Source organism: Ideonella sp., assembly GCF_036277275.1.
GTDB lineage: Bacteria > Pseudomonadota > Gammaproteobacteria > Burkholderiales > Burkholderiaceae_C > Ideonella.
In genome coordinates, this window is the sequence record NZ_DASUNH010000024.1 from 1 (window position 1) to 57,254 (window position 57,254).

The following is a 57,254-nucleotide window of genomic DNA, read 5'->3' on the forward strand; positions in this document are numbered from 1 at the left end:
GGCCGAGGCTGGAGTTTTCCGCCGCGCTTCGACGCCAGCCGACGCGTGGTGATGGTCGAGCACGAGGAAGACATCGAGGAAAGCCTGCACATCCTCTTTCGCACCCGCGTGGGCGAGCGGGTGATGCAGCACGCCTATGGCACGCGGCTGCACCAGATGGTGTTCGAAGAAGCGACCGAGCAGACCTTCACCGAGATCACCGACATGATCAAGAAGGCGGTGATGTTCTTCGAGCCGCGCATCGAGCTGGAGCAGCTGGACGTGCGGCGCTCGGGCGACGACCTGGCCCGGTTGGACCTGCTGCTGCGCTACCGCATCCGCACCACCAACACCCGCCACAACATGGTCTACCCGCTCTACCTGGACCAGGCGAGCCACCCGGTGCAGGCCGGCTGAACGCGCCCGAGAACCCGCATGCACCCCGGCTCGCAGCAAGACCAGCGGCTCGGCCCAGCGCTCGTCCCGGGCTATTTCCGGCCCGACGAGCTGAGCCTGGCGCAGCGCCTGCGCCAGGCCTTGCAGCTTGCGCGCCAGCTGCGCTTCGTCGATGCCCAGGGCGCCGATGCCGGCGACTGGGGGCAGATGCTCGAAGCCGACCTGAGCCTGCTGCTGGCCGAACTGGCGGCGCTGCCGCTGGGCCAATGGGAAGCGCAGGCCGAGCAGTTCGTCTGGCTGACGCCCTCGCGCGCCCTCGCGTCGTGCCTGGCGCTGGCGCGCCGGGTGGACCGTTGGCACGTGCTGCTCGAAGCCGACACCCCGGCCGAAGAGCAGCCCTTGCGCGACGTCTTGCGCCGCCCTCTGTCGCGTGCGCTGGACGAATCGCTGGGCCTGCAATTGCAGGCGGCGTTGATCGCGTCGGACGCGCCGGCCGAGGCCTGGCGGGGCTGGCACCCGATCTGGGGGCTCGGGTTCGACCAGCCGGCGGCACCCCCCGGCAGCCTGCGTGAAGACGAGCCCCCGGCAGATCAACTGCGCCGCCTGCGGCTGTTCTGGCTCGCGCTGTGCCGGCTGCTGCGCCTGATGCAGGCGCTCGCGGCGCAGCAACTGGGTGCCAGCCTGCGCACCGGCCTGCACGACCCCGGCACCGGGCTGCTGCTGGCCTGGACACAGCTGCAGCAGCACACCCGCGACACGCTCAACCTGTTCGACGCGCGGCTCACGCAACACTACTACGCCGAGCGCCTGGGCTTTCGCCCGCTGCCTGCGCAGCCCGACCGGGTGCACCTGGTACTGGAGCGCGACCCGCGCCACCTGAAGCCGGTGCAGTTGCCGCCGGGCTGGCGCTTCGTCGCCAACCTGGACAGCGGCAGCTGCAGCTTCGCCGCCGAGCACGCGCTCTATGTCAGCCCGCTGCGCGTCGGCCAACTGCTGAGCCTGCGGCACGAATACGACCTGCAGATCTCGCCCGAGCGCGAGTACGGCCTGGCCACCCGGGCGCTGGCCCGCCAGCTGGTGGTTCCGACCACCGAGCAGGCGGCCGACCCACGTGCGCCGTCGGCGCCGCTGCTGGGCGGCGGCGCGGGCAGCGTCACGGCCCGGCAAGGCCTGGCCATCGTGTCGCCGCTGCTCAACCTGCGCGAAGGCCTGCGCGAGATCGAGGTGGTGCTCGCGGTGACCGCGCCCGAGGGCCTGAACGTCGCGCTGCCTGTCTCCGATGCCGCCGACGCACTCGACACCTGGTACTTGCAGCTGACCGCGCAAGAGCAGGCCGAGGGCCTGGCAGAGCCCGAGCCCGTTGGTGCGGCACTGCCCGCCTCGCGCGCGGCGCTGATCCGCACGCTGCTGGCCGATTGCCCCGGCCTGCGCGAGACCCCCTGGCTCGCCTACCTGCTGCTGCGCTGCCTGGAAAGCACCGAGCCGTCGACGCTGGCGCCGCGGCTGGGCCGTCTGCTGGCTGTGTGGCTGTGCGCCACTGGCCCGGAGCTGGACCCGGCCGCCGTCGAGCGGCTGCGCCAGCACGCCCGCCAGGTGCTGCCCGAGACCAGCCACGTCGATGTCGACGACCCGCTCTCGCTGCTGTTCGGCACCGCGCCGCTGGAGCGCCGCCTGGTGTTCGACCGCGTGTTCCGCGGCGCGTGGCAGGTGCTGCTGTCGGTGGCAGACGGCTGGCTGGACCTGGGCGAAGCCTTCGCCAGCCATGCGGATCCCGGCCCGGACGCCACCGCCAACGGCTTGGCCAGCGGCATCGCGATCAACGTGACGCTGTCGGCCGATCTGCCTGCCGTCGTCGCCGCCCACGAGGCGGTGCACGGCCCCGGGTGGCCCGCGTTGCCGGTGCTGCAACTGCGGGTGCACAACCGCAGCCGCCTGTTCGTCAGCGGCCTGCTGCAGCAGCTGCGGCTCGAAGCCGCTGAACTGACGGTCAAGGTGCAGGGTGCGCGCTGCCTGCAGGTGCACAACCAGCTGGGCCGGCTCGACCCGAGCAAGCCCTTCATGCCGCTCGGCCCCTTGCCGGACAGCGGCTCCTACCTCGTCTTCAGCCATGCCGAGCTGGCGAGCAAGCCGCTCGAGCGGCTGCAGCTCAACCTGCACTGGAGCGGCCTACCCCCGCGCGGCCTGGCCGACCACTACGACGACTACCCCGGCCACCACTGGACCGAGGCGGATTTCGTCGCGCAGTTGGCGCTGCTGTCCGATGGCCGCTGGGAAGCAGCCAACGGCCCCGCGCTGCCGCTGTTCGGCCGCCGCGGCGAGGCCGTGCAGCACATCGACGTCAGCGGTGCCGAGCTGCTGCGCCTGCACCACCCGGTGTCGTTGCCGCCGGCGCCGGGCGGCGTCGCGCAGGCGCCGGAGTTCGGCCTGGGCAGCCGCCAGGGCTTCTTCCGCCTGCAGCTGGCCGGCCCGCCCGATGCCTTCGGCCACGCGCTCTACCCCCGCCTGATGGCCGAGACGCTGACCCACAACAGCCGGCTCAAGCCCGCCAAGGGCCGGCCGCTGCCACTGGCGCCCTACACGCCAATGCTGGAGTCGATGACGATCGACTACCTCTCGCGCCAGCGCCTGACGCCGCGGCCCGGTGCCGTGCAGGCCCGGCAGGGCGAGCTGCTGCACATCACGCCCTTCGGCCTGCAGCCGCTGCGGCGCCTGCCGCAGACCTGCCCGGTCTACGTGGTGCAGCGCTGGCACGGCGTGGGCCAGCTCTACATCGGCCTGGAGGGCCCGGCCGCCGAGGGCTCCTTGAGCCTGCTGGTTCGCCTGCGCAGCGAAGCCGCGCAAGAAGCACTGGGCCGCCCCACCCCGCGCCTGCAATGGCATGCGTGGTGCGGCGACGACTGGCGCGCGCTGGAACCGCATCGCCTGCTGCTCGACACCACCGAAGGCCTGCTGCGCTCGGGCCTGGTCGTGTTGGACCTGCCCGCCGGCCTGACCCGCGGCTGCACCACCTTGCCGGGCGACTGCTTCTGGCTGCGCCTGTCGGGCCAGGGCGAGCTGGACCTGCTCGCCGGCCTGATCGGCGTCTGGACCAACGGCCTGAGCGCGCGCCGGCTTGGCGGCTGCCCTGACGAAGCCTTGCCGCCCGGCCGCATCCGCGCCGCGCTGGAGGCCACGCCGGGCCTGGCCGCCGTGCGCCAGCCCTGGCCCTCGTTCGACCTGCAACCGCAAGAAACCACCCCCGCCTGGACCACCCGCGTGGCCGAGCGCCTGCGCCACCGCACCCGGGCGCTGAGCCCGTGGGACTGCGAGCGGCTGGTGCTGCAGGCCTTTCCCGAGGTCTTCAAGCTCAAGTGCATCCCGCGCAGCGACACCGGCCCCGACGAACCGGTGCTGGTCGTCGTGGTGCCGGCGCTGCCGGCCGGCTACGAGATCGACGGCACCGAGGCGCCGCGCCTGGACGCGTCGACGCTGCAACGCATCGCCCAGTACCTGGCCGACCGCATGCCGCCACACCAGCCGCTGCTGGTGCGCAACGCCAGCTACGAGCGCATCCAGGTCCGCTGCACGCTGCGGCTGGCGCGCGGCGAGCCGGCGGGCGAGCGCCTGCGCGAGCTCAACCAGAGCCTGCGCGACTACCTCTCGCCATGGCGCCCCGGCGGCATCACCACCCAGTTCGACTGGCAGCTGCGTGCCGACGACGTCGAGGCCTTCCTGCGGGCCCAGCCGGGGGTCGACGCGATCGGCCAGGCCTCGCTGCTGCACATCGTGATCAGCGACCAGGCGGTGTACCGTCTGTCGGACACCGCGCGCGGCGACCGCGTGGTGCGCCCGGCCCAGGCCTGGAGCCTGGCATTGCCCACGCGCGGCCACCTGCTCGAACTGGTCGACCCGCCGTCGCCGATGGCCCAGCCCAGCGGCCTGAGCAAGCTGACCGTCGGCAGCAGCTTCATCGTCGGGCGGGAGGCGGCATGAGCATCACTCGCTCACCCATTGATTGCGGGGCGCGCCCATGACCTGGCGCAACCGCGAAACGCTGAAGAACTATTTCGGCGACGGCCAGTTGCCGACGCAGGCGCATTTCGGCGACCTCATCGACTCGATGCTCAACATGGTCGACGAGGGCTTTCGCAAGACGGTGGCCAACGGCCACGAGCTGTACGCCCCGGTCGGCCACCACAACCTGCTGAGCTTCTACCGCGACCAGGCCCCGCACCAGGCGCTGTGGCGGGTCAGCCTGGGCCCGCAGCAAGACCAGCTGCTGTTCCAGCCCCAGGCCAGCACCCAGCCGCTGCTGAGCCTGGACAAGCAGCAGCGCGTCGGCATCGGCACCGCCACGCCGCAGACCATGCTCGACGTGCGCGGCACCGTCAGCAGCCAAGGCCGGCGCGGCCTGCTGCCACCACCCAAGCCGCTCCTGGCCAATGGCGATTGGCAAGACCTGACCGGCGACCTCGAAGGCTGCCAGGCGTTCGAGGTCGTCGCCGGTGCGGGCCAGCCGGGCACCGGCCACTTCGGCCTGGTGCACGCCACCGCCTTGTCGGCCTACAACCCGGGCGGCGGCCTGTGGGCTTGGTGGCGCGCACGGCGCGGTATCCGCCAGACGCAGGGCTGGTGGGGTCGACGCTGCGACAAGTTGCAGCTGCGCTGGCACGGCACCCATGGCCGCAAGGCCATCTACCGGCTGCAGATCCGCACCGGCTGCAACTTCGGCGACGAGGTGCGCATCCAGGCCCATGTCTGCCAGCTCTGGTTCGACCCGCACATGGCGCTGGGCCAACCACCGAACCCGGCGGACGCCCAGCCGCCGAAGGCATCGTCATGAAAACGATCGCCAGCATCGCCCGCCACCGTGCGCAAGACCCGGATCCACTGGGCTTCGACGCGCTGCGGCTGCAGGCCGTCACCGCCGCGCAGCAGGCCAGCGGTGAGCTGTGGACCGACTTCAACCTGCACGACCCCGGCGTCAGCCTGCTCGAGGCGCTGTGCTTTGCGCTGACCGAGGACCTGTTCGCCGCCCGCCAGCCGGTGGCCCAGTTGCTCGGCCTGGATCCGCAGGCCAGCCCCGCCGCCTGGGCCCGTTTCGGGCTGCACACGCCGCAGGCGCTGCTGCCCTGCCACCCGCTCGCCAACGACGACTGGCAAATCTGGCTGCTGCAGCAACTGCCGCATGCCCGCCAGCTGCACATGCAGGCCTTGCGCGATGCGCGCGGCCGCGCCACCGGCCTGTGGCACATGACGCTGCAGGGCCGGTCCGACGCCATCGACGACCGGCAGGCGATGCGCAGCGCCGCGCTGCAGGCCTACTGGCCGCAGCGCAACCTCGGCGAAGACCTGGACGGCCCGCCGCAGGTGCTGAGGCCGCGCTGGGTCGAGCTGGAGATATCGCTGCTGCTCGAGGGCCACCGCGACGTCTGCGAGCTGCTGGCCGAGCTGCTGCAGCGCTGCGACGACTGCATCTCGGCGCGCCTGCCCGAAGGCCTGCCCCCGCGCACCGGCGCGAGCCCCGAGGTCGAAGGGCCGCTGGGCCGCGCCCTCACCCCGGCCGAAGCGCTGTGGCTGGCGCAGGATCCCGACTTCCTGTTCGTCAGTGACCTGGCCCGTTACCTGCAGGACATGCCGGGCCTGGCCGCGATCGACACCCTGCGCCTGCACCTGGCGCCCGACGAGCCCGCCGACCCGCTGGACGACGTGCCGACGCCACCGGGCTCGGTGCGTCGCCGCGGGCGCGACTGGGCGCTGCGCCTGCGCTGGCCCGACGATGAAGAGCAGCTGCGTCGCTGGCGGCTGGCGCGCGAAGGCGGGCCGGTGCAGGTGCCCACGCAGGCGCTGCTGCAAACCCTGTCGGACCGCCGCCGCCTGCCGTTGCGGCTGCCCTCTTCGTCCACCGCCCCGCAGCCTGCCGCGGCACCCGCCGAGCCGCTGCCCGCGCTGCCTGTGCTGCGCCGCGACCATCTTGCCGCCAGCGCCGCGCTGCCGCCGCTGTACCGGCAAGCCCTGCTCGACCAGGCCCGCCATCAACCCGGGCTCGGCGCCCAGTGGCACGGCTACCTCGGCCTGTTGGAGCAGGGGCTGAACCAGGTGCAGGTGCAGCGCGAGCTGTTGCCGCACCTGTATGCGCTGGACCAGGAAGGCACGCGCAGTTGCTGGACCAGCCTGCCCGGCAACCGCCAGCTGCCTGGCATCGAGGCGCTGTACCACCAGCCGCGCGAGCAGCTCGAAGAGGCCCCCTGGATCGACGAAGACCAGCTGTCGCGTCGCCACCGCGCGCTCGACTACCAACTGGCCCTGCACGGCGAGTCGCTCGACCATGCCGGCCTGCAATCACTGCCCTGCTACTACACGCCCCAAGCCTGGCCGGTGCACCTGCTGCGCTTGAAGCGCCAATTCGCCCGCCGGCTGATGCGCCTGGGCCGCCAACGCGGCACCGGAGCCGATGTCAGCCAGCCGCTGCTGGGCCAGGCGGACAACACACCGCCGCTGCAAGAGCGCCTGGGCCTCATGCTGGGCCTGGCGCAAACCCACAGCCGTTGGCTGAGCGGCAGCTGGCAAGCCCAGAACCTGCCCGCGCCCACCGAGTGGCCCGCTCCCCAAGGCGACGCCGAAAGCGCGCGCTTCGTGCTGCGCGCCCCGGCCGACGCGCAGCCGATGCTCAACCCCGCGGCCCGGCGCCGCAGCACCGACTGGGCCCGGCTGCGCCGCGACATGCCGGTGCTGCGCGATGCACTGCCCGCGCCCTTGCTGCGCGCCGCGGTGCGACCCGACCTGTTCCAGTGGTCGACAGCAGCCGGCGGGCAGCTGTGGCTGGGCCCCGACGAACAAGGCCGCCACTGGCTGCTGGCCCACGGCGCCAACGCAGCCCAGGCGCAAGATCACGCGCGGGCGTTGCACGAAGCCGCCTGCCAGCTGCAAGCCGCCGGCGAAGGGCTGCACCTGGTCGAGCACCTGCTGCTGCGCCCGTTGGCGGCTTCGGCCTCTAACACCGAAGGTGCCAGCACCGCGCAGGTCAGCCTGGTGTTCAGCGGCTGGACCGCCCGCGGCGCCGACCCGCGTTTTCGCAGCTTGGCCGCGCAGACATTGGCCCGCGAAGCCCCGGCGCATCTGCGCTGCCGCCTGCTGTGGCTGGACGCCGGCCAGATGCAGGCCTTCGAAGTCGCCTGGCACGCCTGGCTCGCAGCCCGCCAGGCCCACTGCGCCGCCCTGTTGGCAGGCCAGGGCCCTGACAGCGAGCGCGCCGCGCTGACGAGCCTGGATCAGCGATCGGCCCGCCTGCGGGCACTGCTGCAAGAGGTGCAGCCATGACCCACCTCGTCGAGACCCTGCGCTGGGAACTGCAGTACCGCTCGCCCCGCGCCGCGCTGCGTGGCAACCCGATGCAAGAGCGCCTGGCGCGCTTCCTGAAGACCGACGGGCTGCGTCACATCGCAGCGCGCTTCGACCGGCACGACCACGCCGGCCAGGTCTGGCAGATCGACCGGCTGGAGCTGGACTTGGGGCCCCTGTCGCGCCACCAGGACGAGCACCAGTGGGCCACGCGGCTCGACGAGGCGCTGGACCTGGCGCTGCTGCGCGCCGGCCAGCGCACGCCCGCACCCCGCCTGCCCTCGGCGCGGGGGCATGCGATCGACCAATTCGTGTTCTACCTGCTCAACGGCCACCTGCCTTGGGGCCTGTCACTGCCCGGCCGGCACGCGGTGGCCAACTGGCTGGCGCAGCTGGCCCAGGCGCACGGCCCGCGGCTGTGGACCGCGCTGCAAGGCCACCCGGAACGCGAGCGCATGCTGGCGCGCCTGGCGCGCATCAGCCCGCACCATGGCCTGCAGGCGCTGCTGGCCCAACGCGACGCGCCGCTCGCGCAAGCCCTGCGAAGCCTGGATAGCGACTGCCTGGCCCCGCTGCAGGCCCGCGGCCGGCTCAGCGCCTACCAGCGCGAGCAGTTGCAGCAGGCGCTGCACACCGCCGGCCTGCGCGCGCTGTGGGGCGCCCGCGGCAGCGCGTTGGGCACCGGCCGGCGGCTGCAACTGCTGCAGGCCCTGCGCCAGGCCCTGGCCCAGCACATCGGCCCCGGCTGGGCCACGCTGCTGGCCAGCGCAACGGCACCGCCCACCCCCTCGACGCCGGCCGGCGCGCTGCTGCGCGAGCTGACCGCCGGCCCCTCGCTGCAGACGCAGGCCACCCTGGGCATCGAGACGCTGGATGCCGACCAGCCCACCCGCACCTGGGAGGCCGGGCTGCAGCAGCTGCGCGAAGCGCTGTCGCGCCCGCGCCGGCACAACGCCAGCCACAGCGCCCGCGTCGCCACGCTGCTCAGCCGCCTGGCCGCCGTGCACCCCTCGGCGCTGCGCAGCCGCCTGCTGCAGTGGGCCGACGAACGCCGGCAGCGCCGGCAGTGGTCGCAGTGCCTGGCGCCCGACAACCTGGGCACGCTGCTGGCGGCGATGGGGCCCATCGGCTTGTCCGGCGCCGGCAGCGCAGGCCCCGGCACGGCCCAATGGAGCGATTCGCTGCGCCAGACGGCGCTGCGCCTGCAGCGCGAAGCCCCCGCCGATCGGCGCCCCGGCCTGGGCCGGCTGCAAGCCCTGCTGATGGAGGCCTGCCTGCAGCGCCTGGCCGAAGGCCAACGCCTGCCCGACAGCCACAGCGCCTGGCAGGCCTTGTGGCAGCGGGCCTGGGCCCAGTGGCTGGGCGCCGACGAAGAGGTGACGCAGGCCAGGCCCGCGCGCCTGGGCCCGCAGCGCCGGCACGATGACCCGCCCGTCCCCGCGCACGGCGAGCGCCAGCACGCGCGGCCGCCCGAACCCCACCGTCGCCCAGACCACGAGCACGACGGCCCAGCCCCTGCTCGCCAGGCCACGCCTGCAACCGGCCTGGACCAGGCCCTGCGCGGCCTCGAGCGCCAGTGCCGCGAAGGCCGTTGGGCCTGGCCCCAGCGCCTGCGCCTGGCCCGGCTGCTCGAGAGCGACAGCGCCTGCGAACGCTGGCTGAAGCTGTTCGACGAATCGCGCCGCTGGCAGATGCTGCGGGCCCAGTTCGGCCCTGCCGCCCAGGCCCTGCAGCAACGCGCCGGCCGGCTGCAGCGGTGGCTGGGTGGCGTCCTGCGCGAGCCGGTGGCGGTGGTGCAGGAGCACTGGCGGCGCCTGTGCCACTACCTCTTCGTGCGCGGCCTGTCACCTGACCAGGCCTCGCTGCGCAGTCACTACCAGGCGCAGGCGCCGGCCGCATCGGCCAAGCCCGCGGCGCCCACTGCCCCGGCGCACGAGCCGATCTGGGTCGGTGATGCCGGCCAGGTGCTGCTGGCCGCCTATGCCGAACGCCTGTTCAAGCAGCAGGGGCTGCTGCAGCAAGGCCAGTTCATCGACACCACGGCCCAGGCCCGCGCGGTGCAATGCCTGCAGACGCTGTGCCACGGCCCCGGCCCGGTGGACGAAGCGCAGACCGTGCTGTCGCGCCTGCTGTGCGGCGTGCCGCCGGCCGAGCTGCTGCCCGAGGTGCCGCCGCTGCCGCCCGACACCGTGAGCCTGCTGGAGCAACTGCTGCAGGCCGTGATCGCGCACTGGAAGGCGCTGGGCCACACCTCGGTGGCCGGCTTGCGTGAAACCTTCCTGCAGCGCGAAGGCCGCTTGCAGCGCGACAAGACACCGGCCGGCGAGCCGATGCGCTGGCACTTGCGCGCGCAGACGCGCGGCTTCGACGTGCTGCTGGACCGCCTGCCCTGGAGCTTCCAGACGATTCGCCTGCCCTGGATGCAAGGAGTGCTTCATGTGGAATGGCGCTGACAGCCCGCACACGCACGCCCTGGACCTGGAGCTGGACTGGCTGGCGAAGGTTCTGAACGTGCGCCTGGAGCAGCACTTCCAGCAACTGCCGACCGGCCTGGAGGCCGCCCCGCCGCCGCCGGAACTGCCGGCCGACAGCGAACTCGCGCGCTGGGTCGGCGAGATGACCCTCGGCGTGCCCGAGCGGCTGCTGCTCGCGTTGGCGCTGGTGCCTCATCTGCGCCCCTCGGCGCTGGACCTGCTGTTCATGCGCAACCAGAACCTGGACCGCGGCTTCACCGAATTCGGCGGCATCAAGTCGCAGGCCCATGGCGGCTTCCTGCCCACCGGCGAGACAGCCGCCTTCCTGATTGCGGGCGAGAGCCTGGCGTGGCGCATCGGCCTGCTCGACTGCTTCGATCCCCAACATCCGTTGGCCCTGCGCGGGCTGCGGCTCGAGATGCCGCCTGCCAACGAGCCCCGGCTGGCCGGCGCGCTGCTGCTGAGCAACGAGGCCCTGCAGCGGCTGAGCACCGGCCATGCCGACAAGCCCGACTACAGCGCCCAGTTCCCGGCCAAGCTGATCCGCACCGAGCTGGGTTGGAACGACCTGGTGCTCGCGCCCGAGGTGGTGGACGAAGTGCTGCAGATCTGCGCGTGGGCGGAGCTCGGCCCGCAGCTGATGCACGACTGGGGCCTGTCGCGCAGCCTGAAGCCGGGCTACCGCGCGCTCTTCCACGGCCCGCCGGGCACCGGCAAGACGCTGACTGCCACCTTGATCGGCCAGGCCGCGAAGGCCGATGTCTACCGCATCGACCTGTCGATGGTGGTATCCAAGTACATCGGCGAGACCGAGAAGAACCTGGCCCGCGTGTTCGACCAGGCCGAGACACGGCGCTGGATCCTGTTCTTCGACGAGGCCGATGCGCTGTTCGGCAAACGCGGCGCGGCCACCACCGCCAACGATCACCACGCGAACCAGGAGATCGCCTACCTGCTGCAACGGGTCGAAGACTTCCCCGGCGTGGTCATCCTGGCCAGCAACCTGCGCAGCAACCTCGACGACGCGTTCTCGCGCCGCTTCCAGTCGATGGTCTATTTCCCGATGCCGGACGCGGAGCAGCGCACGCGCCTGTGGCGCAGCATGCTGCCGGCCGAGCACATGGCCGCCGAGGTCGAGATCGCCACGCTGGCCCAGCGCTACGAGGTCTCGGGCGGCGCCATTGCCAACGTCATCCGCCATGCCGCACTGACGGTGCTGCGCGACGGCCGCACGCTGGTCGGCCTGGCCGAGCTGCGCGCCGGGCTGGCGAAAGAGCTGCGCAAGGAAGGACGGACGTTGTGACACCCCACCTGCGCGTGGACGCCGAGACCGGCCGCGTGCCCCGGCGCTGGGCATGGGCGCTGGCGGTGGCTGGCGTGGCCATGGGCCTGGGCATCTTGCTGGGCGCCGGTGAAGGCCGGGCGGCAGCCGCCTCGGCGCCTGCGCCGGCTGCGTCCGCGTCGGCTTCCATGCCATCGTCACCTCCGGCAGCCGCATCGGCCGCAGCCTCCGCACCGGCCACCCCCACCGCGGCAGCCTCGGCCACCGGTGCCACGGCGGCAGCGCCCGCTTCCGCCGCCGCCGGCGGGACCGCCGTGCAAACCTCGCCGGTCAAGCCCGCGGCGAGTTCGCCCAGCGTGTGGCTGCCGTCGGGCGTCCTATGCATCCCTGACATCAACGACCCCGAACGCTGTGGGCCGCTGACCTTGGAGCGCGACCCCGTGACGCTACCTAACGCCGTTATCGGACGGACCTATGTGCGCGCCATCCGCGCCGAAGGAGGCCTGCCGCCCTACCGCTTCGACCTGCTTCAGGGCAACCTGCCCGGCGGCCTCGCGCTGACCGTCCAAGGCCAGCTCCAGGGCACGCCCGAGCAGGCCGGCGGCAGCCGCTTCCGCGTGCGGGTGATCGACGCTGCCGGCGACGTGGCCAGCCAGACCTACAGCCTGCGCGTCACCGACCCCGCCAAGTCAGCCGCCAAGCCAGCCGCCAGGCCCGCATCCGCGGCCGCTGCGCCATCGGCCCCGCAACTCACCCAGCTCGACCTGAGCCGGGCCGGGCCGCCGGCCCATGCGGCAGCGACCGCCCGCGTCTACCAGTTGGAGCCAGCCCAGCTCGACGCCCTGAAGACCGCGATCAGGTCAGCCGACCCGCCCCTCGAGACGCTGCCGTTGGAGCCCGGCGACGCCCCGGAGGCGTCGCCCGAGCCCGCTGCAGCAGCGTCTGCCCCGACCCCGACCCCCCCACCGCCGGCCACCCTCGTCTGGAGCGATGCCCAGCAGACCCAACTCGAAGCCTTGCTGCAGCCGGTGTTCGCCGTCGAGTACCCCACGCAATCGCTGTTCGAAGCCGCTGTCGACGCGCAGGTCTGCGCCCAGGCCTGGCAGCTCATCGTGCACGAGGCACAGCGCCTGAAGCAGCAGCCACCGAGCCAGGCCGAATTCGCGGCCCTGTGCCCGAGCCCGGCGGAGCCCGCGCCGGCCAAGAGCACGGCGAAGACGTCCGCCGCGCCGCCGACGTCGGCCGCGTCCAGCGCCGCGCCCATGGCCCAGCCCGTGTCCTGGCGTCTCCTGCCGGCCTGGCTGATGCCGCCCGGCCTGCGCCCCTGGCTGGTCGAGGCGGCCGCGCGCGACCGGGCCCTGCTGCCGACGCAGCCGCTGCCGTGGACGCCGATACCGTCGTGCAATTGCGCCGCGCCGCGCCTGCAGCAACCGCTGTACGCCGTCTATCCCGCCTGGCTGGCCGGCGGGCGACAGCCGCAGACGATCGACTTCAGCCTGGTCAACCGCATCAGCTACTTCGCGCTGCCGTTGCGCGATGACCAGGCACTCGACCAGGTATCGAACTGGGACGAGGCCCAGACCGCCTTCATCCGCGAGGCGCTGGCCCACGAGACCCGCGTCGACTTCGGCATCTACGGCGCCGACTGGCGCTTCCTCGCCACCGAACCCGCCGCCGCGCGCAACGCCCTGATCCAGCAGCTCACCACCCAGGTGCCGCGCCGCGCCCACGAACTGCTGGACACGCCATTGCCCGGCCTGGCCTCGAGGGCCAAAGCCTGGCTGCCTGGCTTCGGTCAGGTCCAGCGCATGGGCAACGGCCTCACCGTGTTCTTCGATCAACTGCCCGACGCGAAGAACGAGGCCGCGTTGGCAGCCCGCTTCGCCGACTTCTATCCCAGCTTCGTCAAGGGCCTCGCGCAAGCGATGGGCGAGAACCCCGAACGCCACTACGCCATCAACCTGGTGATGACCGACCAGCAGATCGCCGACAAGAACGGCCCCTTCGACGTAGGCCGGCTGTTCGACCTGCTCAAGGCCGTCGAGAAGCCGGACATGGCCGAGGGCCGCATCGTCGAAACCAACAGCGACTACAAGCGCAACAGCAATGTCGAGTTGCGCTTCCTGGTGCTGCTGGCCGAGCCCACGACGCAGAGCAAGAAGAAGCTGCGCGCCACCATCGAGGCCAGCCCCGGGCTGTACGGCGGCGACCGCCGCATCTTCCTGCGCAGCGTCGTGCCGCTGCTGATGCTGCCGCAGGCGTCGGCCGAACAGTACCGAGACGACCTGGTCTACGTGCAGGACAACTTCGGCGGCGTCGGCTTCTGGCCCACGCCGCTGATCGGCCAGCAGTTCGACGCCGAGCAGCAAAAGGCGCTGCGCAACACCTTCGGCCCCGAGCCAGGCACCGGCTTCAGCGACGCACTGTGCGGTGTCGTCTGCCCGAACCGCTGGTGGTTCCGACTGGCGTTCGAACTGTTGCTGCTGCTCGGCGTGGTGTGCTGGCTGCTGCTGCAATGGAACTGCGACTGGCGCACCCGCTACGGCCGCTACGCGCTGCTCGGTGGCATCCCGCCGTTGCTGGTCGGCGCCGCGCTGCTGCAATGTGACCCTGCCCTCGATGCGCTGCGCAAAGGCAACGCCCAACTCGTCGCCCTGATCGCGATCCCATTGGTCGCGGCGCTGTGGGCGCTGGTCAAGCGCAAAGAGGACAAGCCATGACCCATTGCCGTGTCGGCTTGGACGGCATCGCCGTCGATCCGAATGCCATGCTGAACCAACGCCATCACGATGCGGACGAACGCGTCGCGCACAGGTCTGCGGCCGACAACGCCAGCGCAGCCGTCGCGTCGGGCGCCAGGCAGGAGGCCCAGGCGCAACACATGGCCGCGCTGCAGTCACCGGCAACCACTGCCGCTGACCCGATCCAGTTGAAGCTCGCGCGAGCGCCATCGCCAAACGCCGACCAGCGCGAAGTCGCGCAACTGAGCAGCGCCAAGGTCGTGATGCCTGGCCTGGGCGGTGGCGGAGGACAAGAAGACGACGAGGACCCGCCGCACATGCGCGACCGGTCGAAAGACAAGCACGAGAAGGAAGAAGACGACGAGAAAGCCGCTGAAAAGGAGGAAGCCGTCGATGAGTATGAAGCGGAACAGGACATCACCACCGGCGGCCTGACCACCTCCGCGACCCACATCAAGGGAAACAAGAAGGGAAAGACGAAGGCGCGAAGAGGCAGGCCAGGGAAGTGGCGAACGCAGAGTTCGGCGGCGGTGATCAAGCGTGCGCAATCGGCCATCGAGGGCGGTACGGCCAAGCACATTGCGACAGCCGACAACGACGAGGTCTACGAAGTGCCGCGGCAGGATCTCAGATCCGCCAAGGCACCCCGACGCTTTCACGTCCACCGCGGGGGCGGGGATGGTTCGGCGCGAGGCATGTTCGAGGTGGGCAACCGCGAGCGCGACGCTGACAGCCAGGGTGAATTCAGCGAGAGCGAGGTCGAGAGCACTGGCGCCAGGTCCAGACGGTCACGGTCACGGTCACGGTCACGGTCACGGTCACGTTCGCGCTCTCGCTCGCCGCAAAGCTCGCGTCGGTCCCGCCGCTCCCGCAGCCGCTCGCGGACCCCTCCGCGCTCGCGCCGGCACCATCGGTCTCGCAGCCGCTCTCGTTCGTCCCCTCGTTCGCGTCGGCACCATCGTTCCCGCAAGCGGTCTCGTTCTCGCTCCTGAGGCTTTTCTGCCGTCCAAACGCAAAGAGGACAAGTCGTGAGGCAACGCCCCCTTCCGGACCACGCCCGCAGCAACGGGCCACAACTGGCCAGCCTGTCGGCCAGCACGTCGGCTGGCGCTTCCACCGCTGAATTCGGCGACAGCCCGCGACAACTGCAACAAGGTCGGCAACTGGCGCAACTGCGGGCGCCGGCTGCGTCCGGCCCGGCCGCCGGTGTTGTGCAGCGCAAGGGCCGCGTGGCGCTCGACAAGATCGAGTCGCCTGAAAAGCGCAAGGCGCTGGAAGAAGAGATCGCCAAGGCGCGCGAGGCGCGCATCGCCGCCAAGCAGCAAGCGCGCCTGACCTGGCTGGGGCATCCCGATGGCGCCAAGGACGACGAGTACAACGCCGCGATGGAAAAGGCCCGCGGCGACTACGGCAAGACCTTGTGGAGCATCAAGACGCGCGAGGGCTTGACGGCCGAGCAGTTTCCCACCGGGCGCGACTACTACGGTACCGAGAGCGGTGGCGTGTTCAAGCGCCCCGACAACGGCAAGGAGTATGTCGAGGGCGCCAACGGCACCTTCATGCCGCGGCACGTGCGGCGCGAGCTGAACAAGTTCGACCTGCCGAAGATCGAGGGCGGATTGGGGCTGACGCCCACCGGCCACGATGTTCATGGAAAGAAGGTGCGCGACGGGCGCAGCTATGGCGACAACACCAAGAAGGGCCAACCCCTCAATGTCGCGGACCGCGAGTTCCTGCAGCAGAGCCTGGGCGGCGGCGCCAACCAATTCGCCTTCAGCCACACGGCCACCCACTACCCCATCCTCAGCAACGACCACATGAACTTCGGGGTACCTGGCAAGAACGACACGCTGGCGGACCCCCACGGCCGCATCGTGAGCGACATGTCGAAGGTCCCCAAGGACGATCGACGCGCGCAGTGGAAGCTGGCGCCCGAGGAGGAGGGTGGCCACAAGATCCGCCGAACCGCCGACAGCTTCCCTGACGCGTGGATGGGCAAACGCAGTGACAAGGTGATCATGAGCGGCTACCGCAACATGGAAGTCGTGACGAGCACGGTGCCGCAGGCTTCGGTGGCGGAAACCCAGATGGGATGGGAGGCCTCCGACACCTCCGGAAAGGGCCTTTCACCGGCCGGCGAATGGTTCAGGGACTTCCGCCGAAAGACCGAGAAAAAGAAAGAGGCCGAAATGGTCCCGGAGGTGAAAAAGGAAGAGAAGCCGGTCGCCGACGACCTCGGCTCATGACAACCCACCTGCGGCCCCATCCACCACGCGCTCACGGTCATGAAGGCCTTGCCACTGCAGCGACAACGCGCCGTTGACCCCGTGGCGTCACCCGCGCCTGCCGCAGCGGGCCAGCTTGCAGCGCCCGAGGGCAGCCCCCGCCAACGCGGGCAGCGTGAACGCATCGCGCAGCTGATGGCCGGATCGGCCAGCGAGCCACCCGTCGAGCAACCGCATGGCGCGCCCTTGCAACTGAACCGCACCGCCGAGAAGCGGCGCGAGCGCCAGAAGGCCAACCAGTCTCGCCGCGCCGAACGGCGCGAGCGCATTCAGGCCGAGCGCGAATCGGCCACCGCGGCGCGAACCCCACGCAAGCGCCGGCCGCGCAAGCTCGAGGCGCAGTTGCCGGAAATCTCTCGCTCGAAGCGCGAGCTCTACGACCGCCTCGCCGAGAAGGACGAGACCAGCTGGGGCGTTCGCGGCAGGGGCTTGGTGCTCGCCAAGGAAGGCACCCAAGGCCCGTTCGACGAAGACTTCGGCGAAGACGGGACGCTGATGTGGCGCTCGGACACCCGTGCGCCAAGATCAGTGTTGAAGACCGGCTTCACCACCAAGGCCGAGCGCGACCTGGGCCCGGCCGACACCACCGAAGACGGCAAGCCGACCGGCAACGAGATCGTCTACCGCACTGGCCCCGAAGACATCGTGCCGGCGACTGGTGTCTGCGTGGCGCGCGATGTCCGCGGTGCCTGCTTCTTTCCCTTTGAAGGCGCAGAGCATGACAGCGAAGCACAAGAAGAAGCCGCCTACCTGTACGGCGTGCGTGTGCGCCAAGCCACCAACACCTACAAGGCACAGCAGGTGGCCGAACGCCACGCGACCGGCCGGCAGAGCTGGAAAGACCCGTCGCGCTTTGCCTACGATCCCAACGACGAGCACCCCGACGACGCTTCGGCTGTCTGGCCCTTCGCCGAGTACGTCACCCACCGCATCGACCCCGAAGACATCGTGGCGGCCTACCGGTTCAAGCGTGACCGGCTGGTCGCGCCGGACAAGCCTCACGTCGAGCCCAAGGCCGGCATCGGCTTCAGCATCGCGCCGCGCAACCTCATCAAGCCGGATGGCGACGAGGGCCGGGTCGACCCGCTGCGCGAAACCGCCGATCTCACCGCCGCGGCCTACGGCGAGCGCTACCCCCGCCACCCCGACCACTACATCAGCTACCAGGGCACGGTACGCAAGACGAGCAAGGGCCGCCCGGCCACCGACGCGCAGGCCAGCACCAGCGCCCGCCAGATCGACGCCCTGCCCTCGGCGCGGCCGCGGCCCGATCTGAAGAAAGCCGCGCGGCGCCGCAAGCTCGCGGAGAAGAAGGAACACAAGCAACGCGGCCAGCCGAAGAAGTCACGCCCCGGTGCCAAGTCGTCCGGCCGTTGAGCGAGGAGGCGCCATGAAGCACACCAGGGTCAGGTCCGAACGCAACGACACGAACACCGCGCAACCTGCCACCACTCAAGCCGACGCTGAACACACTGCGGCTGATTGCAGTCCCCGTCAGCTGGCCCAACACGTGCAGGTGACGCAGCTCAGACAGGCGCAGGAGGCCGTCGGGCAGCGTGGCCCGATCGAGACCCCGCCCTGGCAATCGACCGTCGAGCTTTCCACGGCGCCACGGATGGCGGCCCAACGGCAGCAGATCGCCAAGGCCTTCGGCGGCTCTGCATGGAGCAACGCGCCTGCCCAACTTGAGTCCGATTCGGAGGAAGACTCGGAGGATTCGCAAAGCGATATCGGCAAAAAAAAGATCGTCGCGGGCAAAGACAGCAAGTCGCTCGGCCGAGGCAGGGGCGCTCGCGGCGGCAGAGGCGCTCGCGGCGGCAGGGGGCGAGGTGGAGCAAGTGGGGGACGTGGCAGCGCTCGCGGCAGGGGTCGCGGTCGGGGATCGGCGGTGCAAGAAGGCGATTGGCACTCCGTCGACTACCACCAAGGCAAGATCGCCGTGCGCGCGGACAAGACCAGCAGTGGGACGTGGCTGCGCATCGGCGAGCGCAACGAGAAGAGCAAGGACCTTGCGAAGAAGAGCGAGAAGTTCGAAGAAGGATCGGCCTTCTACGCGGGGTTCCATGCGAATTCGGATTATTCCGACAAGGACGACGACGACTACCAGGAGGGGCTGACCGCGCGAGGCGTCGGCATCCTGGCCCATGCGCCGGACCAGCCACAGACGTCCCAGGCGAACTACGTGATAGCCAGCAACGTCAACACGAAGGAGGACTTTGCCGACGCATTCGGCGGCGGTCAATACGGCGGCGTCGGCGCATTCACCGGCCAAAACTTCTCCGGCAGTGGCACCGTCACGAAGAGTCAGCAGCAGTACCAGGACAACTTCAACACAACGAACAACCTGCATCGCAACGGCCAGATCCGCTTGCATGACACCTCCAGCAACCCTTCGAAGTTCATCAAGATCGAGCAAATTCTCAGGTTCGGAGGCCCCGACCTGTATTCCGTCGAGAGCGAAGGCGAGACGCTGAAGCATCAACAGGGCCGCGATCGCTTGTTCGATTCCTATGTGCGGTCGAGGCGAAAGATCGAGAGCGTGGGCAAAGGCTATTTCAGCGACGAGGACGATGACTCGGAAGTCGAGAAGGCACGGCTTTTGCGCCTTCCAGCGAAGACAAATCGCCGCGAACTGGAACGCCTCAAGAAGGAGAAGCGGCGGCTCACTCGAAAGATCCGGCACATCGAGGCAGTGTTGGGCGACGACGGCAAAGGCAAAGAGCGCGACAGTGCAGACGACAGTTCAGGAGAAGGCGAATCCGAGCCCAACAGCGAACGCAGCAGCGACAGTGACAGCGGCGACAAGCGGGATGCCTCTCCAAAGCGAAAGTCCAAGGGCCTGCTGACAGTCCGCTTCCATCCCCTCGAAGACGAACAGAAGCAGCGGTTCGAAGACAGCGAAGGTCCGGCCATCTCCCGAGTGACGGATGTCTATGAAAAGTCCAAGACGCGGTCGAAGACCCCAGCCAGGAAGGAGGTGTCCGACGACGGCTCGGCTTCCTCGACGAACCGAAGCAAGCGAAAGCGCTCGGCCTCCTCGCCATCGAACGACCCAGCGAAGAAGCAGAAGACATCCGCTAGAGGCCGAGGAGGTGGCGGCCGCGGCGCGGACCGGGGCACCCGGGGCGGCCGCGGACGCGGAAGTCGCCCTCGTGGCAAGTAACCCCCTGGAGGCAGGCCCTCAGTGCCTGCGCCCGAACTAGGAGCGCGACCATGACCCAACGTGAGTTCGTTCATCCAGGCTCTGCGGCCAGGCGCAATGAACTGGAGCCGGCCTCTGACCGAACAGCCCAACGACAGCAATCGTCCAGAACGACAGCAGACAATAGCCCGCGACAGACCGCGCAGCGCAAGCAAATGGCGCAACTGAACGGGGCTTCCGAGCAGGCCCCCCCGCGCACTGCACTGCCCGAATCGCTGCGCGCCGGCATGCACGCCCTGTCCGGCGTCGACCTCTCGCAAGTCCAAGTGCACTACAACTCGTCGAAGCCCGCCCAATTGCAGGCGCTGGCCTATGCCCAGGGCAACGACATCCACCTCGGGCCAGGCCAGGAGCGGCACCTGCCTCACGAGGCGTGGCACCTCGTCCAGCAACGCCAGGGCCGCGTCAGGGCCAACAGCGAAGCCGGCGGCGTGGCGATCAACGACAACCCGGAACTGGAGCGCGAGGCCGACCACATGGGCACCCGCGCCACCCAGAAGAAGTGGCCGGCGCAACTCAAAGGCGATCACGCCAAGGTCTGCACCTGCGCGGGATGCACCGGGGGCGCCAGCCTTCAACTCAAGCGTGCCCCTCCTTCGCCGCAGGGCCCGGTGCACCAGTTGGCCAAGTGCGACCATGGCCACGAAGACTGCCACAACCCCAACCACTTCGGCGGCGGCCGCGCGCCCACCGGCCGCTACAAGAACACCACCGGCCACCACGACCCGACGATCGACAAGAGCCGCAAGAAGGCGGTGAAGAAGGGCTACACCGGCAAGCGCGGCAAGAAGCCGAAAACGCCGTGAGCAGGGCCGTTGCACGCGACACGATCAGGAGAGTCTCGATGAAAATGCACGACACCCGCGCCGACGCCCGCGCAGACACGGCGCAGCACCAGCCAGCGTCCGCGCAGGCAGACCACGGCGAGCGCACGCACCCGCCCGCAGGCCTGAGCGATGGCCTGGCGCAATCCGCGATCGACCAGTCCCCTCGGATCGTTGCGCAACGCCGGGCGATCGAGGCCACCCTGGGCAGTGGGCACACTGGCCAGGCACCGGCGACCAGCCAGGGCGACCGCGGGCCTGTGGCGCAGCTGAACGGCAAGAGGCGAAGGGCCAAGCGGAAGAACAAAGAGAAGCAGCAAGAAGCACGGCGCGAGGCCGCTGCCGACAGGTTGGACCGTGGCAGCCCGCGGATCCACGGCCACCTGGATCCGGAGGTGGCCGCCAACCTCGACGCACTCGACCGCATGCAGCCGCGAAAGACCGCGGCCCGCAGGAACATCGACTCGCGAGCGACCAGGCTCAGGGAGGCGAACCGTCCCTCCGTCGTCGAGGTGGGCGCCGGCGAAGGGCGCTTCTCGAGCGCCTTCTCCAAGAAGTTCGGTGAAAACTACGCCGCCACCGACATCGCGGCTGAAAAGGGCGAGCACGGCTTTCTTGGTGTCGCGCGAAAGGCCAACCTGCGGACCAAGTTCGGCGTCGATGCCAACGAGCTGGGCCAGCACTACCCCCAAGGTTCGCTGGCCCGTGTGATCGGTGCCAATCCGTTCGGCGTGAAAGGCGTGGGGGGCGCGAGCTACGGGCTGAAGGTCCAGAACCCCGGCGGCACGGGCAAGAAGAAGTACCTGCCCGACGATCGGTTCCTGAAAACCGCCAAGCCTTTGCTGAAGCCGAGCGGCTCGGTCGAGCTCTATGGCCGCAGCAACGTGATCCGCGACGCGAAACTGGCCAAGCACCCGACGAAGGGGCTCAAGGGCGAGGCGGCCAGGCAAGCCGAACAGACACGCGCGGCGATCAGCCACAAGTACCCCGGCGAGAACGCCAACCCCTATCTCGCGATCGAACCCGACGAGTTGCACGCCCTGGCCAAGAAGACCGGGTACAAGGCCACGGTCAAACGCGCGAAGCAGCCACCCAACATCGGCAAGGGTGGCAACCCCGACACCAAGTCCGGCGACAAGGAGCGCGCCGACGAGGGCCTGAAGCCCTTCACCACCCGGTTCACGTTCACCCCTGAAGAAGAGGGCTATGAGTCGGGAGAGGACGATCCGCGGGTGACCTACCTGTCGGACGATGAATCCGATTGGGAAGAGTGACGCGGCACGTCTGCAGGCAAGGCGTCAATCGCTGGTATGGCTAGGGGGGGCCATCTGTTTCAAGGGCGGCTGAAGGCCGTCTTGATCGACCGCGATGTTTGCCTGATAGCCTCCAACGAGGACGGACTCTCGATGACGGCGCTGGCGCGCGAGTTGGAGCTGTCCGTGTCTCGGGTCAGCCGATGGTTTGTGCGAGCCGAAGCGCGGACCTGGCCGTGCCGCCGGCCGGCGCGCGAAGCGTCTGCTCGTTTACCATCGATCGATAAAGCAAGCGTAGGGTCTTGCCTTTGCTCTCCCTCGCATGCGTCGGTGAGAAAGGTGTGCCAGGACTCGTCGTCCACCTCGTTCGCGCGATTCAGGATTGACCCAGCCCCCACCGAGACGTCCTGAAGATACATGGCCACGTTGATCGTCGTGGCCGTTCAGCCCGTCTGCATGTACGAACGCAATCGTTCCAGCCGGCTGCATACGCGCTGCTCCATCCCCTGTCGCACGGCGGTCGCCTCGACCAGCCGGAACAGCATTCGCGCTATCCAGCCTGGGCGCCCTCCGCGTTTGATGCGCCATTGCAACCAGCCGAGCCAATGCAGGGCGACGCCGAGCACGGCAGCCTCGATGAGACCGTTGACGGACTGCAACGTACTGAGCGTGGACACCAGCGCGAACAGGGCCAAGACCGGCGCCCAGTACGCATCCACCACGCCAGCCACAGCGGGCGGCAAATGCAAGTAGAGCCACGGGGTGCCACTCTTGGCCCACTCCAACGCCCGCGGATGCACCGGCAACGCAGCACCGATCTGGCGCGGATACTCTCCCGGATCGGAGACCAACGTATGACCCTTGTGCACGTTGCTCATGGCCTGCAAGAGTTCGTAGAGCACGGCCGGGTGAATGTCTTCGCGCACGACCACATTGACCGTGGCACCGATCAACGCGGTGTCATGGGACGGAAGCGGCAGCTTCAGGTCGAGCGCGCCGCGCGCCAGCGTGGCCGGTTTGAGATAGTCAATGTTGCGCGAGATGCCGACGCTGTCGCTCATCGAGTACAGCACCAAGCTCGGATTGGCCGCGAGCCGTCGTACCAACTCATGGTCGGGTGCCAACATGACGAAGCCAGCGTCATGCTCCCCGCGTTCCAGCGCCGCGACCGCTTCGCTCAGTTTCATGAAAGAGAACGTCGCGTTTCGCGGGGTTACGTCGTAGCGAGCCAGCACGTCCTGGGTCGCCTGTGCCGTGGCACTTCCTTCGAGCGGCATCACCAGCCTTCGGCCAACCAGGCCCGCCAGCGTGGCCGGCTCGGCCGGACCGCGGCGCAGGAACAGGAACAAGGGCTGCAACTCGATGACTCCGGCTGAAGCAACGGCCGGATACCGCGTCGCATCCACGCGCTGTGAGGTGAAGCCGATATGCACGCCGCTCGTGGCATCGGCAACCTTGTCGATGATCTTCAGGCTGTCGTCCTGGTTTCCTACCTGGGCGCGCAGACCTCGCGAGGCCAGGTGTTCTGCATAGCGACGTGCATACGCATCGAACGAGCCTCCCAGCGACCCGGCTTGGATGACCACTTGCTCCGCCGGCCAGACCTGCCCCAACTTGCCCGCCGCCCACCACAAGGTGGTCAGCAAGAACAGCACCAACACGCTCAGACGCGACATCGAATGCTCCTCGACTGATCAGGGTGCATCGCTGAATCAGACCCAGGGTGGAGGCACCGCCAGACGTCAGACGCCTGGCGCCAGGGAACCTGCAGTCTAGGCCTTGCGATTCCGCGGCGTCATCGTCCCTTTTGCACGCATGCCCATGTGTTGCCCTGACCTGACGCCTCTTCTTCGCTCGCCGCCGCCGTCCCTGCTCCGACCGGCATTCTCCGTGACCTCCCAAGAACAGATACGCCTGCCAACTCAAGGCTGGTATCTCAAGCGTGAGGCGTCTGCTCGCTTACCATCGATCGATGCGGCCTCCAGGCCGATTGAAATGGGGCCCGAGTGCAGACACTGGACGAGATGTTAGGCCGCAGCCTGTTGACTCCCGCCCAGCATGCCGAGATCAGCGCCTGGATTGCGCAGGCGAAGACACCCGAGGCGATCATGCAGATGCCCGAGGCGCTTTGGCGCAGCCTGGCTTTGGCCAGTGCGTTGATGAACATCGACGCGGATCTCACCCAGCCCCCGCTGCTTTCTGCCGGTTGATCGCAGCACGATGCTCCGTTCAGGCGCTCCCGTCATCTGAGGGGTCGCCCAACTTGAAGCGCGCATCCACATCCATGCGGATGACATGTGCATGCCTGCCAAGCATCGTCGGAGACCGGCCTGACGCTGTTCGTCAAAAGGTCAATGGCTAACCCGTTATGTCATCTACTCCGACGCTTCACTTCTTCTGCGGCAAAGCCGGGGCCGGCAAGACGACCGTCGCGTCACGCCTTGCGCAAGACCTCGGCGCGATGCTGATTTCCGAAGACATCTGGCTCATGCGCCTGTTCGGCGACGAGATGAAGGTCTTCGATGACTACGTCCGGTTCTCGAAGCGGCTGAAGACAGTGGTCGGCCCGCTTGCCGTAGGCCTGTTGAACACCGGCCAATCCGTGGTGTTGGACTTCCAGGCCAATACCAGGGCAGGTCGCAGTTGGTTTCGCTCGGTGTTCGAGCAGGCTGGGGCTGCGCACGTGCTGCACTACGTGAACACCTCCGACGAGATGTGCCTGGCGCAGATCGCGAAGCGCAATGTCGAGCGGCCGGAAGGCTCCCATCACTTGACGGAAGACGACTTCACCTACGTCTCTTCCTTTTTCCAGGCACCTGAAGAGGCTGAAGGGTTCAACATCGAGATCCTCACGCAGTCATCTCGGTTAAGCCCAGCGGCAGGGTCAGTCTCTGAATTGTCTGGCCACGAAGGCCCACACCATGCGTGACGCATCTGGCCCTCGCTTGTCACTGAAAGGCTTGTTGGCCGCACCACCGCTCCACGCGTGAGCCAATCCGCCCACCGCCACCAGCGTCGCCACCGTGTCGCCCTTGCGCTTGAAGTCTGTCACCGACATGGGGTAGCGCTTGCCGCGCTGAATGCTGCGGGCTTGGCCGGGCCGGGCGCCTGCCGCATCGGCCCAGACCTGCGCCGCCACGTGGCCGTTATGCGGCGAGACGATGATGTCGGCATCTCCGTGGATCACCAACAGCGGTGGCCAGTTGGCTTCCATCGTGACCGGCGTGGCAGCCAGCGGCAAGGTGCGCCGACGGCCCTGCATGGCACCAAGCGCCGACAACGAGGAATGCGCCGTCCCCGGGGGGATGCCCGAATGCATCACCACTGCTTTGAAGCGCTCCGGGTGTCTTGTCACAAGCAAAGCCGCCATGCTCGCCCCTGCCGACAAGCCGGCGACGGCCACTCGCACTCTGTCCACCGGTTGCAGCAGGCACACCTGGTCGATGGCCTTCATGATCAGCGCCGCTTCCCCATAGGCGCGTCCGGTGCCGGTATCGAACCAGTTCCAGCAGCCGCGGGCGTTGGCCAGACGGTCCTGTTCCGGGTAGAGCACCATGAACCGCTCGCGCATCGCGATGCGGTTCATGCGCGTGCTGGCCGCAAAGGCGTTCGCATCCTGATCGCAGCCGTGCAGCATGACCATCAGCGGCAGACGCTCATCGATTCTCACGTCAGGTGGGCGATACAGCCTGAATCGTCTGACACCAGTTGAACCGATGGCGACCCCAGGTATCCACGCACCGGCCCCAGGTGGAGGGGTGCGTCGAGCCACGGCGGGCTTGAGCGCCCGCGTCAGGGCGCGCGTCCCCGACTGGGTTGCTGTGCGAGTCATGGCCACGAAGCTGCGCTCGAACGCCTTGGCCCAGACAGAGGAAGTTCGCAATCGTTTCTTCATCTGGGTGATTCTGGGGCCGCACGGTGAAGTCAGGTGGGTTGCGCTCTATTGCAAGAATCGCTCCGTAGGGTTATGTGAACTGCCATACTGGGTCGACATGTCTTGCACTGCATAGACATCGATCGCCCGGCAGCGACTGGGGTGTCCTTCAGCCCTGCGTGAGCAGCACTGTGTAGGCCGTCGCCAAGATGCGACAGCCGCGACACGGATGGACATCAGCCGCTGTTCGCCCTACTCGCGTTTCCCCAAAGGATTCACCATGCAAGACAACGTCATGCAAACTCAAGCCCAGCCTTTCGTGAAACTGGTGCAGGCCAATATGGATCTGCTCACCCAATTCACGACGTCGCCCGAGGTCACATCGCAATCCACCGCGAATGCGGCCCAGTTTCTCCAGCAAGCCAGCGAGTCTGCGATGAAGCTCACGCAGTCTGGTGCCTTCACTCACCTGATGCAGGGGATGCTGAAGAACTACACCGAGTTCCTGATCGAAGTCAGCCAGAGCTGGATGGTGACGATGCGGCAGGGTCACGACATGTTCGCTCAACAGGCGCAAGAAGTGGCCGAGGGCGTCGTCGACGTGGCGGAAGTTCGTGGAAGGCGCGCGCGCCAAGCTGCTTGATCGACTGATCAACCGCCAGCGCACGCTCTCACGCCGTCAACGGAGGGCGGAAATGACCAGCCCGTGTACGGCGTCGCACAGACACCTCTTTGGCGATGAGTATTAGTGTGATGCGCTGGACCACCCACCGCAGTCGCCCCCATGGGCACGTCTTATCCACACAGCCTATAGGGAACGAGTTGACACAGCATCCAGAAGTAGCTCCGCCCCGCGGTGCGTGCCGGTCGGCATTCGAGTTGCTGTGCAGCAAGAGCTGAGACTGGACCGATTGAAGGCGCTCGACCACTACGATCAGGTCCGGTCGCCTGCCATAACGCACAAGCACGTACTGACCGTCACGGTGGGGCCAGCGCCTTATCGTTTCAACAGGATTGCGGGGAAGCCATTCGGCGAGCTGAAGACGCCTTGTTGCAGGCCAAGCAAGCCGGTGGCAACCGATTTCTCTTGAGCTCAGCGGTCTGATCGCAAGCAAAGCGCAGGGTCACAAAGCGCAGGGTCCGACCGCGGATGCGCATGGCACTGAGCTGTGGGGCGACGCGCTGCGCCAGCAGATCTACCTGGGCGACGCTGATTTCGTCGACCGCATGCAGGCATTGGCCGAAGCGCCGCGCAAAGCGGCGCGCGATACGCCCAAGGCGCAGCGCAGCGCGTACGCCCGCTCGCGCACTGGCTGAAAACATCCGACACGCGAGAAGAAGCGCGTACCGCGCCTACACCGAGGGCGGGATCTCGATGACGGCGTTGGCACGCGAGTTGGAGCTGTCCGTGTCTCGGGTCAGTCGGTTGATTGCGCGAGCCGAAGCGCAGTCCCGGCCGTGATACCGGCCTGCGCGCGAGGCGTCGGCTCGTTTACCATCGATCGATGCGGCCTCCAGGCCGATTGAAATGAGGCCCGAGTGCAGACACTGGACGAGATGTTGAGCCGCAGCCTGTTGACCCCCGCCCAGCATGCCGAGATCAGCGCCTGGATTGCGCAGGCGAAGACACCCGAGGCGATCATGCAGATGCCCGAAGCGCTTTGGCGCAGCCTGGCCCTGGCCAGTGCGTTGATGAACATCGACGCGGACCTCACCCAGCCTCCGCTGCTTTCTGCCGGTTGATCTGGCGGGCCTTCCATATCACGGGTTGCACCCAAATGGCAAAGATTGATTCGGAGCTCGGCAGGTTCATCAGCCATTGGCAGGTGCGCATTCCTGTGGGCGCTGACGTCGCTAGCGATGACGACTTCCGAAAGTACGTCTCCGGGGTGGCGATTGGCAACGGCGTTTATTCGCTTTTTCCGAAGACCGAGCATGAAAAATGGCGCCGGCTGATCGGCGAGTTGTTTCCCCGCTTCGGCAACAAAGTGGAGCCTGTTGGGCACGACTGGCTTGGACGGCTGTTTGTGCTGGATCAAACAGGCGGCGAGGACGACGGTTGCACCTTGTTGTTGGACCCCTGCACCGGTGATCGATTTGTCATCCCCGCCGGATTTCGAGAGTTTCACGGCTGCGTCCTGGTTGACCAAATCGAGGAGGCGCTGGACGCCGCCGCGTTTGCCGCATGGTCCAAGGAGAACGGGCCATTGACGGCGAATCAATGCGTTGGGTTCAAGACACCGTTGGTCCTCGGCGGAAAAGCCAACCCATCGAACTACGAGGTGGCCGATGTTGAGATCTACTGGGCTTTGCTCAGCCAGATCACGCTACAGGTGCGAGGGCCTTGGTACTGACTCTGTAGGACCATGCGGAAGTCCTGGCCTCCTGTTTCGGCGACACGTCGCAGCAGCGGCCCTCGTGCTAGAACAGCTCGTTCAGCAGATAGAAGGCGTTGTCCTTGAGCTTGTGGGCCCAGCCGCGGCGCTGCCACGCCTGCAGCTGGATCTCCTGTGCGCGCTGCGCGTATTTCTCGAAGATGCCGTCCAGCCGCGCAGCCAGCGCCTGGTCAGCGATCGACAGGCTGATCTCGTCGTTGGTCTCGAAGCTGCGGTCATCGAAGTTGCTCGATCCGACGGCACTCCACACCCCGTCGACGGTCATGATCTTCTGGTGCAGCAGGGTGTGTGGATACTCGAAGAGCCGCACACCGCACTTCAGCAGCTTTTCGAAATTGCGGTGTCCCGCGTGCTGCACCATGGGGTTGTCCGAGCCGCTGGTGGCCGGCATCAGCACCCGCACGTCGACGCCGCGCCGCACGGCATCGCCAAAAGCATCGATCGCATCGGGCTCCGGAATGAAATAGGGGTTCTGGATCCAGATGCGCTTGCGCGCCACGCAGATGGCGGTGTGGTGCAGGATCTTCACGGTGGGCGCAGAGTTTTCGGGCTTGGCGAACACCGCGTGGATGAGTATGTCGCCTGCGGCCTCGAGCGGCGGAAACACCTTGTCGCCCAGAAACAGCTCGCCGGTTTCGCCAGCCCAGTTTTCACTGAACGCCCCTTGCAGGCTGTGCACGATGGGCCCGCGAAGCTGAAGGCTGACGTCGGCGAAGTGCTCGTGATCTTCGGCATCCCCCAACCAGCTGTCGACGATGCAGTGGCCACCGACGAAGGCCTCACGGCCGTCGATGACAGCGATCTTGCGGTGGTCTCGATCGTTGAGCACGCCGAGATTGCGCAACGCCCGCTTATGAAAGAACTTCACGTGGCAGCCGGCCTCGCGCATCTGCCGCGTGACTTCATCGCCCACCCCCTTCGACCCCTGGGCGTCAAGCAGCACGCGCACTTGTACCTGGGCCCGTGCACGTTCGATCAACGCCTGGGCCAGGCGCCGCCCCAGTTGGCCGTCCTTCCAGAGGAAGGTCTCGAAGTGCACCGAGTGCCGGGCAGCGCCGATCCTCGCCAGCAGCACCTCGTAGAACGCTCCGTTCTCATGCACCTCCACCTGGTTGCCTGCCACCGCCGTCCCCAGCGTCAGCCCAGACAGGCTGGGCATCAGTTCGTCGATGGACGATTTGCAGTCGACGCGCAAGGCCGGGTCGTGGTGACGACGGATGGACCAGATCACGACGATCTGCACCACGACCAACACGAGCAGCAAGCCGCCCCATACCCAACTGATCATCCCTGGAACCTCCGCAGCGGTGCACCGTGGCGATGGCCCAGCATAGCGTCTCACTCGTTCGTACGGCGGGCCGCTGGGTGTCGAGCGCTTGGACGCTGCCCTGTTGCAGCGCTGGCATCATGGCCGCCTTCAACCCCTCGCCAGATGCCGCCACCGTGAGCCGCCCCAGGAACCGCTATTACGACCCGACCAAACCGCACCACCGACCGGATGGGTTCCAGAACAATCACAGCGACTTCCGGCCCAAGAGCCTCGCCGAAGTGTTGCGTTGGCGCTTGAATGCGTCGAAGCAAGGCCTGCCGCCACCACCTCGCGAGCCGATTCCGCGCACGCCGCCGGACCTCGGCTTCCTGCACGCCAATGCGAAGGCTGGAGCCGGCATGCAGCCGGCCGTCACGTGGGTCGGCCATGCCACCGTCCTCGCGCAGTTGGGTGGGCTCAACGTCCTGACCGATCCGATCTTTTCCGACCGGGCGTCCCCCGTGCAGTTCGCTGGGCCGAGGCGGCACCATCCGCCCGGCATTGCGCTGAAGGAGTTGCCGCGCATCGACGTGGTGGTGGCCTCCCACAACCACTATGACCATCTGGACGAAGCCTCCATCCAGCATTTGAACGCGCAGGATGGTGCGCCGCCTCTGTTCGTGGTCCCGCTGGGCCTCGAGGATTGGCTGCGCAGCAAGGGCGTCTCGCAGGCACTGGAGCTCGACTGGTGGGATTCGCACACCATCGACGCCCCAGCGGGCGCGGTGGAGGTCATGCTGCTGCCTTCGCGACATTGGTCATCGCGCAGCCTCAACGACCGCATGCAAACCCTGTGGGGCGGCTTCGCCGTGATGGCCCCGGACTGCCACCTCTTCTACGCCGGCGACACCGGCTACTCGCGCGACTTCACCGACATCCGCGAGCGCTTGAAGCCCCGGCAAGCCGGCCACGGCTTCGACATCGCGCTCTTGCCGATCGGGTCCTACGAGCCGCGCTGGTTCATGGCAGACCAGCACGTCAACGTGCACGAGGCGGTGAAGATCCACCAGGATCTCGGTGCCAGACGATCACTCGGCGTGCACTGGGGTACCTTCGAGCTGACCGACGAGGCGCTTGACGAACCGCCGCGCCAGTTGATCTTGGAACGCAGTGCGGCGGGCCTTGCTGAAAACGACTTCTTCGTGCTCGCGGTTGGCGAGACACGCCGCATTCCTCGTCGTCCGCCAGCCGCGCCGCGCTGAGCGTTCGCCGAACCGGCCGGCCTTGCTCACGCGCGACACGCGCGCGAGCGGGCTATGACGTCGGCACCACTGCATCCAGCCCGTCGGCCTCGGTATCGGCGTGGCTGAGCTCCGGATGGCCGCGGTTGAGATCGCCGGGTGACTCCGGGCCGGTCTGGCCGGTCTCGCCCAGGCGGTGGTCCTCATCGTCGTGCTCGAGGCCACCCTGAAGACCAGGGGGAAAGTCCTGCATTCTGGGTCCACCCATGACAGTCTCCCGACATTGCGTGAGGCAACTCTAGCCGGGCCGGGTGGGCCTAACGCGCTCAGGGGCTTGCATGGTGCAGCTCACGTCGCAACCAGCTAACCCGGTACTTTGCCGGCACAGGCACGACCGCAGCCGCAACGGCCTGGTTGACCGTCCCGGCAACCGCCCAAGCGATGTTGCCCGCGGCGCACGATCGCCGCCTCTCACGACCTTCATGCATCTTTCCCGGACCATCCAAGGCTTGGTAGCGCTGTCAACCGACCCTAGAATCACCGCATGGCAGATTCAGAAGGCACCCGGCGGACGCGACGCGGCAGTGGGGGCGTGACGCTGCACGACGTTGCCAAGCTGGCCGGCGTGGCGCCTATCACCGCGTCGCGGGCGCTGAACTCGCCCGCACAGGTCTCGGCCGAAGTGCGGCAGAAGGTCGGCGAGGCGGTCGCCCGCACCGGCTATGTACCGAATCTGCTCGCCGGCGGGCTGGCCTCACGGCGCAGCCGCCTGGTGGCGGCCGTGGTGCCGACGATCTCGGGCCCGGTCTTCCTGGAGACTGTCCAGGCCCTGACCGAATCACTGGCCGAACGTGGCTACCAGCTGATGCTGGGCCAGGCGGGCTACACCGGCTCACGCGAAGACGCCCTGCTCGAAGCCATCATCGGCCGCCGGCCCGACGGGATCGTGCTGACGGGGATCCTGCACTCGATCGAGGGCCGCAAGCGGCTGCTGGCCGCCGGCATCCCGGTGGTCGAGACCTGGGACCTGACGCCCACGCCGATCGACATGTTGGTCGGCTTCTCGCACGTCGAGGTCGGTCGCAGCGTCGCTGAATACCTGCACCGCAAGGGCCGGCGCCAGCTGGGCGCCGTCTGTGGTGATGACGAGCGCGCCAAGCGCCGCTCGTGGGCGTTTCAGGCGACAGCCGCCACGCTCGGGCTGCCCGAAGTGCCGATCGTCGCCGTGCCCGCCCCCACCACGCTGAGACTGGGCCGCGAGGGCCTGGCCACCTTGTTGGAAACCCAGCCCGCGGTCGATGCGGTGTTCTGCAGCTCAGATTTGCTGGCGCTCGGCGTGATGACCGAAGCCCGGGCGCGTGGCATCCGGGTGCCCGAGCAGCTGGCAGTCGTCGGCTTCGGCGACCTGGATTTCGCGGCCGACCTGGACCCCGCGCTGACGACCGTGCACATCAAGGCCGGCGCCATCGGCCGCCAGGCTGCGCAGTTCATCATCGATCGCGCCGAGGGCCGGGCGGTGCCGCAACGCGTGGTCGACATCGGCTACTCGATCATCGAGCGGACCAGCGCCTAGCGCGGGTAAACCCTCTTCATGTTTCGCTTGTCGAGTGAGATTGGTAGCGCTACCATTTGACGGCACGCCGGTAGCGCTACCGTCCATCGTTCGCACACGAGTTCAGTTTCCCGGAGACCGCGCATGAAGCAGCTGTTGACCGCCCTCACCTTCGGCTTGGCCGCCGTCTCGGGTCTACACGCCGAGGCCTGGCCTGCCGCCAAGCCTGTGACCTTGCTGGTCCCGTTCCCACCGGGTGGATCGACCGATTTGATCGCCCGAGCGCTCAGCCCCAAGCTGCAGGAAAAGCTGGGCGGCAGCTTCGTCGTGCAGAACCAGGCCGGCGCCGGCGGCACGGTCGGTGCGGCCGCTGCCAAGCGCGCCGCGCCAGACGGCTACACGATCTTCGTCTCGTCGCTCGGGCCCTTCGTGATCGGCCCGCACCTGATGAAAAGCCTGGCCTATGACCCGCTGAAGGATTTCGACTACCTCACCGTCGCCGTGCAAGCGCCCAACGTGCTGGCGGTGCCGGCTGCCTCGCCGCACAAGTCGGTGGCCGATGTGCTGGCCTATGAAAAGGCCAACCCCGGCAAGATGAGCTTCGCGTCATCCGGCAACGGCTCGAGCGACCACCTGACGGCCGAGCTGTTCTGGCAGACCACCGGCACCACCGGCCTGCACGTGCCCTACAAGGGCGGGGCGCCGGCGATGTCCGACTTGCTGGGCAGCCAGGTGGAGGCGAGCTTCATCAACATCAACACGGCCTGGCCCAACCTGAAGGCCGGCAAGCTGCGCGCGCTGGCCATCACCAGCGACAAGCGTTCGCCGCTGCTGCCCGAGGTGCCCACGCTGGCCGAGCTCGGTATCAAAGGCGTCACCGTCTATTCGTGGCAGGCCTTTGCAGCACCGAAGGGCCTGCCGGCCGACATCAAGGCCAAGCTGCACGAAGCCTTGGTGGCCGGGCTCAGTGATCCGCAGGTCAAGCCCAAGCTGCTCGAGCTCGGCTTCGAGATCGTCGCCAACACGCCTGAACAGTTCACCGCCTTCCAGGCGGCCGAGTTCGCACGCTGGAAGCAGGTGATCGAGCAGGGCAAGATCACTGCAGACTGAAGGTATCCGTCGACACGTGAATCGCCCTGTGCTGCGCCCCACGGCGACTGTCGCGCAGGGCGTCGGCGGCGGACCCTTGGACAAAAAGCACCCATGCCCCAGACTCCCGTTGTCACTGCGCTGCGCGTGATCCCCGTCGCCGGGCGCGACAGCATGTTGCTGAACCTCAGCGGCGCCCACAGCCCTTTCTTCACCCGTAACCTGGCTGTGCTCACCGACAGCGCCGGCCGCACCGGCGCGGGCGAGGTGCCGGGTGGCGAAAAGATCCGCCAGACCTTGCAGGACGCGGCCGCGCTCGTGGTCGGTCAGCCGATCGGCGCCCATCACCGCGTGCTGCGTTCGGTGCAGCAGGCGTTTGCCGATCGCGACAGTGGCGGCCGAGGCCTGCAGACCTTCGACCTGCGCACGACCATTCACGCCGTCACCGCCATCGAATCGGCGCTGCTTGACCTGCTGGGCCAGCACCTGGAGGTGCCGGTCGCCGCGTTGCTCGGCGAGGGCCAGCAGCGCGACGCCGTCGAGATGCTCGGCTACCTCTTCTTCGTCGGCGACCGCCGCCGGACCAACCTGCCCTACGCCAGCGACCCGGACGCCGACACCGCGTGGTTCCGACTGCGGCACGAGCAGGCGCTGACGCCGCAGGCCGTGGTGCGCCTGGCCGAGGCGGCACGCGAGCGCTACGGTTTCAACGACTTCAAGCTCAAGGGCGGCGTGCTGCGCGGCGAAGACGAGGTCGAGGCCATCACCGCGCTGCGCGAACGCTTTCCCACGGCCCGGGTCACGCTCGACCCGAACGGTGGCTGGCTGCTGAAGGACGCGATCCGGCTGATGCGCGACATGCGCGGCGTGGTGGCCTATGCCGAAGACCCCTGCGGTGCTGAAGACGGCTACTCGGGTCGCGAGGTGATGGCCGAGTTCCGCCGCGCCACCGGCCTGCCCACGGCCACCAACATGATCGCGACCGACTGGCGCCAGCTCAGTCACGCGCTGGCGTTGCAGAGCGTGGACATCCCGCTCGCCGACCCGCATTTCTGGACCATGGCCGGCGCTGTCCGCGTGGCGCAGACCTGCCGCGACTGGGGCCTGACCTGGGGCTCGCATTCGAACAACCACTTCGACGTGTCCTTGGCGATGTTCACCCACGTCGGCGCCGCGGCGCCAGGCAAGGTCACCGCGATCGACACCCACTGGATCTGGCAGGACGGCCAACGCCTGACGAAGGAGCCGCTGCAGATCGTCGATGGCCACGTGCAGGTGCCGATGAAGCCCGGCCTCGGCGTCGAGCTCGACATGACCGAGGTCGAGAAGGCCCACCAGCTGTACCGACAACACGGCCTGGGGGCACGCGACGACAGCGCAGCGATGCAGCACCTGATGCCGGGCTGGACCTTCGATCCGAAGCGCCCGGCGCTCGTCCGCTGAGGCCTTGCCAGCCCGCCGCAGAATCCAGACCATGAGCACCTCCCACGATCGAAGCGGCCTGCTGCGCCGGATGTTCGACGCGGCGATCGCAGCGGCACAGCCGGCGCTGTGCCTGCCGCGCCATCTGCCGCCTCCGCCCAAGGGCCGCACCATCGTCATCGGCGCCGGCAAGGCGTCGGCCGCTATGGCCAAGGCGCTGGAGCAACATTGGCCCGGCCCGCTCGAAGGCCTGGTCGTCACCCGCTACGGCTACGAGGTGCCCTGCGAACGGATCGAGATCGTGCAGGCCGCGCACCCGGTGCCCGACGCGGCCGGGCTGCGGGCTGCCGTGCGCATCGGCGCGCTGGTGAGAGGGCTGACGTCTGACGACCTCGTCATCGCATTGATCTCGGGCGGGGGGTCGTCGCTGCTGGTGGCACCAGGCCCGGGCCTGACGCTGGCAGACAAGCAGGCCATCAACACCGCCTTGCTGAGCAGCGGCGCCACGATCAGCGAGATGAACTGCGTGCGCCGCCACCTCTCGGCGCTGAAGGGCGGGCGCCTGGCGGCCGCATGCCATCCCGCGCGGGTGGTCACGCTGCTGATCTCCGACGTGCCGGGGGACCGGCCCGAAGACATTGCTTCCGGGCCCACGGTGGCCGACCCCAGCACCTGCGCCCAGGCACGCGCCATCCTCGAGCGCTACCGCATCGCGGTGCCCGCGGCGGTGGAAAACCTGCTCGACAGCCCCGAAGGCGAGACGCTCAAACCGGGCGACCTGCGCCTGGCGAAGACCGAGACGCACACCATTGCGGCGCCGCAGATGGCATTGGAGGCCGCGGCCCAGGTGGCGCGCGAGGCCGGGCTGACGCCGTACATCCTCGGCGACAGCCTGGAGGGCGAAGCGCGCGACGTGGGCAAGACGCTGGCCGGCATCGCCCGCCAGGTCGCCACCCGCGGTCAACCCTTCGAGCCGCCGTGCGTGCTGTTGTCCGGCGGTGAGACCACCGTCACGGTCCGCGGCGCCGGCCGCGGCGGCCGCAATGTCGAGTGCCTGCTGTCGATGGCCATTGCACTCGACGGGTTGCCCGGCGTGCATGCGCTGGCCGGTGACACCGACGGCGTCGACGGCGCCGAAGAGATCGCCGGCGCGGTCATCTCACCCGATACGCTGGCCCGCGCCTGGGCCCGTGGCCTCCCGCCGCGCCCACGGCTGGACGCCAACGATGGACACGGCTTCTTCCGGGCGCTGGGTGACTCGGTGGTGACCGGCCCCACGCTGACCAACGTCAACGACTTTCGCGCCATCATCGTCGACGCACGCACCGGCTCGAACCAATAGTGTCCTGTCCCGATGAGCACCGCCCCGCTGACGATCCGCATGCACGAGCGCGACAACGTCGCGATCGTCGCCAATGACGGCGGCCTGCCGGCCGGCACCACCCTGCCCTCGGGCGTGGTCCTGCGAGACCGTGTGCCGCAGGGGCACAAGGTGGCGCTGGCCGACATCGGCGTCGAGGCGGCGGTGGTTCGCTACGGCGTTGCCATCGGCCATGCGTTGAAAGCCATTCCCGCGGGCAGCTGGGTGCACGAGCGTTTGCTGAAGATGCCCGACGCACGTGGCCTGGACGGCCTGCCGATCGCCACCGTCAAGCCCGAGCCGCAACCACCGCTGCAGGGCTACACCTTCGAGGGCTACCGCAACGCAGACGGCTCGGTCGGCACGCGCAACATCCTGGCCATCACCCAGACGGTGCAGTGCGTGGCCGGCGTCACCGAGTTCGCGGTGCAGCGCATCAAGGCCGAGCTGCTGCCGCACTTTCCGCATGTCGATGACGTGGTCGCGCTGGCGCATGGCTACGGCTGCGGTGTGGCGATCGACGCGACCGACGCGGTGGTGCCGATCCGAACGCTGCGCAACATCAGCCTGAATCCGAACTTCGGCAACGAGGTGATGGTGGTCAGCCTGGGTTGCGAGAAACTGCAGCCCGAGCGCCTGCTGCCACCGGGCAGCTATGCGATCGAGCGCAATGCCAACGAAGCGCTGGACGTGATCTGCCTGCAGGACGACGGGCACGTCGGCTTCATGTCGATGGTCGATTCGATGCTGCGCCAAGCCGAGGTCCACCTCGAACGCTTGAACGCGCGCCGGCGCGAGACGGTGCCGGCCAGCGAGTTGGTGGTCGGCGTGCAGTGCGGCGGCAGCGATGCGTTCTCAGGCGTCACCGCCAACCCGGCGGTGGGCTTCTGCACCGACCTGCTGGTGCGCGCCGGTGCCAGCGTGATGTTCTCGGAAGTCACCGAGGTGCGCGATGGCATCGACCAGCTCACCGCCCGCGCCACGACGCCGGAAGTGGCCGCTGCGATGATCCGCCAGATGGCCTGGTACGACGCCTACCTGACGCGCGGCGGCGTCGACCGCAGCGCCAACACGACGCCGGGCAACAAACAGGGTGGCCTGTCGAACATCGTCGAGAAGGCGATGGGCTCGATCGTCAAGTCGGGTTCGTCGCCGATCGCCAACGTGCTGGCGCCGGGCGAGAAGCTCAGGGCCAAAGGCCTGACCTACGCCGCCACGCCGGCCAGCGATTTCATCTGCGGCACCCTGCAGCTCGCCGCCGGCATGAACCTGCACGTGTTCACCACCGGCCGCGGCACGCCGTATGGCCTGGCCGCGGTGCCCGTCATCAAGGTGGCCACCCGCAGCGAGCTGGCGCGCCGCTGGCACGACCTGATGGACATCAACGCCGGCAGCATCGCCGACGGTACCGCCACGATCGAAGAGGTCGGCTGGGAGCTCTTTCGCTTCATGCTCGACGTGGCCAGTGGCCGCAAGAAGACCTGGGCCGAGCACTGGAAGCTGCACAACGCGCTGGTGCTGTTCAACCCGGCGCCGGTGACCTGAGGTCCGACGGCGCGCCCGACTGCCCGGGCCGGATCGTGGCACCGCGGCTTCGCGCGCCAATGCCGACGATGAACGTCACACGCCGGCGGGCCTTTCGAGCAGCGCCACGTTGACCTCGGTGCGCTTCACGAAGCCGAGTGATTCGTACAGCGCGATGGCCACGTGGTTGCTGCTCCACGCATGCAGAAACGGCTGCTCGCCCCGCGCTTCGATGCGGGCCGCCACCGCCGCCGACAGCCGGCGCGCGAAGCCGCGGCCGCGCGCGTGTGGGTGCGTGCACACGCCGCTGACTTCGGTGTAGCCGGGCAGACGCAGCCTTTCGCCCGCCATGCCCAGCAACCGCCCACCTTCGCGGATGCCGACGAACGCCCCCATCCGGTGGGTGCGGGCGAGGAACGGCCCCGGCTCGGTGAGCTGCGCCAGCGCCAGCATCTCCGCTGCGTCGGCCTCCCCGAGCGCGGCAATGCCGTCGAGATCGGCCTCGCCGGCCAGGCGGCGCGTCGCCACCATCTGGACGCCCTTCGCCTGCTTGACGGCATGCAGCCCTGGTGGGACGACGATCTCGGGCACTTGCAGCAGGTAGACCTGTTCCTCCGGCAGCACCAGATCGGCCAAGGCGGCGAGCGCCTGCGTGCTGTCGTCGCGCGCCGCCGCAAACACATTCACCTGCCGATCGAAACGCCGGGCCCAGGACGTTCCTTCCGACAAGGGTAGGTGGGTGGTCGTCAGGCTGGCCCACACGGGTCGATCAAGTGGATGCATCGCGTTTTCCTCCAGACTTCAGACGATCGGCGCGCTCGCACAGGCTCTCGTCTGCCAAGGCCTGCTCCAGCGCCGTCAGCAGCGCCAGCAATGACCGGCCATCGGCGGCGCAGGCATCGGTCACAGCGGCCTCGATCGTCGGCCAGGTCGATCGCTTGGCACGCGCCACGAGTTGTCGGCCAGCCTTGGTCAATTCGACCGTGCGCGAGCGCAGGTCGTCAGGCGACGGGTGCGCCTGGACCAGGCCTTCCGCCTGCAAGTTGCTCACCTGGCGGGTCACGCCGGGCTGGCTGACGCCGAGCACGTCGGCCAGATCGCCGACATTCATCGAACCCAACCGGTCCAGCGCCGCCAGCAAGGGGAAGTGCGACGCGGGCGTGGTGATGCCGGCAGACGCCAGCACGGCCTGGGTCTGCGACTGCAGGCGCTCACCGATGCGCTTGAGCCGGGTGCCGAGCGCGAGCAGGCCCAGTTCCTTGACGACGTCTTGCTTCATACGGGCAAATATTTATAACACGTTATATAACACTGTATCGACTGACGCAAGCCGCTGGCGTCCGGTCCCCGCCGCGCACGGTGTGGAGAGTCGAAACGGGTCGATTCAATGCAATGCGGCTGCCCGGAATGAGAAAAGCCCGCGACCATTGCTGGCGGCGGGCTTGCCTGCCGAACATCGCGGGCTGCGCGGCGTCGGCCTTCGAAGCGCTGGGTGACGGGTTCCCTGGACCTTCTTCAGTCCGTCTCCGCCCAGTGTTGCGGTCGGTTCTGCGCTCGAATGAAGGCCAGTGTAGGCGCAGCCGATGGCAGTCGTGTGACGAAGCGTACGGCCCGATTGGCTCTCGCCGGCTCAGCCTTGGTAGGGCCTCTTGACCTCGCCCCAGCCCCACTTGGGCATTGGCGCATCCACATCGACCGTGACACCGGGCTGCGAATTGATCACGGCCAGGCGTGAGCCCCACTCGATGTAGCCGACCAGCGCAGACCGGAACTCGGGGTCGTCGGGCATGCCGAGTTCGTCCGCCGTGCCGAGCAACAGGCCGACCCATTGGCGGCGCAGCTCCTGCGTCAGGTGCTTGTTCAGATGCTGGCGCACCATGTGCGGGTGGCCGCCATGCTGCTCGGAGTAGGTGGTGGGGCCGCCCAGCACTTCGCCCAGGAAGGCCGCGACGTGCGCCGGATGGTCGGCATTCATGTGCTCGAAGACCGGCGCCAGCAGCGCATCGGCTTTCACACGCTGGTAGAAGCGGGCGGTCAGGCGGTTCAGCGCGTCGATGCCGCCGACCCATTCGTAGAGGGTCGGAACGCTTTGTTCGCTCATGGGTGGCAGGTCCCGTAGATGTTTGAGAGGGGTCGTCGTCGCGCGATCCACGGCAGCCGGAAGTCGACCATCACCGGCCATCGCCCATCGCCCATCGCCCATCGGTCGACGTGAAGCCTCGAGACGGCCGATGGTATCGGCGCTGGCCTCTCGCCCAAGGTCGCATACGCATACCCGTAGGCGCGACCGAACCAATCACCGCCGCACCCGATGCGATGATCCCCGCGGCCTCGTGCCCCATGGCCGAGTGTCGAAGTCGGATGCCCAGGAGATCCATATGGCCAGCATCACGCAAGGGGCCGCGCGCCACCACCCGAGCCGGCGCCGCCCGATGACACGCCCTCACCACCGTGCCGCTGTCGCTGCCGGCATCAGCCTGCTCTGTGCTGGCCTGCTTCACCCCGCTCTGGCCGCCGGCCGCAAGGGCTTGTCGGTGGGCATGACGATGACCTCGGCCGAATACGCGGACCGCTTCGAGCGCTACCCGGGCCTGATCGATTCGGTGCGTGTGTTCTCGGCCGGCGCGCCACCGGCGTGGACCGACAGCCGCATCCTGCAGTTGAAGGCGCAGGGCATCGTGCCGTTCATCTCGCACAAGACCTACGACCCCAACGCTTTCAAGGCCTGGCTGCTGGCGATGCCCGCCGACCTGCCGATGGTCTACCTCGCCCATTGCCATGAATGCGAGGCCGACATGCCGGCGTCGACCTACGTCGAACACCAGCGCAGCTACTGGAACGTCGTCCAGGCGCTGCCGGCGTCGATCCGCCAACGCGTCAAGTACGGGCCGATCCAGACCAAGCAGTGGACCGAGAACTACGGCCGCTCGTATGCGACCTACGACCCCGGCATCGGCGACTTCTGGGGTGTCGACGCCTACGTCAACACCTGGGGCCTGGTGTACCCGGATGCGTCGACCTGGCTGAGCCAGATCCGCGCCTACGCCACCGGCGGGCGGCCAAAGTGGCTGCCCGAGCTGGGCGTGATCTGCATGCCCGATGATGCCGACGACAGCGCGCGGGCCGCGTGGATCGAGTCGGTCGCCGCCATCCTCGAAGCCGACCGCTCGTTCAAGCTGGTGTTGTGGTGGGACACGCTGGGCACGCCAGGTGGCGAGGTCGATGGTGTCGGCACCGTGCGCAACTTCAGGCTGAGCGAGAAGTACACGACTGCCGGCGGCACCGTGCCGGTCAAGCCCAGCAAGCAGGCCTGGCGGCGCTTCATGCGCCGCAACGCGCCCTGATCATCGCGACGGGTCGCGCGGCCACGGGCACCGGCAACGCCGCGCCGGCGTCATGCCGTGGCCGTGGCCCCATCACTCAGTTGGCATCGATCGGGGCACCGATCGTCACGCCGTGCCAGAACTCGTAGTCCGGCTGCTTCCAGCTGATGGTGGAGAAGGTGCCCACGAACTGCACGACGCCATGGCCCTCGGTGCCGGTCAGCGTCTTCTTCTTGACCTTCAGGCAGTCGGCACAACCACCGTAGTAGCCGACGCCGGACGACAGCAGCGTCGGTGTCTGGGTGAACACGTACCGTGTCGGCGTCGAGCTGCGGCCCAGCGACAGGATCGCCATCACCGGGTTGGTCACCGGCTTGCTGAACGTGATCTTGTAGACCTGGGTGTCGGTGTTGCCGACGAAGGCCAGCAGATCGCTGCCGCTCGGTGCGCCGGTCGCAGCGTAGGCGTCCGGCGAGCCGGACGACCAGTAGTCGGTCTCACCGATTTCGGTCTGGGCGAAGTAGAGCGTCGGGCCGCTGAACTTGACCTTGACGATGCCGCTGGGCAGGGTCAGACGACCGGTCACCGTGGTGGTGCTGGTCTCGGTCGTCCAGTCGGCCCAGGCTGTGTCGAAAGCATGGGCGCAGACGGCGCCGAAGAGCAACGCGGCAGCAGCCAGGGCGCGGGTGAGCGGTTGGAGGCGGGTGGTGGTCATGACTTGCATCCCTCTTGGTGTCTGTGTGTGAAAAAAGAGGGCGCCAGTGTGCCCATGAGAAAACGTTTCCACATCACCCCAAAGGGTGGGTTGACAAGGCGCCGGCCGCGCGGCAAATGCGCACGACGCCCCGCGTCGGCGGCGCTCTGCCCACGTCGCGATCGGTCACTTCCGCTCGGGCGTTAGCCGGTGCTTGTCAGGTCCTCATGCAGGGTCTTGCGCACACCGCGACTGCGTCACTATACTAAGCCGAATGGCTAACCAACAGCTCACGTCGGCACCTCTGCCGGACGTCTTCTACGCGCTGGGCGACCCGACGCGGCTTGCCATCGTCGGTGAGCTCGGGCGCGGGCCGGCATCGGTGTCGGCGTTGGCAGCGCCCTTCACCATGGCCCTGCCCTCGTTCATGAAGCACCTGTCGGTGCTGGAGCGCAGTGGCGTGATCCGCTCGCAAAAAGTCGGGCGGGTGCGCACCTGCGAGCTGGTGCCCAAGACTCTCTCACTGGCCCACTCGTGGCTGGCCGAGCAGCGCGCGCTGTGGGAAGCGCGCAGCGACCGCATGGCCGGCTTTGTCGAACACCTTCATCAGGAGGACCTCCCCCATGAGCAGCGAAAACGCAAGGTCTGAACGAACGATCTCGTCATCTCACGCCTCGTGCGCGCCCCGCGGGCCAAGCTTTGGCAAGCCTGGACGGACCCGAAGCTGCTGAAGGAATGGTGGTGCCCCAAACCCTGGACGACCGAGGTGCGCGCTTTCGACCTGCGTCCGGGCGGCGCCTTCCACACCTTCATGCAAGGCCCCGACGGCGGCACGAGCGACAACCCAGGCTGCTTCCTCGAGATCGTGGCGCCATCGCGCATCATCTTCACCTCGGCCCTGACCGCCGGCTGGCGGCCGCAGACCCCGTGGATGCCGTTCACGGCGATCATCACGATGGCCGACGAGGCCGACGGCACCCGCTACGTCGCGACCGTCATGCACCCCGATGAAGCCACCCGCGACCGCCACGAAGAACTCGGCTTCTTCGACGGCTGGGGCACCTGCATCACCCAGCTCGAAGCGTTCGCACAGCAGCTGGGCTGAAGGCCGCCGCGCCCCGCCGGCCGGCCCAAAATTGCAGCAAGTTCGGCTGGCGGCGCCAAGCCCGCGGCGGGCATCGGCTGGCCCGCCCGGGCGCGGCGCTTGCTCACGAAGAGCATCTGCTCATTTTGAACGGGAGATGCTCATGCACACCGCTTCCCACACCCCGCGAGACGTGATTTCATCGGACCGCGTCGAAGGCACGCCGGTCTACGGCAGCCAGGGCGAAAAGCTGGGCTCGATCGACCATCTCGAAATCGAGAAACGCTCGGGCCAGGTCCGCTATGCGGTGCTGGAATTCGGCGGCTTTCTCGGCGTCGGCTCCGACCGTTACCCGCTGCCCTGGGACATGCTGAAGTACGACACCGACAAGGACGGCTATGTCGTGCCGCTCGACAAGGCGCGACTGGAAAAGGCGCCCCGCTACACCCGAGGCGAACTGCCGCCGTTCACCGACGAGTACGGTCGCAAGGTCTACAGCTATTGGGATATCCCGATGTGGTGACGCGAGACCACTGACGCCAGCCCGGTGGGTACAACATCGACGCGATGGACCACCGGGCCAGGCGTGAGCGCCACCGAGGCGTCAATCCGGCGACCACAGCAGCCACGCCGCCAGCACCACGGCGCCCCCCACCTGCAAGGTGATGACGGCGGGCAGAAGGTCCAGCGGCTCCAGCCGAAAGGTCGGCATCAGCTCCAGCCAGAGGCCGAGCGCGGCGAAGGCCAGCAACAGCAGGCAGGCGATGGCCCAACGGGCACGGTCGGCGATGCGCACCGGTGCGCACGTCAGCTTGGCGGATTGAAGTGTCTTGTTCATGCGGGCTCCCAAAGCTCTCGAGGAATCGAAGTGGTGCCCAGTAGACGGGGCCCGAAGCTCAGGGGCTGAGCCTGCCGAGACAAGCCGCGCAAGAAAGGACGATGCGCGTCCCGCTGTTAGGCTGCGACGCCGACCTGGCCGCCAAGGGGCCCCTGCCCCGCGGCCTGTACCAGCCCTGTAGGCCCGCTATGTGGCCATCGGCGACGGGTGGCGCGGCGAGGTCTGAGCCGCCGCAGGGCGTCAAGCGCCGAGGCGCAGCACGCTGGCCTTCGACGGCACCCCCTGCTTGTCCAACACAAACAACAGGTAGAAGCCGGGGGGGGCGCCCGGTTGGCCGATGCAGGCAGTTGCACCGTCAGGTGCCGGCCACGCTGGCTGAAGCCCGGCTGCGACCTTCCGCGTGCGCCGGCCCTGGGGGCGCGGAAACCAATCTTCACGCGTGACAACGCATTGGACACATGCAATCGCCCAGAAACGATATAAACTGTATATATCGTTTTTACAGGAGAACACCATGACCGATCAGAATGCCGACGCCCCAAAGTCCAACGGCAGCACCGTACTGCCCGCCACCGCCGAGCAGGCGGCGGAAACGCCGAAGGTGCCCAAGGCCAAGCTGGTGCGCGACAGCTTCACGATCCCGAAGGCCGAGTACACGACGCTGAACGAATTGCGCCAACGCGCGACGCGCCTGGCCCAACCGGCCAAGAAGAGCGAGCTGCTGCGCGCCGGCATCGAGTTGCTGCGGAGCCTGTCCGACCAGGCCTTCCTGGCCGCGCTGGCCGCAGTACCCAACCTGAAGACCGGCCGTCCGAAGAAAGACGGTGACGAATCGGACCAGCCCGCCGTCAAGACCGGTAAGAAGATCATCGACAAGATCGCCGCCCGCCCCGCGGCCAAGAACGCGGCCAAGACCGGAGCGAAGGCCGCGGCAAAGGGCGAAACCGGCACCGCCAAGGGGCCGAAGAAGGCCGGCGCCAACGCCGCCAAGAACCCCGCCCGCAACGCCGCGAAGAAGGCCGCCAAGCAAGCGGCCGGCAACGACGCCAAGGCCGCTCGCCAGGCAGCCCGGGCTGCGCGCAGGGCCGAAGAGGAAGCCTGACGCCCGCGCTGCCGCGACCGACCGCGATTGCCGCGGACCGGAAGCTGCTAACTTTTAATTAGGGGGCACCATCTAACTTCATTGATGGTGGGATTAGCATGCGGACTCCAAGTCAGGGAGCACTGCATGAAACCCTTGTCACCAGCGAACATCTGGCGCCGAGCAGCGTCGGCACTGGCCGTCGCCGGCCTGGTGCCAACGGTCGCCTCGGCCGCTGCCCAGTACCGCATCGAGCCCGTCCCTGCGGGCGATGACGTGGTGCCGATCTCGGCTTCCGGCGTCAACCGGAAGGGCGAGGTGGTCGGGCAGGCGCTGGTCAAGAAGGGCAAGGCCGTCGCCGGGTACGCCTACCGCGGCGGTGTCACCATCCAGGTCGGCTTGCCCGGCGACGAAGCGGTGTCGATCAATCGGCGTGCAGACGTTGCCGGCGACGCCGCCGCCAATGCGGCCTGGTGGAGCAAGACCGGCGTGCTTCACAACCTGGGCACGAAGATGAGCTGCCAGGGCTCCAGCCACGCGGTCGGAATGAACGACGACCGCCTGCTGGCCGGCTGGACCAGTTGCTGGGGCGGCGACGCCCACGCCTTCGTCGCCCAGGGCGGGGTGGTGACCGATCTGCCCACGCTGGGCGGGGTCGGCGCCAATGCGCGCGACGTCAACAACGCCGGCCAGGTCATCGGCATCGCAGCCACTGACAAGAACGGCCAGTTCGGACCGCACCTGCATGCCTTCCGCTGGGAAGGCGGCGTGATCACCGACCTGGGCACGCTGGGCGGCGACGAGAGCGACGCGACGGCCATCGCCGACAACGGACACGTGATCGGCCACGCCCAGGACGCCTCGGGCAACTGGTTGCCCTACCTGCACGACGGCACGCAAATGATGCCGTTGGCCCCGTGCCGCGTCGACCAGTACACCACGCCCCGAGACATCAACTCGAAAGACCAGATCGTCGGCATTTTCGGCAACGGCAGGAAGAACGAGGTCTTCCTGATGCAGCGGCAGCGCTGCCACCGATTGAGCGACCTGCTCGACGCCAGCGGTGCCGACTGGGAACTCGACATGGTCGATGGGATCAACGACGCGGGGCAGATTGTCGGCAGCGGCCAATACCAGGGCAAAACGCGCGTGTACATCGCCACGCCGTTGGCGCCGTGACCCTGTCTTTCTTCACTCCAACCAGCCAAGAAAAGACCATGACATCACGGACTGTCCGCATCGCCTTCGCCGCATTGACCCTGCTCGCCTCCCTCGCTGCGTCGGCCGCCCCGCTCTACAAGATCGAACCCCTGAAGAACCAGGACGGCATGCGTCCGCGCTACCCGGACACCATCAACAACCATGGCGTCGTGATGGGCACTGCGCAGGACCTGGCCAACCGCAACCACTACCGCGTGTTCTTCCATGACCACGGGCAACTGACTTTCCTGGCGGACGGCGATGGCGCGCGCGTCCAGGACTTCAACGATGCCGGCGATGTGCTGGTGCAGGTACCCTTGACGCCCGCCGTCTTCTGGCACGACGGCCGCTATCAAGAGGCGCCGAAGATGTCGCTGGTCTCCCGGTTCAACAACCGAGGCGTGATGGCCGGCAACGCCGACTTCGGCCGGGAAACGCATGCCGCCATCTGGGACAACGGCACCATCACCGACCTGGGAACGCTCGGCGGCCCTTATGCGTCGGCCACCGATGTCAGCGACAACGGCTTCGTGGTTGGCGAATCGACGATCAATCCGGACAACTGGGACAAGCACCACGCCTTCATTTGGGCCAACGGCCAGATGAAGGACCTGGGCACCTTCGGCGGTGACACCAGCTACGCCTACGTCGTGAACAACCTGGGCCACGTGCTCGGCACGGCCAAAGACGAGAACGACGTCTTCACGCCGTTCTTCTACGACGGCGTCAAGAAGCGGCGCCTGCCAACCATTGGATCAGCGACGCTGCGGCCGCGCGACATGAACAATGTCGACGAGATCGCCGGCAGTTCGTCAGTCGGGGCCTTCATCACGACCGGCGGCCGCAGCCACCTGCTGATGGACCTGCTGGACAGCAGCCGCGAAGGCTGGGATCGGTTGGACGACATCGTCAGCATCAACGACGGTGGCGATGTGACGGGCACGGGCTACTTTCGCGGCAACCGCAAGGCCTTCGTCGCCCGGCGCATCGAGCCCTGAGACGCCGATCACCCTGGCCGCGCGGCGCGGTTCGGGTTGATCCCGGTTCGCTCTAGGGTTGCTCGCCTAGTTCGCCGCTGGCCTGTCGAGTACCCTGCACCGCCTGACCAGCCAGGAGGTGCAGCGTGAACCAAGGCATTGAAGAGCATCTGCGCGTCGCGCTCGAACAGCAGCGTGCCGCCTTCGCGTCAGAGATCTTCCCCACGTTGGCAGTGAGGCGAGATCGTCTCGCGCGCGTGAGGCAGATGACCGAAAAGCACGCGCAAGATCTGGCCGCTGCCATCGCGCAGGACTTCGAGAACCGCGCGCGGCAGGAAACCCTGCTGACCGAGGTCTTCACGGTCCAATCGGCGGTGCGCCACGCGATCCGCCACCTGCCCGGCTGGATGAAGACCCGGAGCGTGCCGACCGCCATGCACTTCTGGCCCGCGCGCAACCGGCTGCTGCGCCAGCCGCTGGGCGTTGTCGGCGTGGTGTCGCCGTGGAACTACCCGTACTACCTGGCAATGGCGCCCGCGCTGGCGGCACTGGCGGCCGGCAACCGGGTGCTGGTCAAACCGTCGGAGCTGACGCCGGCCACCAGCGAGCTGATGGCACGCATGGTGCGCGAGCACTTCGCACCCGAAGAGATGCAGGTCATCGTCGGCGATGCCGATGTCGGCCGCGCGTTCACCTCGCTGCCTTTCGACCACCTGTTCTTCACCGGCTCCACCGCGGTTGGCCGCATCGTCGCCCAAGCCGCCGCGCGCAACCTGACGCCGGTGACGCTGGAGCTGGGCGGCAAGTCGCCCGCACTGGTCGACCGCAGCGCCGACATCGGCGTCACCGCCGAGCGCTTGGCCTTCGGCAAGCTGCTGAACGCCGGCCAGACCTGCGTCGCCCCCGACTACGTGCTGGCGCCGCGCGAGATGGTCGGCCCGCTGGCCGACGCGGTGCTCGGCCGCATCCGCACGATGTATCCGAAGCTGTCGGACAACCCGGACTACACCAGCATCGTCTCCCCACGCCATTTCGAGCGCCTGCAAGGCCTGTTGCGCGATGCGCAGGCCAAAGGTGCACGCCTGGTGCCCACGCATGCCGAAACGCCGGCTGGCCGCAGGCTGGTGCCACACCTGGTGCTGGACGCGACCGAGCAGATGACGGTGATGCAGGAAGAAATCTTCGGCCCGCTGCTGCCGATCGTCGCCTACGACAAGACGGAAGAAGCGCTGGCCTACATCCAGCGCCACGACCGGCCGCTGGCGCTGTACTGGTTTGGCAGTGACAGCCATGCGCAGCGCCGCGTGATGGAGCAGACGCACGCCGGCGGCGTCACCGTCAACGATTGCATCTGGCACCTGGGCCAGGAGGAGCAGCCCTTCGGCGGCGTCGGTGCGAGCGGCATCGGCTCTTACCACGGCGAGTGGGGCTTTCGCACCTTCAGCAAGGAAAAGCCGATCTTCGAGCAGACGCGCTTCGCCGGTACCAAGCTGTTCTACCCGCCGTACGGCGCCACCTTCGACCGCATGATCGGCTTGCTCAAGAAGATCGCGGGTTGACAACGGCCTTCCACCACGGGCTGCGCGGTGCTTGCTGCGCAGCCCGTGTCGCTTCGGAGAGCTAACGCTGCAGTAACGCAGACCGTGGCGGCGGCCTCTCCCTAACTCGTCCATTCGGGTGCGACGCCCGCATCCGGACGACTGCGCCGGGCGTAGTTCAAAGCACCGAGCCCGCACGGCGGGCCGGCAACCCCAAGGAATGCCAGGGAACGCCGTTGGTTCTCGGCCGTCGGCATGCCTTGCCCGTTCGATGCATGTGTCAAGGAGCTTTGAATGAACACCCGATTTGCCGACCCCATCCACTGGCTGGGCGCAGCCGCGCTGCTGCTGGGCGCTGTCACGGCCCACGCTTCCGAGCCGGTCTACCCGGGAACACGGATCTGCAAGGACCCGATCTATGCGAACAGCACCGTCACGTCCTTCGGTACGTCCAAGAATGCGTTCGGCGGCCCGGCCGTCGCCCACTTCACCGTCAAGCGCTCCTACACCTACGACGCCAACTACGTCGACGTGCTGGTGCAGGATTCCGCCTCGTACTACTTCAACGCCACCTCCTCGACCCGCCCCGACATCGTCCCCGGTTGGTTCAAGGTCTGTGCGCGCAACAACGGCTACAGCACGATCTTCGTCGACATGCAGTTGAGCGGGTACTGATCCTCTCGCGTGTCGCTGCGGCCGGCCAGGTGCGCCAGGGCCAGTTGTCCGGCCCTGGTCACCGCGGCCACGCCCCCCCGCTGCGCGCCGGCTTGCAACTCGACCTCGCGCACCTTCGCGCGCGATCTCAGCCCGCCGCATACGGCTCGCTCAGCCGCTCGTTCTCGTCGATCCGCAACTGCCGCTCCAGCGCCGGAAAAGCGCGCTGGGCGCAACCCTGGCGGTCGCAGAGCTTGCACCCTGGGCCGATCGGCGTGGCACTGTCGGGGTCGGTCAAATCCAGTCCCTTCGCATAGACGAGCTGCGAGGCATGTCGCAGGTCGCACCCCAAACCGACCGAGAAGCTGCGCGCCGGGGAACCGTAGCCGCCGGTGGGTCGCACTTCGCAGTGCGCGATCCACAGGTAGCTGCGGCCATCGGGCATGCGGGCCACCTGGGTCAGCACCTTGCCGGGCTGTGCGAACGCCTCGTACACATTCCACAGCGGGCAGGTGCCGCCGCTGCGCGAGAAGTGGAAGTCGGTCGCCGACTGGCGCTTCGAGATGTTGCCCGCCTTGTCGACCCGCACGAAGAAGAACGGCACGCCGCGGGCCGAAGGCCGCTGCAGCGTCGACAGGCGATGGCACACCGTTTCAAAGCTGACGCCGAAGCGCTGGGCGAGCAAGGCGATGTCGTAGCGCAAGGCCTGCGCCGCAGAGAGGAACCGGCCGTAGGGCAGCACCAGCGCACCAGCGAAGTAGCTGGCCAGGCCGATGCGCGCCAGTGCACGCGGTGCGGCGCTGCTGAAGCTGCCGCCTGTCACCAACGCATCGATCTGCTCGCCGGCCTCCAGGTAGGCCAGTTGCGTCGCCAGCTGGAAGGCGCGCTGTCCGGGCTCCAGATGATCGGCCAGCAACAGCAGGCGCTGCGCCGGTTCGAAGCGGCGCAGTTGGTCGGCCGGCACGGTCTGCACCTTCACACGATGGGCTGACGCGAGATGCGCTTCCAGCGCGGCGGGCAGGCCGGCACGCGTCGCCGGCGCGAGCCGCTCGAAGAGCGATTCGGCCTGCTCATCCAGCACCGCCACGTGGTTGTGTTGCGCGTAGAAGAAGTCGCGCACCTCCTCGTGCGGCCCCAGCCCCGGCAAGGATTCGCCGTCGCGCTCGCCCATGCCCAACGCCAGGTTGGCCACGCGTGCCTCGGCGCCCCGCGCGCGCCCATGAAGGCGGATCAGCAACTGCGCCATCGCCGGCATCTGCTGCGCCAATGTGCGCAGTTCGGCATCAGGCACACCGCCGGGCAAGGCGGTGTCGGCCACGATCTCGTGCAGCTGCGCAAACAGCCGCGCCTCGTCGTCTTCCGAGAAGAACTGCAGATCCACACCGAGTGTCGACTGCAGCCGCAGCAACACCGCCACGCTGAGCGGGCGTTCGTTGTTTTCGATCTGGTTCACATAGCTGGGCGAAAGCCTCAGCGCGTGCGCGAGCGCCGCCTGCGTCAGGCCCCGTTGCTCGCGCAATGTCTTCAACTTCACGCCCAGGAAAGTCTTGCGCATCGCCATCATCGACTTCGCAAACTTCGCAGATTGCGCCAATCGCCTTCGCAGTTCGTAGCCAATTCAGCCGTTGCGATCAGCATAGCCGAATGCAAACATTGCGAACAGTATTCACCAATAGCGGAGCACGCCATGGACTGGCTCAGCCGACTGGCCATCACCCCTGACCTCGAATTGCAACTGACCGAGCTGGTCTTGCCGCACCAGGCCAACCACTACGGCACCTTGTTCGGCCCGAACGCACTGGCGCTGCTCGGCAAGGCAGCCTACCTGGCTGCAGCACGCTGCACACGGCAGTCGGTGGTGATGGCCGGTTCGCGGCAGATCGATTTCCTGGCGCCGGTGCCTGTCGGTGCGTTGCTGCACCTGCACGCCCGTGTCAGCCGTGTCGGCACCACCTCGTTGACCGTCGACGTGCGCGCCGTCATGGATGCCGCACCTGGCACGCGGGCAACCGAAGTGCTGCGCGGCGGCTTCGAGATGGTGGCGGTGGACGACCTTGGCCGCCCGACGCCGCTTCTTCGCGCCACGGCACAGCTCGAGGCCACGCTGTGATGAACGGCACCTCGCTCATTCCCGGTGTCAAGCCAAAAAAGTCGGTCGCCCTTTCCGGCGTCACTGCCGGCAACACCGCACTGTGCACAGTCGGCCGCAGCGGCAACGATCTGCACTACCGCGGCTACGACATCCTCGACCTCGCCGAAGCCTGCGAGTTCGAAGAGGTTGCGCATCTGCTGGTGCACGGCAAGCTGCCCACAGCCGCCGAATTGCGCGCCTACAAGTCCAAGTTGCGCTCGCTGCGTGGACTGCCGGCCAGCGTAAAGGACGCGCTGGAGAAGCTGCCCGCCGGTGCCCACCCGATGGACGTGATGCGCACCGGCGTCTCGGCCCTGGGCTGCGTGCTGCCCGAGAAGGACGACCACAACCTGCCCGGCGCGCGCGACATCGCCGACCGGTTGATGGCATCGCTCGGCTCGATGCTGCTGTACTGGCACCACTGGGCGTCGCAAGGCCGCCGCATCGAGGTCGAGACCGACGACGACTCGATCGGCGCGCATTTCCTGCACCTGCTGCATGGCGAGAAGCCGAGCAAGAGTTGGGAGCGCGCGATGCACACCTCGCTCGTCCTCTACGCCGAGCACGAGTTCAACGCCTCGACCTTCGCGGCCCGCGTGGTCGCCGGCACCGGCAGCGATGTGTACTCGGCCATCACCGGCGCGATCGGCGCGCTGCGCGGCCCCAAGCACGGCGGCGCCAACGAGGTGGCCTTCGAGATCCAGAAGCGCTACGACTCGGCGGACGAAGCCGAGGCCGACATCCGCCGCCGCGTCGAGGCGAAGGAAGTCGTCATCGGCTTCGGCCACCCGGTCTACACCACCGGCGACCCACGCAACGAGGTGATCAAGAAGGTGGCGTGCCGGCTGTCCCAAGAAGCCGGCACGACCAAGATGTTCGACATCGCCGAGCGGCTGGAGCGGGTGATGTGGAACGCCAAGCGCATGTTCCCCAACCTCGACTGGTTCAGCGCGGTCAGCTACCACATGATGAGCGTGCCGACCGCCATGTTCACACCGCTGTTCGTCATCGCCCGCACCAGCGGCTGGGCCGCCCATGTGATCGAGCAGCGGCAGGACAACAAGATCATCCGCCCCAGCGCCCACTACACCGGCCCCGAAGACCTGCCCTTCGTCGCGATGGCCGACCGGATCTAACTCTTCAATACCACGACATGTCCGCCTACATCTCCAACCACCGCCCCCAACCCGACCAGGTGCTGGTCGACATCGCCGACTACGCGTTGAACTATCCGATCGACTCGTCGCTCGCCTACGAGACGGCACGCCACTGCCTGATCGACACGCTCGGCTGCGGCCTCGAAGCACTGGCCTACCCTGCCTGCACCAAGCTGCTCGGCCCGGTCATCCCCGGCACGGTCGTGCCGCACGGCGCCAAGGTGCCCGGCACGCCGCACCAGCTGGATCCCGTGCAAGCTGCCTTCAACATCGGCACGATGATCCGCTGGCTCGATTTCAACGACACCTGGCTCGCGGCCGAATGGGGCCACCCGAGCGACAACCTGGGCGGCATCCTCGCCGTGGCCGACTGGCTGAGCCGCACCGCCGTGGCTGCCGGCAAGCCGCCGCTGACGATGCGCGACGTGCTCACCGCGATGATCAAGGCCCACGAGATCCAGGGCTGCATTGCACTCGAAAACTCGTTCAACAAGGTCGGCCTCGATCACGTGCTGCTCGTCAAGGTGGCGAGCACCGCCGTCGTTTGCCAACTGCTTGGGCTGACGCGTGACGAAACGATCAATGCGGTGTCGCTCGCCTGGGTCGATGGGCACAGCCTGCGCACCTACCGCCATGCGCCGAACACCGGCAGCCGCAAGAGCTGGGCGGCAGGCGACGCCACCAGCCGCGCCGTGCGCCTGGCGCTGATCGCAAAGACCGGCGAGATGGGCTACCCCAGCGTGCTGACGGCCAAGACCTGGGGCTTCTACGACGTGCTGTTCAAGGGCCAGCCGCTGAAGTTCCAGCGGCCCTACGGCAGCTACGTGATGGAGCACGTGCTGTTCAAGATCAGCTACCCGGCCGAATTCCACAGCCAGACGGCTGTCGAGGCGGCGATGACGATTCACGCGCAACTGGCCCAGCGTGGCAAGAGCGCCGAAGACATCCGCCGCGTGCACATCCGCACGCACGAAGCCTGCATCCGCATCATCGACAAGAAGGGCCCGCTGGCGAACCCGGCCGATCGTGACCACTGCATCCAGTACATGGTCGCCGTGCCGCTGCTGTTTGGCCGCCTCACCGCCGCCGACTACGAGGACGCGGTGGCAGCGGACCAGCGCATCGACGCGCTGCGTGAGCGCATCACCTGCACCGAAGATCCGCGCTTCACCGCCGACTACCACGATCCGGACAAGCGCAGCATCGCCAACGCGATGGCGGTTGAGCTGAACGACGGCACCACGCTGCCGGAAGTCGTGGTCGAGTACCCGATCGGCCACAAGCGCCGCCGCGCAGACGGCATCCCACTGCTGGAAGCCAAGTTCCGCACCAACCTCGCGCGCCGCTTCGCCGCGAAGCAGCAGGAAGCCATCCTCGCCGTCAGCCTGGACCAGCGCCGGCTCGAGGACATGCCGGTGCACGAGTACGTCGATCTCTACGCCGCCGCCACATGAACACACGCTTTGCCCTGCGCACGTTGGCCGAAGCGCGCCGCGGCGCGCTGCTGCCCGGCGCCTTCAACGCGATGTCAGCCCGTGTGGTCGAAGACCTCGGCTTCGAGGCGCTCTACATCACCGGCGCCGGCGTGACCAACATGCAGCTCGGCCTGCCGGACATGGCCTTCGTGGGCCTGGCCGAGATCGCCGAGGCAACGAGCCGCATCCGCGATGCCGTCGAGCTGCCGCTGCTGGTGGATGCCGACACCGGCTTCGGCAATGCGCTGAACGTGCGCCACACGGTGCGCACGCTGGAGCGGGCCGGCGCCGACGGCATCCAGCTCGAAGACCAGGTCTCGTCCAAGCGCTGCGGCCACTTCGACGGCAAGGACGTGATCGGCACCGCCGAGATGGTCGGCAAGATCAAGGCCGCGGTCGACGCGAGGCAGGACGCCGACCTCGTCGTCATGGCCCGCACCGATGCACGAGCGGTGCACGGTTTCAGCGCCGCCATCGACCGCGCCCATGCCTACGCGGAAGCTGGCGCTGACATCCTGTTCGTCGAGGCTTGCACGTCGGCCGACGAGATTCGCGTCCTGCCGCGCGACCTGCCGCAGCGCCCGCTGCTGATGAACATGGTGATCGGCGGCAAGACACCGATCGTCCCCGCCGATGAACTGGCGACGCTCGGCTACGGGCTGGTGCTCTACGCCAACGCCGCGCTGCAAGGCGCGCTGCTGGGCATGCAGCGCGCGCTGGCCACGTTGAAAGAGACACGCCAGCTCACCGAAGCCTCCGGCCTGGTCGCCTCGTTCAAGGAGCGCCAGCGCATCGTGCGGATGCCGCAGATGGACGAGCTGGCGAAGCGGTTCGGATGAGCGCTGGCCGTGGCTGACGGCGATCAGGTCGGCACGGTGCGCGTGAACGCCCCGGTGACGTCGGGCGCCTCGGCGCCCAGCGCGCCGTGCCGGACCCGCCCCATGCCCTTTGCTGACAACGTCGCTCCGCCCTTTCGTTGCCCGGCACATTGATTCGAGGCCCACACCAGGCCATTGCGCACATCGTCACGCGCGGCGCCCCAGCCTCACGCTCGCCTCACTGCGACAACCCCAGCGTGTACTTGCCGTTCGTCGCTCCGGTACCACCGGAGTAGTAGTACACCCGCACATACCAGCTGGTGGCTGAACCGCCATTGGTGCGGACGATGGTGTCGACCTGGCCGGTGCCCTTGATGCTGCTGGCCAGCAAGGTGCCGGCGGCGTCGTACAAGTAGAGGTCGTAGTCGGAGTTGATGTTGGGCGTCAAGGTCGAGGTCAGCGTCTTGCCGGCACCGACCGAGACCTTGAAGTAGTCGGTGTCGCTGGTGCTGCCCATGTTGCCCGCCACCGTCGCCGGGTTGACCGCGATGACCTGCGCGGTGGCCAGCGTGTTGTTGGACTCGACCTCGTTGACATTGCCACCGCCACCGGCTGCATCCACGGCGGCGCTGGCATTGACGATGCCGGTGCCGCATTGCGAGCACACCCCCGGGAAAGCCCGCGTGGTGCTCTTCAGCTTCGACTCCACCTCGTCCGGCGTCAGCGCGCTGTTCTTGGCCAGCATCAGCGCCGCAGCGCCCGCCACGTGGGGCGCCGCCATCGAGGTGCCCTGGTAGTAGGCGAAGGTATCCGAGCCGGGTGACGTCAAGCCGGTGTTCAGCGTGGAGTAGACGCCGTTGGCGCTGCTGCCGCTCATGTCGCCACCAGGTGCTGCCAGGTCGACCACCGCGCCGTAGTTCGAGTAGTAGGCCTTGGCGCCTGTCCGGCCCACGGACGCCACCGTGATGACACCCGCGCAGCTGGCTGGCGAGTAGTTGCCGGCGTTGGCATTCGAGTTGCCGGCCGCCACGACCACCACTGTCCCGCGGCTGCGCGCGCCGTTGATCGCCGCCTGCGTGGTGCTGGCGCAGCTGCCACTGCCGCCGAGCGACATGTTGATCACGCGCGCCTTGTTGGCATTGGCCGGCACGCCGCTGACGGTGCCGCCCGAGGCCCAGGTGATCGCGTCGGCGATGTCGGAGGTGTAGCCACCACACTTGCCCAGCACCCGCGCCGGAACGATCCTGGCGCCGAAGGCGACTCCGGCCACTCCGCTGGCGTTGTTGGTGACCGCGGCAATCGTGCCGGCCACATGCGTGCCGTGCCAGCTCGAGTTTCGTGCCGGGTGCAAGCCGCCGCATTGATTGGCCGAGACCCAGTCGCCTGGGTCGAGTGCACTGCTGTCGCGGCCGTTGCCGTCGTTGGCGACGAAGGTATCGGCGATGAAGTCGTAGCCGGGCAGGATGTTGGCAGCCAGATCTGCATGCGGCCGGTAGCCGGTATCGAGAACCGCCACGACGACGCCGGTGCCGGTGGACTTGTCCCACGCCAGCGGAGCGTTCAGTCCGCCGGTGGCCTCGTAGTAGTGCCACTGCAGGTTGTAGCTGGTGTCGTTGGGCGTCAGCATCGCGTGCATGCGTCGGTCGGGCTCGGCGAACTCGACATCCAGGTCGGCCTCGGCCACGGCGCGGGCCAGTGCGTGCGCGTCGTCCACGTTCAGCAGGCGATCGAGCTTCAGCACATGGGCACCGAAAGCGTTCGAACGCAGGTAGCGCATCTGCACGCCGGAGCGCTGGGCAGCCTCGTGAACGCGGGACAGCGCCTGCGTGTCCGCGCCGCGCTGCGCAGCCAGGCTGCCGGGCCTGAACTTGATGATCAACCGGTCAGTGTGGGCAGCTATGGCCTGGGCCATCGCTTCTTCGTCGGCGACACCGTCGACCGAACCGCCGGCATAGGCGGCGGGGACACTGGCCAGCGCGGCGGCCATCAACAGGCCAGAGACGGCAACGCCGCGGCGTGCAATCGGGTTCATGGGCACTACTCCTTGATCACTGCGGGTGGGTCAGGCACGCAGTGCACGGAGCACTCGGGCCTCGGGCGCCCCGGTTGGGGCGGCGGCGTGATCATGAGCGCAAGCCCGGGCCGGCCGCATCCCTCCGAAAGGGGTCCCTACCCCCCCAGATCATCAGGATCGAAGAGGCTCGCCGCGCGCTTGGTGCGCAGCCTCTGCCCGCCGGTTGGAGGCTCAGCCCTTCCAGGTGAACGGAAACGCCACCTGCTTGAAAAAGCCGTCTGGCACGTAGTCACCCAGCACGCCATAGCGCGCAGGCCATTCGCGGTCTGACTTCACTGCAGTGCCGAACAGGTGGTCGAGGAAGGCGAAGTGCGCGGCGTAGTTCTTGTCCAGCGCCTCCTGGTCCTGCGAGTGGTGCCAGTGGTGGAAGTTCGGCGTGACGATCAGGTAGCGCAGCGGCCCCAGGCGCACGCTGACGTTGGCGTGGTTGAACACCGCCTGGAAGCCGACCACGATGATGTAGGCGTCGATCACTTCCTTGCTGAAGCCCAGCAGGTAGATCGGCGCCAGCACCAGCGTGCGGGTGAGGATCAGCTCGAGGATGTGCTGGCGAGAGCCGGCCAGCCAGTCCATGCTCTTGACGCTGTGGTGCACCGCGTGCAGGCGCCACAGCATCGGCACCTCGTGGTAGGCCCTGTGCGTCCAGTACTGCACCAGGTCGGCCACCAGGATGATCAGGAACAAGGCGACCCAGAAATTGAGCTGCTGCACCCAACCACGGATGCCGTCGTTCGCGGCCCAGCCGAA

At 68.0% G+C, this 57,254-nt stretch carries 49 protein-coding genes (1 of these 49 running past the window's edge); 37 read left to right on the forward strand and 12 right to left on the reverse strand.

All coding sequences use genetic code 11. The features are described 5' to 3' along the window. From VFY73_RS05135 to VFY73_RS05195, 13 genes are all read left to right on the forward strand, one after another. A partial coding sequence (locus VFY73_RS05135; RefSeq protein ID WP_329716843.1) for a GPW/gp25 family protein occupies positions 1-396 on the forward strand: 396 nt, incomplete at its 5' end. 18 nt (positions 397-414) lie between these two features. Continuing rightward, complete coding sequence (locus VFY73_RS05140) at positions 415-4,347, forward strand: hypothetical protein (protein ID WP_329716844.1); 3,933 nt, start codon at positions 415-417, stop codon at positions 4,345-4,347. A gap of 37 nt (positions 4,348-4,384) precedes the next feature. After that, positions 4,385-5,197 carry a hypothetical protein gene (locus VFY73_RS05145; protein WP_329716845.1) on the forward strand — a complete coding sequence of 271 codons (813 nt, stop codon included), beginning with the start codon at positions 4,385-4,387 and terminating at the stop codon, positions 5,195-5,197. Then, positions 5,194-7,674, forward strand: a complete 2,481-nt coding sequence (locus tag VFY73_RS05150; RefSeq protein ID WP_329716846.1) for a hypothetical protein — start codon at positions 5,194-5,196, stop codon at positions 7,672-7,674. Before VFY73_RS05145 ends, VFY73_RS05150 begins: the two co-directional genes overlap by 4 nt. Next, on the forward strand, positions 7,671-10,148 hold the full coding sequence (locus tag VFY73_RS05155; RefSeq protein WP_329716847.1) for a contractile injection system tape measure protein: 2,478 nt from the start codon (positions 7,671-7,673) through the stop codon (positions 10,146-10,148). Before VFY73_RS05150 ends, VFY73_RS05155 begins: the two co-directional genes overlap by 4 nt. Further along, positions 10,132-11,472, forward strand: coding sequence for an ATP-binding protein (locus VFY73_RS05160; RefSeq protein WP_329716848.1), 1,341 nt, complete (start codon positions 10,132-10,134; stop codon positions 11,470-11,472). The genes VFY73_RS05155 and VFY73_RS05160 overlap by 17 nt, the downstream gene beginning before the upstream one ends. Next, positions 11,469-14,171: a putative Ig domain-containing protein gene (locus VFY73_RS05165; protein WP_329716849.1), complete on the forward strand. Its 2,703-nt coding sequence runs from the start codon at positions 11,469-11,471 to the stop codon at positions 14,169-14,171. The genes VFY73_RS05160 and VFY73_RS05165 overlap by 4 nt, the downstream gene beginning before the upstream one ends. Continuing rightward, positions 14,168-15,184: a hypothetical protein gene (locus tag VFY73_RS05170; RefSeq protein ID WP_329716850.1), complete on the forward strand. Its 1,017-nt coding sequence runs from the start codon at positions 14,168-14,170 to the stop codon at positions 15,182-15,184. The genes VFY73_RS05165 and VFY73_RS05170 overlap by 4 nt, the downstream gene beginning before the upstream one ends. Positions 15,185-15,220: 36 nt before the next feature. Then, a complete protein-coding gene (locus VFY73_RS05175) occupies positions 15,221-16,438 on the forward strand; it encodes a hypothetical protein (RefSeq protein ID WP_329716851.1) in 1,218 nt (405 codons plus the stop codon). Positions 16,439-16,477: 39 nt separating this feature from the next. Continuing rightward, positions 16,478-17,854, forward strand: coding sequence for a hypothetical protein (locus VFY73_RS05180; RefSeq protein ID WP_329716852.1), 1,377 nt, complete (start codon positions 16,478-16,480; stop codon positions 17,852-17,854). Positions 17,855-17,867: 13 nt separating this feature from the next. Next, the gene (locus tag VFY73_RS05185) at positions 17,868-19,640 is read left to right on the forward strand and encodes a hypothetical protein (protein WP_329716853.1); all 1,773 of its coding nucleotides are present in this window, start codon (positions 17,868-17,870) and stop codon (positions 19,638-19,640) included. A gap of 194 nt (positions 19,641-19,834) precedes the next feature. Continuing rightward, positions 19,835-20,485 carry a DUF4157 domain-containing protein gene (locus VFY73_RS05190; RefSeq protein WP_329716854.1) on the forward strand — a complete coding sequence of 217 codons (651 nt, stop codon included), beginning with the start codon at positions 19,835-19,837 and terminating at the stop codon, positions 20,483-20,485. A gap of 38 nt (positions 20,486-20,523) precedes the next feature. Then, on the forward strand, positions 20,524-21,777 hold the full coding sequence (locus tag VFY73_RS05195) for a hypothetical protein (protein WP_329716855.1): 1,254 nt from the start codon (positions 20,524-20,526) through the stop codon (positions 21,775-21,777). Positions 21,778-22,199: 422 nt separating this feature from the next. Here VFY73_RS05195 and VFY73_RS05200 read toward each other — a convergent pair whose 3' ends face one another. Then, positions 22,200-23,432, reverse strand: a complete 1,233-nt coding sequence (locus tag VFY73_RS05200) for a TAXI family TRAP transporter solute-binding subunit (protein WP_329716856.1) — start codon at positions 23,430-23,432, stop codon at positions 22,200-22,202. 330 nt (positions 23,433-23,762) lie between these two features. On the opposite strand from VFY73_RS05200, the gene VFY73_RS05205 reads away from it, so the two are divergent. Both VFY73_RS05205 and VFY73_RS05210 read left to right on the forward strand, forming a co-directional pair. Next, positions 23,763-23,966, forward strand: coding sequence for a hypothetical protein (locus VFY73_RS05205; protein ID WP_329716857.1), 204 nt, complete (start codon positions 23,763-23,765; stop codon positions 23,964-23,966). 158 nt (positions 23,967-24,124) lie between these two features. Then, positions 24,125-24,685 carry an ATP-binding protein gene (locus tag VFY73_RS05210; protein ID WP_329716858.1) on the forward strand — a complete coding sequence of 187 codons (561 nt, stop codon included), beginning with the start codon at positions 24,125-24,127 and terminating at the stop codon, positions 24,683-24,685. On the opposite strand, the gene VFY73_RS05215 is transcribed toward VFY73_RS05210, so the two are convergent. Next, positions 24,641-25,651: a PHB depolymerase family esterase gene (locus tag VFY73_RS05215; protein WP_329716859.1), complete on the reverse strand. Its 1,011-nt coding sequence runs from the start codon at positions 25,649-25,651 to the stop codon at positions 24,641-24,643. The two genes, VFY73_RS05210 and VFY73_RS05215, sit on opposite strands and share 45 nt — an antisense overlap. 259 nt (positions 25,652-25,910) lie before the next feature. Here VFY73_RS05215 and VFY73_RS05220 point away from each other — a divergent pair, with 259 nt between their 5' ends. The 3 genes from VFY73_RS05220 (at position 25,911) to VFY73_RS05230 (ending at position 27,984) form a co-directional block, all read left to right on the forward strand. After that, on the forward strand, positions 25,911-26,273 hold the full coding sequence (locus tag VFY73_RS05220) for a hypothetical protein (protein ID WP_329716860.1): 363 nt from the start codon (positions 25,911-25,913) through the stop codon (positions 26,271-26,273). Positions 26,274-27,169: 896 nt separating this feature from the next. After that, positions 27,170-27,373, forward strand: coding sequence for a hypothetical protein (locus VFY73_RS05225; protein ID WP_329716861.1), 204 nt, complete (start codon positions 27,170-27,172; stop codon positions 27,371-27,373). Between the two features lie 35 nt (positions 27,374-27,408). Next, a complete protein-coding gene (locus VFY73_RS05230; RefSeq protein WP_329716862.1) occupies positions 27,409-27,984 on the forward strand; it encodes a T6SS immunity protein Tdi1 domain-containing protein in 576 nt (191 codons plus the stop codon). Positions 27,985-28,051: 67 nt separating this feature from the next. Here the strand turns inward: VFY73_RS05230 and VFY73_RS05235 are convergent, their stop codons facing one another. After that, positions 28,052-29,314: a phospholipase D-like domain-containing protein gene (locus VFY73_RS05235; RefSeq protein ID WP_329716863.1), complete on the reverse strand. Its 1,263-nt coding sequence runs from the start codon at positions 29,312-29,314 to the stop codon at positions 28,052-28,054. A 119-nt stretch (positions 29,315-29,433) separates the two neighbouring features. Between VFY73_RS05235 and VFY73_RS05240 the strand changes: the two genes are divergently transcribed. Further along, a complete protein-coding gene (locus tag VFY73_RS05240; protein ID WP_329716864.1) occupies positions 29,434-30,537 on the forward strand; it encodes an MBL fold metallo-hydrolase in 1,104 nt (367 codons plus the stop codon). A 52-nt stretch (positions 30,538-30,589) separates the two neighbouring features. Here VFY73_RS05240 and VFY73_RS05245 read toward each other — a convergent pair whose 3' ends face one another. Next, complete coding sequence (locus VFY73_RS05245) at positions 30,590-30,784, reverse strand: hypothetical protein (RefSeq protein ID WP_329716865.1); 195 nt, start codon at positions 30,782-30,784, stop codon at positions 30,590-30,592. A gap of 276 nt (positions 30,785-31,060) precedes the next feature. Between VFY73_RS05245 and VFY73_RS05250 the strand changes: the two genes are divergently transcribed. From VFY73_RS05250 to garD, 5 genes are all read left to right on the forward strand, one after another. After that, positions 31,061-32,089: a LacI family DNA-binding transcriptional regulator gene (locus VFY73_RS05250; protein WP_329716866.1), complete on the forward strand. Its 1,029-nt coding sequence runs from the start codon at positions 31,061-31,063 to the stop codon at positions 32,087-32,089. Between the two features lie 123 nt (positions 32,090-32,212). After that, entirely contained in the window at positions 32,213-33,178 is a 966-nt protein-coding gene (locus VFY73_RS05255) for a tripartite tricarboxylate transporter substrate binding protein (RefSeq protein WP_329716867.1), read from the forward strand. A gap of 93 nt (positions 33,179-33,271) precedes the next feature. Continuing rightward, positions 33,272-34,600: a glucarate dehydratase gene (gene gudD / locus VFY73_RS05260; protein ID WP_329716868.1), complete on the forward strand. Its 1,329-nt coding sequence runs from the start codon at positions 33,272-33,274 to the stop codon at positions 34,598-34,600. Positions 34,601-34,631: 31 nt separating this feature from the next. Then, a complete protein-coding gene (locus tag VFY73_RS05265) occupies positions 34,632-35,921 on the forward strand; it encodes a glycerate kinase (protein ID WP_329716869.1) in 1,290 nt (429 codons plus the stop codon). Between the two features lie 12 nt (positions 35,922-35,933). Continuing rightward, positions 35,934-37,484 carry a galactarate dehydratase gene (gene garD, locus VFY73_RS05270; RefSeq protein WP_329716870.1) on the forward strand — a complete coding sequence of 517 codons (1,551 nt, stop codon included), beginning with the start codon at positions 35,934-35,936 and terminating at the stop codon, positions 37,482-37,484. Positions 37,485-37,559: 75 nt separating this feature from the next. On the opposite strand, the gene VFY73_RS05275 is transcribed toward garD, so the two are convergent. The 3 genes from VFY73_RS05275 to VFY73_RS05285 all read right to left on the reverse strand — a co-directional run bounded on the left by VFY73_RS05275 (position 37,560) and on the right by VFY73_RS05285 (position 39,564). Continuing rightward, positions 37,560-38,246 (reverse strand): GNAT family N-acetyltransferase, encoded by a 687-nt coding sequence (locus tag VFY73_RS05275; protein WP_329716871.1) that lies wholly within the window; start codon positions 38,244-38,246, stop codon positions 37,560-37,562. Beyond that, the gene (locus tag VFY73_RS05280; protein ID WP_329716872.1) at positions 38,233-38,742 is read right to left on the reverse strand and encodes a MarR family winged helix-turn-helix transcriptional regulator; all 510 of its coding nucleotides are present in this window, start codon (positions 38,740-38,742) and stop codon (positions 38,233-38,235) included. The genes VFY73_RS05275 and VFY73_RS05280 overlap by 14 nt, the downstream gene beginning before the upstream one ends. A 351-nt stretch (positions 38,743-39,093) precedes the next feature. Next, positions 39,094-39,564, reverse strand: coding sequence for a group II truncated hemoglobin (locus tag VFY73_RS05285; RefSeq protein ID WP_329716873.1), 471 nt, complete (start codon positions 39,562-39,564; stop codon positions 39,094-39,096). Positions 39,565-39,841: 277 nt separating this feature from the next. Here VFY73_RS05285 and VFY73_RS05290 point away from each other — a divergent pair, with 277 nt between their 5' ends. Continuing rightward, entirely contained in the window at positions 39,842-40,807 is a 966-nt protein-coding gene (locus VFY73_RS05290; protein WP_329716874.1) for a hypothetical protein, read from the forward strand. 76 nt (positions 40,808-40,883) lie between these two features. On the opposite strand, the gene VFY73_RS05295 is transcribed toward VFY73_RS05290, so the two are convergent. After that, on the reverse strand, positions 40,884-41,501 hold the full coding sequence (locus VFY73_RS05295) for a hypothetical protein (RefSeq protein ID WP_329716875.1): 618 nt from the start codon (positions 41,499-41,501) through the stop codon (positions 40,884-40,886). A gap of 253 nt (positions 41,502-41,754) precedes the next feature. Here VFY73_RS05295 and VFY73_RS05300 point away from each other — a divergent pair, with 253 nt between their 5' ends. The 3 genes from VFY73_RS05300 to VFY73_RS05310 all read left to right on the forward strand — a co-directional run bounded on the left by VFY73_RS05300 (position 41,755) and on the right by VFY73_RS05310 (position 43,087). Beyond that, positions 41,755-42,129, forward strand: coding sequence for a metalloregulator ArsR/SmtB family transcription factor (locus VFY73_RS05300; RefSeq protein WP_329716876.1), 375 nt, complete (start codon positions 41,755-41,757; stop codon positions 42,127-42,129). A gap of 27 nt (positions 42,130-42,156) precedes the next feature. Continuing rightward, positions 42,157-42,585 carry an SRPBCC family protein gene (locus VFY73_RS05305; RefSeq protein ID WP_329716877.1) on the forward strand — a complete coding sequence of 143 codons (429 nt, stop codon included), beginning with the start codon at positions 42,157-42,159 and terminating at the stop codon, positions 42,583-42,585. 142 nt (positions 42,586-42,727) lie between these two features. Next, positions 42,728-43,087 carry a PRC-barrel domain-containing protein gene (locus VFY73_RS05310; protein WP_329716878.1) on the forward strand — a complete coding sequence of 120 codons (360 nt, stop codon included), beginning with the start codon at positions 42,728-42,730 and terminating at the stop codon, positions 43,085-43,087. Positions 43,088-43,168: 81 nt separating this feature from the next. Here VFY73_RS05310 and VFY73_RS05315 read toward each other — a convergent pair whose 3' ends face one another. Next, on the reverse strand, positions 43,169-43,402 hold the full coding sequence (locus tag VFY73_RS05315) for a hypothetical protein (RefSeq protein ID WP_329716879.1): 234 nt from the start codon (positions 43,400-43,402) through the stop codon (positions 43,169-43,171). 514 nt (positions 43,403-43,916) lie between these two features. Here VFY73_RS05315 and VFY73_RS05320 point away from each other — a divergent pair. The 5 genes from VFY73_RS05320 to VFY73_RS05340 all read left to right on the forward strand — a co-directional run bounded on the left by VFY73_RS05320 (position 43,917) and on the right by VFY73_RS05340 (position 48,873). Then, on the forward strand, positions 43,917-44,504 hold the full coding sequence (locus VFY73_RS05320; RefSeq protein WP_329716880.1) for a hypothetical protein: 588 nt from the start codon (positions 43,917-43,919) through the stop codon (positions 44,502-44,504). A 126-nt stretch (positions 44,505-44,630) separates the two neighbouring features. Then, positions 44,631-45,662, forward strand: coding sequence for a hypothetical protein (locus VFY73_RS05325; protein ID WP_329716881.1), 1,032 nt, complete (start codon positions 44,631-44,633; stop codon positions 45,660-45,662). 38 nt (positions 45,663-45,700) lie between these two features. Further along, positions 45,701-46,681 carry a hypothetical protein gene (locus tag VFY73_RS05330; protein ID WP_329716882.1) on the forward strand — a complete coding sequence of 327 codons (981 nt, stop codon included), beginning with the start codon at positions 45,701-45,703 and terminating at the stop codon, positions 46,679-46,681. 125 nt (positions 46,682-46,806) lie between these two features. Next, positions 46,807-48,219, forward strand: a complete 1,413-nt coding sequence (locus VFY73_RS05335) for a coniferyl aldehyde dehydrogenase (protein WP_329716883.1) — start codon at positions 46,807-46,809, stop codon at positions 48,217-48,219. A gap of 273 nt (positions 48,220-48,492) precedes the next feature. Beyond that, entirely contained in the window at positions 48,493-48,873 is a 381-nt protein-coding gene (locus VFY73_RS05340; RefSeq protein ID WP_329716884.1) for a hypothetical protein, read from the forward strand. Between the two features lie 127 nt (positions 48,874-49,000). On the opposite strand, the gene VFY73_RS05345 is transcribed toward VFY73_RS05340, so the two are convergent. Next, complete coding sequence (locus VFY73_RS05345) at positions 49,001-50,407, reverse strand: short-chain fatty acyl-CoA regulator family protein (protein WP_329716885.1); 1,407 nt, start codon at positions 50,405-50,407, stop codon at positions 49,001-49,003. 132 nt (positions 50,408-50,539) lie between these two features. Here VFY73_RS05345 and VFY73_RS05350 point away from each other — a divergent pair, with 132 nt between their 5' ends. The 4 genes from VFY73_RS05350 to VFY73_RS05365 are packed head-to-tail and all read left to right on the forward strand — an operon-like array spanning position 50,540 to position 54,454. Next, positions 50,540-50,962 (forward strand): acyl-CoA thioesterase, encoded by a 423-nt coding sequence (locus tag VFY73_RS05350; RefSeq protein ID WP_329716886.1) that lies wholly within the window; start codon positions 50,540-50,542, stop codon positions 50,960-50,962. Continuing rightward, positions 50,962-52,119, forward strand: coding sequence for a bifunctional 2-methylcitrate synthase/citrate synthase (gene prpC / locus VFY73_RS05355; protein WP_329716887.1), 1,158 nt, complete (start codon positions 50,962-50,964; stop codon positions 52,117-52,119). The genes VFY73_RS05350 and prpC overlap by 1 nt, the downstream gene beginning before the upstream one ends. Before the next feature lie 17 nt (positions 52,120-52,136). Next, entirely contained in the window at positions 52,137-53,594 is a 1,458-nt protein-coding gene (locus VFY73_RS05360; protein WP_329716888.1) for a bifunctional 2-methylcitrate dehydratase/aconitate hydratase, read from the forward strand. Next, entirely contained in the window at positions 53,591-54,454 is an 864-nt protein-coding gene (locus tag VFY73_RS05365; protein ID WP_329716889.1) for an isocitrate lyase/PEP mutase family protein, read from the forward strand. The genes VFY73_RS05360 and VFY73_RS05365 overlap by 4 nt, the downstream gene beginning before the upstream one ends. Before the next feature lie 217 nt (positions 54,455-54,671). Here VFY73_RS05365 and VFY73_RS05370 read toward each other — a convergent pair whose 3' ends face one another. Together VFY73_RS05370 and VFY73_RS05375 are read right to left on the reverse strand one after the other, a co-directional pair. After that, entirely contained in the window at positions 54,672-56,465 is a 1,794-nt protein-coding gene (locus tag VFY73_RS05370) for a S8 family peptidase (RefSeq protein ID WP_329716890.1), read from the reverse strand. 213 nt (positions 56,466-56,678) lie between these two features. Beyond that, positions 56,679-57,254 carry the 3' portion of a sterol desaturase family protein gene (locus VFY73_RS05375; protein WP_329716891.1) on the reverse strand. It continues 558 nt past the right edge of the window, so 576 of the gene's 1,134 nt are visible here — the last part of the coding sequence; its start codon lies beyond the right edge, outside the window; the stop codon is at positions 56,679-56,681.

What these genes read in the sequence shown, in the direction of transcription:
- VFY73_RS05325 (WP_329716881.1), top strand. Translation starts at nt 44,631, where the DNA reads ATGAAACCCTTGTCACCAGCGAACATCTGGCGCCGAGCAGCGTCGGCA.
- VFY73_RS05250 (WP_329716866.1), top strand. Translation starts at nt 31,061, where the DNA reads ATGGCAGATTCAGAAGGCACCCGGCGGACGCGACGCGGCAGTGGGGGC.
- VFY73_RS05185 (WP_329716853.1), top strand. Translation starts at nt 17,868, where the DNA reads ATGAAGCACACCAGGGTCAGGTCCGAACGCAACGACACGAACACCGCG.
- VFY73_RS05350 (WP_329716886.1), top strand. Translation starts at nt 50,540, where the DNA reads ATGGACTGGCTCAGCCGACTGGCCATCACCCCTGACCTCGAATTGCAA.
- VFY73_RS05180 (WP_329716852.1), top strand. Translation starts at nt 16,478, where the DNA reads ATGAAGGCCTTGCCACTGCAGCGACAACGCGCCGTTGACCCCGTGGCG.
- VFY73_RS05275 (WP_329716871.1), bottom strand. Translation starts at nt 38,246, where the DNA reads ATGCATCCACTTGATCGACCCGTGTGGGCCAGCCTGACGACCACCCAC.
- VFY73_RS05210 (WP_329716858.1), top strand. Translation starts at nt 24,125, where the DNA reads ATGTCATCTACTCCGACGCTTCACTTCTTCTGCGGCAAAGCCGGGGCC.
- gudD (WP_329716868.1), top strand. Translation starts at nt 33,272, where the DNA reads ATGCCCCAGACTCCCGTTGTCACTGCGCTGCGCGTGATCCCCGTCGCC.
- VFY73_RS05330 (WP_329716882.1), top strand. Translation starts at nt 45,701, where the DNA reads ATGACATCACGGACTGTCCGCATCGCCTTCGCCGCATTGACCCTGCTC.
- VFY73_RS05170 (WP_329716850.1), top strand. Translation starts at nt 14,168, where the DNA reads ATGACCCATTGCCGTGTCGGCTTGGACGGCATCGCCGTCGATCCGAAT.
- VFY73_RS05215 (WP_329716859.1), bottom strand. Translation starts at nt 25,651, where the DNA reads ATGAAGAAACGATTGCGAACTTCCTCTGTCTGGGCCAAGGCGTTCGAG.
- VFY73_RS05190 (WP_329716854.1), top strand. Translation starts at nt 19,835, where the DNA reads ATGGCGCAACTGAACGGGGCTTCCGAGCAGGCCCCCCCGCGCACTGCA.
- VFY73_RS05365 (WP_329716889.1), top strand. Translation starts at nt 53,591, where the DNA reads ATGAACACACGCTTTGCCCTGCGCACGTTGGCCGAAGCGCGCCGCGGC.
- VFY73_RS05320 (WP_329716880.1), top strand. Translation starts at nt 43,917, where the DNA reads ATGACCGATCAGAATGCCGACGCCCCAAAGTCCAACGGCAGCACCGTA.
- VFY73_RS05310 (WP_329716878.1), top strand. Translation starts at nt 42,728, where the DNA reads ATGCACACCGCTTCCCACACCCCGCGAGACGTGATTTCATCGGACCGC.
- VFY73_RS05300 (WP_329716876.1), top strand. Translation starts at nt 41,755, where the DNA reads ATGGCTAACCAACAGCTCACGTCGGCACCTCTGCCGGACGTCTTCTAC.
- VFY73_RS05340 (WP_329716884.1), top strand. Translation starts at nt 48,493, where the DNA reads ATGAACACCCGATTTGCCGACCCCATCCACTGGCTGGGCGCAGCCGCG.
- VFY73_RS05370 (WP_329716890.1), bottom strand. Translation starts at nt 56,465, where the DNA reads ATGAACCCGATTGCACGCCGCGGCGTTGCCGTCTCTGGCCTGTTGATG.
- VFY73_RS05265 (WP_329716869.1), top strand. Translation starts at nt 34,632, where the DNA reads ATGAGCACCTCCCACGATCGAAGCGGCCTGCTGCGCCGGATGTTCGAC.
- VFY73_RS05240 (WP_329716864.1), top strand. Translation starts at nt 29,434, where the DNA reads ATGGCCGCCTTCAACCCCTCGCCAGATGCCGCCACCGTGAGCCGCCCC.
- VFY73_RS05290 (WP_329716874.1), top strand. Translation starts at nt 39,842, where the DNA reads ATGGCCAGCATCACGCAAGGGGCCGCGCGCCACCACCCGAGCCGGCGC.
- VFY73_RS05220 (WP_329716860.1), top strand. Translation starts at nt 25,911, where the DNA reads ATGCAAGACAACGTCATGCAAACTCAAGCCCAGCCTTTCGTGAAACTG.
- VFY73_RS05345 (WP_329716885.1), bottom strand. Translation starts at nt 50,407, where the DNA reads ATGCGCAAGACTTTCCTGGGCGTGAAGTTGAAGACATTGCGCGAGCAA.
- VFY73_RS05245 (WP_329716865.1), bottom strand. Translation starts at nt 30,784, where the DNA reads ATGGGTGGACCCAGAATGCAGGACTTTCCCCCTGGTCTTCAGGGTGGC.
- VFY73_RS05360 (WP_329716888.1), top strand. Translation starts at nt 52,137, where the DNA reads ATGTCCGCCTACATCTCCAACCACCGCCCCCAACCCGACCAGGTGCTG.
- VFY73_RS05145 (WP_329716845.1), top strand. Translation starts at nt 4,385, where the DNA reads ATGACCTGGCGCAACCGCGAAACGCTGAAGAACTATTTCGGCGACGGC.
- VFY73_RS05200 (WP_329716856.1), bottom strand. Translation starts at nt 23,432, where the DNA reads ATGTCGCGTCTGAGCGTGTTGGTGCTGTTCTTGCTGACCACCTTGTGG.
- VFY73_RS05255 (WP_329716867.1), top strand. Translation starts at nt 32,213, where the DNA reads ATGAAGCAGCTGTTGACCGCCCTCACCTTCGGCTTGGCCGCCGTCTCG.
- prpC (WP_329716887.1), top strand. Translation starts at nt 50,962, where the DNA reads ATGAACGGCACCTCGCTCATTCCCGGTGTCAAGCCAAAAAAGTCGGTC.
- VFY73_RS05235 (WP_329716863.1), bottom strand. Translation starts at nt 29,314, where the DNA reads ATGATCAGTTGGGTATGGGGCGGCTTGCTGCTCGTGTTGGTCGTGGTG.
- VFY73_RS05150 (WP_329716846.1), top strand. Translation starts at nt 5,194, where the DNA reads ATGAAAACGATCGCCAGCATCGCCCGCCACCGTGCGCAAGACCCGGAT.
- VFY73_RS05230 (WP_329716862.1), top strand. Translation starts at nt 27,409, where the DNA reads ATGGCAAAGATTGATTCGGAGCTCGGCAGGTTCATCAGCCATTGGCAG.
- VFY73_RS05315 (WP_329716879.1), bottom strand. Translation starts at nt 43,402, where the DNA reads ATGAACAAGACACTTCAATCCGCCAAGCTGACGTGCGCACCGGTGCGC.
- VFY73_RS05160 (WP_329716848.1), top strand. Translation starts at nt 10,132, where the DNA reads ATGTGGAATGGCGCTGACAGCCCGCACACGCACGCCCTGGACCTGGAG.
- VFY73_RS05285 (WP_329716873.1), bottom strand. Translation starts at nt 39,564, where the DNA reads ATGAGCGAACAAAGCGTTCCGACCCTCTACGAATGGGTCGGCGGCATC.
- VFY73_RS05295 (WP_329716875.1), bottom strand. Translation starts at nt 41,501, where the DNA reads ATGACCACCACCCGCCTCCAACCGCTCACCCGCGCCCTGGCTGCTGCC.
- VFY73_RS05155 (WP_329716847.1), top strand. Translation starts at nt 7,671, where the DNA reads ATGACCCACCTCGTCGAGACCCTGCGCTGGGAACTGCAGTACCGCTCG.
- VFY73_RS05140 (WP_329716844.1), top strand. Translation starts at nt 415, where the DNA reads ATGCACCCCGGCTCGCAGCAAGACCAGCGGCTCGGCCCAGCGCTCGTC.
- VFY73_RS05195 (WP_329716855.1), top strand. Translation starts at nt 20,524, where the DNA reads ATGAAAATGCACGACACCCGCGCCGACGCCCGCGCAGACACGGCGCAG.
- garD (WP_329716870.1), top strand. Translation starts at nt 35,934, where the DNA reads ATGAGCACCGCCCCGCTGACGATCCGCATGCACGAGCGCGACAACGTC.
- VFY73_RS05280 (WP_329716872.1), bottom strand. Translation starts at nt 38,742, where the DNA reads ATGAAGCAAGACGTCGTCAAGGAACTGGGCCTGCTCGCGCTCGGCACC.